General features: G+C 62.9%; 51 protein-coding genes (1 of these 51 running past the window's edge). 7 read left to right on the top strand and 44 right to left on the bottom strand.

Going from position 1 to position 57,671, the window contains the following annotated elements; all coding sequences use genetic code 11:
* The 34 genes from POF53_RS11880 to POF53_RS11715 all read right to left on the bottom strand — a co-directional run.
* Positions 1–53: the 5' portion of a chemotaxis protein CheA gene (locus tag POF53_RS11880; protein ID WP_203651666.1), read on the bottom strand. It extends 2,173 nt beyond the left edge of the window; the window shows 53 of its 2,226 coding nt (coding positions 1–53); it begins with the start codon at positions 51–53; its stop codon lies beyond the left edge, outside the window.
* Positions 54–65: 12 nt separating this feature from the next.
* Positions 66–854, bottom strand: a complete 789-nt coding sequence (locus tag POF53_RS11875; protein ID WP_203651664.1) for a protein phosphatase CheZ — start codon at positions 852–854, stop codon at positions 66–68.
* Positions 855–873: 19 nt separating this feature from the next.
* Positions 874–1,248: a chemotaxis response regulator CheY gene (locus tag POF53_RS11870; protein ID WP_023630863.1), complete on the bottom strand. Its 375-nt coding sequence runs from the start codon at positions 1,246–1,248 to the stop codon at positions 874–876.
* Positions 1,249–1,352: 104 nt separating this feature from the next.
* The gene (fliA, locus tag POF53_RS11865) at positions 1,353–2,093 is read right to left on the bottom strand and encodes an RNA polymerase sigma factor FliA (protein ID WP_050706656.1); all 741 of its coding nucleotides are present in this window, start codon (positions 2,091–2,093) and stop codon (positions 1,353–1,355) included.
* Positions 2,090–2,923 carry a flagellar synthesis regulator FleN gene (fleN, locus tag POF53_RS11860; RefSeq protein ID WP_016393812.1) on the bottom strand — a complete coding sequence of 278 codons (834 nt, stop codon included), beginning with the start codon at positions 2,921–2,923 and terminating at the stop codon, positions 2,090–2,092. The genes fliA and fleN overlap by 4 nt, the downstream gene beginning before the upstream one ends.
* 114 nt (positions 2,924–3,037) lie before the next feature.
* Positions 3,038–4,351: a flagellar biosynthesis GTPase FlhF gene (gene flhF / locus POF53_RS11855; RefSeq protein WP_498967819.1), complete on the bottom strand. Its 1,314-nt coding sequence runs from the start codon at positions 4,349–4,351 to the stop codon at positions 3,038–3,040.
* An 11-nt stretch (positions 4,352–4,362) separates the two neighbouring features.
* Positions 4,363–6,492 carry a flagellar biosynthesis protein FlhA gene (gene flhA, locus POF53_RS11850; RefSeq protein WP_203651662.1) on the bottom strand — a complete coding sequence of 710 codons (2,130 nt, stop codon included), beginning with the start codon at positions 6,490–6,492 and terminating at the stop codon, positions 4,363–4,365.
* Positions 6,493–7,453: 961 nt separating this feature from the next.
* Positions 7,454–8,596: a flagellar biosynthesis protein FlhB gene (gene flhB / locus POF53_RS11845; protein WP_232856537.1), complete on the bottom strand. Its 1,143-nt coding sequence runs from the start codon at positions 8,594–8,596 to the stop codon at positions 7,454–7,456.
* Positions 8,597–8,598: 2 nt separating this feature from the next.
* Positions 8,599–9,375 carry a flagellar biosynthetic protein FliR gene (fliR, locus tag POF53_RS11840; protein ID WP_198742974.1) on the bottom strand — a complete coding sequence of 259 codons (777 nt, stop codon included), beginning with the start codon at positions 9,373–9,375 and terminating at the stop codon, positions 8,599–8,601.
* Positions 9,376–9,382: 7 nt separating this feature from the next.
* Entirely contained in the window at positions 9,383–9,652 is a 270-nt protein-coding gene (gene fliQ, locus POF53_RS11835; protein ID WP_050706662.1) for a flagellar biosynthesis protein FliQ, read from the bottom strand.
* Positions 9,653–9,673: 21 nt separating this feature from the next.
* Complete coding sequence (fliP, locus tag POF53_RS11830) at positions 9,674–10,429, bottom strand: flagellar type III secretion system pore protein FliP (RefSeq protein WP_186714830.1); 756 nt, start codon at positions 10,427–10,429, stop codon at positions 9,674–9,676.
* The gene (fliO, locus tag POF53_RS11825) at positions 10,429–10,866 is read right to left on the bottom strand and encodes a flagellar biosynthetic protein FliO (RefSeq protein WP_267967042.1); all 438 of its coding nucleotides are present in this window, start codon (positions 10,864–10,866) and stop codon (positions 10,429–10,431) included. Before fliO ends, fliP begins: the two co-directional genes overlap by 1 nt.
* A gap of 9 nt (positions 10,867–10,875) precedes the next feature.
* Positions 10,876–11,340, bottom strand: coding sequence for a flagellar motor switch protein FliN (gene fliN / locus POF53_RS11820; RefSeq protein ID WP_050706705.1), 465 nt, complete (start codon positions 11,338–11,340; stop codon positions 10,876–10,878).
* Positions 11,341–11,386: 46 nt separating this feature from the next.
* Positions 11,387–12,355: a flagellar motor switch protein FliM gene (fliM, locus tag POF53_RS11815; RefSeq protein WP_050706665.1), complete on the bottom strand. Its 969-nt coding sequence runs from the start codon at positions 12,353–12,355 to the stop codon at positions 11,387–11,389.
* A gap of 10 nt (positions 12,356–12,365) precedes the next feature.
* Positions 12,366–12,863 carry a flagellar basal body-associated protein FliL gene (gene fliL, locus POF53_RS11810; RefSeq protein ID WP_498967814.1) on the bottom strand — a complete coding sequence of 166 codons (498 nt, stop codon included), beginning with the start codon at positions 12,861–12,863 and terminating at the stop codon, positions 12,366–12,368.
* Between the two features lie 147 nt (positions 12,864–13,010).
* A complete protein-coding gene (locus tag POF53_RS11805; protein WP_498967812.1) occupies positions 13,011–14,357 on the bottom strand; it encodes a flagellar hook-length control protein FliK in 1,347 nt (448 codons plus the stop codon).
* Positions 14,358–14,424: 67 nt separating this feature from the next.
* Positions 14,425–14,763, bottom strand: coding sequence for an Hpt domain-containing protein (locus POF53_RS11800; RefSeq protein ID WP_302328640.1), 339 nt, complete (start codon positions 14,761–14,763; stop codon positions 14,425–14,427).
* Positions 14,764–14,822: 59 nt separating this feature from the next.
* Positions 14,823–16,514, bottom strand: coding sequence for a SpoIIE family protein phosphatase (locus POF53_RS11795; RefSeq protein WP_475859169.1), 1,692 nt, complete (start codon positions 16,512–16,514; stop codon positions 14,823–14,825).
* An 8-nt stretch (positions 16,515–16,522) separates the two neighbouring features.
* The gene (locus POF53_RS11790; RefSeq protein ID WP_232856532.1) at positions 16,523–16,828 is read right to left on the bottom strand and encodes an STAS domain-containing protein; all 306 of its coding nucleotides are present in this window, start codon (positions 16,826–16,828) and stop codon (positions 16,523–16,525) included.
* Positions 16,829–17,115: 287 nt separating this feature from the next.
* Entirely contained in the window at positions 17,116–17,571 is a 456-nt protein-coding gene (gene fliJ, locus POF53_RS11785) for a flagellar export protein FliJ (RefSeq protein WP_232856531.1), read from the bottom strand.
* A gap of 6 nt (positions 17,572–17,577) precedes the next feature.
* Positions 17,578–18,933: a flagellar protein export ATPase FliI gene (gene fliI / locus POF53_RS11780; protein ID WP_203651647.1), complete on the bottom strand. Its 1,356-nt coding sequence runs from the start codon at positions 18,931–18,933 to the stop codon at positions 17,578–17,580.
* Complete coding sequence (fliH, locus tag POF53_RS11775) at positions 18,923–19,696, bottom strand: flagellar assembly protein FliH (RefSeq protein ID WP_203651645.1); 774 nt, start codon at positions 19,694–19,696, stop codon at positions 18,923–18,925. The genes fliI and fliH overlap by 11 nt, the downstream gene beginning before the upstream one ends.
* 176 nt (positions 19,697–19,872) lie before the next feature.
* Positions 19,873–20,892, bottom strand: a complete 1,020-nt coding sequence (gene fliG, locus POF53_RS11770) for a flagellar motor switch protein FliG (protein ID WP_023631000.1) — start codon at positions 20,890–20,892, stop codon at positions 19,873–19,875.
* Positions 20,885–22,663 carry a flagellar basal-body MS-ring/collar protein FliF gene (gene fliF / locus POF53_RS11765; RefSeq protein ID WP_050706673.1) on the bottom strand — a complete coding sequence of 593 codons (1,779 nt, stop codon included), beginning with the start codon at positions 22,661–22,663 and terminating at the stop codon, positions 20,885–20,887. Before fliF ends, fliG begins: the two co-directional genes overlap by 8 nt.
* Positions 22,664–22,678: 15 nt before the next feature.
* Positions 22,679–23,011: a flagellar hook-basal body complex protein FliE gene (fliE, locus tag POF53_RS11760; protein WP_050706674.1), complete on the bottom strand. Its 333-nt coding sequence runs from the start codon at positions 23,009–23,011 to the stop codon at positions 22,679–22,681.
* A 107-nt stretch (positions 23,012–23,118) separates the two neighbouring features.
* Positions 23,119–24,495, bottom strand: coding sequence for a sigma-54-dependent transcriptional regulator (locus POF53_RS11755; RefSeq protein WP_475859174.1), 1,377 nt, complete (start codon positions 24,493–24,495; stop codon positions 23,119–23,121).
* Entirely contained in the window at positions 24,492–25,724 is a 1,233-nt protein-coding gene (locus POF53_RS11750) for a sensor histidine kinase (protein ID WP_498967806.1), read from the bottom strand. Before POF53_RS11750 ends, POF53_RS11755 begins: the two co-directional genes overlap by 4 nt.
* Positions 25,725–25,869: 145 nt before the next feature.
* Entirely contained in the window at positions 25,870–27,345 is a 1,476-nt protein-coding gene (gene fleQ / locus POF53_RS11745) for a transcriptional regulator FleQ (protein WP_186714839.1), read from the bottom strand.
* A 166-nt stretch (positions 27,346–27,511) separates the two neighbouring features.
* The gene (fliT, locus tag POF53_RS11740) at positions 27,512–27,808 is read right to left on the bottom strand and encodes a flagellar protein FliT (protein ID WP_186714840.1); all 297 of its coding nucleotides are present in this window, start codon (positions 27,806–27,808) and stop codon (positions 27,512–27,514) included.
* Positions 27,809–27,822: 14 nt separating this feature from the next.
* Positions 27,823–28,218 (bottom strand): flagellar export chaperone FliS, encoded by a 396-nt coding sequence (gene fliS, locus POF53_RS11735; protein WP_232856528.1) that lies wholly within the window; start codon positions 28,216–28,218, stop codon positions 27,823–27,825.
* Positions 28,219–28,349: 131 nt separating this feature from the next.
* The gene (gene fliD, locus POF53_RS11730) at positions 28,350–29,753 is read right to left on the bottom strand and encodes a flagellar filament capping protein FliD (RefSeq protein WP_232856527.1); all 1,404 of its coding nucleotides are present in this window, start codon (positions 29,751–29,753) and stop codon (positions 28,350–28,352) included.
* A 78-nt stretch (positions 29,754–29,831) separates the two neighbouring features.
* Positions 29,832–30,203 carry a flagellar protein FlaG gene (locus POF53_RS11725; RefSeq protein WP_498967803.1) on the bottom strand — a complete coding sequence of 124 codons (372 nt, stop codon included), beginning with the start codon at positions 30,201–30,203 and terminating at the stop codon, positions 29,832–29,834.
* Between the two features lie 79 nt (positions 30,204–30,282).
* Positions 30,283–31,143, bottom strand: a complete 861-nt coding sequence (locus POF53_RS11720; protein WP_254463831.1) for a flagellin domain-containing protein — start codon at positions 31,141–31,143, stop codon at positions 30,283–30,285.
* A gap of 249 nt (positions 31,144–31,392) precedes the next feature.
* Entirely contained in the window at positions 31,393–32,382 is a 990-nt protein-coding gene (locus POF53_RS11715) for a ketoacyl-ACP synthase III (protein ID WP_498967800.1), read from the bottom strand.
* Positions 32,383–32,640: 258 nt separating this feature from the next.
* On the opposite strand from POF53_RS11715, the gene POF53_RS11710 reads away from it, so the two are divergent.
* Genes POF53_RS11710 through POF53_RS11680 form a run of 7 tightly spaced genes read left to right on the top strand, consistent with a single transcriptional unit; the run spans position 32,641 to position 41,054 of the window.
* A complete protein-coding gene (locus tag POF53_RS11710) occupies positions 32,641–33,759 on the top strand; it encodes a DegT/DnrJ/EryC1/StrS family aminotransferase (RefSeq protein ID WP_254463832.1) in 1,119 nt (372 codons plus the stop codon).
* Positions 33,756–34,487 (top strand): WbqC family protein, encoded by a 732-nt coding sequence (locus tag POF53_RS11705; RefSeq protein ID WP_232856525.1) that lies wholly within the window; start codon positions 33,756–33,758, stop codon positions 34,485–34,487. Before POF53_RS11710 ends, POF53_RS11705 begins: the two co-directional genes overlap by 4 nt.
* Positions 34,480–35,460 carry a hypothetical protein gene (locus POF53_RS11700; RefSeq protein ID WP_232856524.1) on the top strand — a complete coding sequence of 327 codons (981 nt, stop codon included), beginning with the start codon at positions 34,480–34,482 and terminating at the stop codon, positions 35,458–35,460. The genes POF53_RS11705 and POF53_RS11700 overlap by 8 nt, the downstream gene beginning before the upstream one ends.
* Positions 35,457–36,014 (top strand): GNAT family N-acetyltransferase, encoded by a 558-nt coding sequence (locus POF53_RS11695; RefSeq protein WP_232856523.1) that lies wholly within the window; start codon positions 35,457–35,459, stop codon positions 36,012–36,014. The genes POF53_RS11700 and POF53_RS11695 overlap by 4 nt, the downstream gene beginning before the upstream one ends.
* Complete coding sequence (locus POF53_RS11690; RefSeq protein WP_232856522.1) at positions 36,011–36,790, top strand: phytanoyl-CoA dioxygenase family protein; 780 nt, start codon at positions 36,011–36,013, stop codon at positions 36,788–36,790. The genes POF53_RS11695 and POF53_RS11690 overlap by 4 nt, the downstream gene beginning before the upstream one ends.
* 5 nt (positions 36,791–36,795) lie before the next feature.
* On the top strand, positions 36,796–37,548 hold the full coding sequence (locus tag POF53_RS11685; protein ID WP_232856521.1) for a class I SAM-dependent methyltransferase: 753 nt from the start codon (positions 36,796–36,798) through the stop codon (positions 37,546–37,548).
* A complete protein-coding gene (locus POF53_RS11680) occupies positions 37,545–41,054 on the top strand; it encodes a glycosyltransferase family 2 protein (RefSeq protein WP_232856520.1) in 3,510 nt (1,169 codons plus the stop codon). Before POF53_RS11685 ends, POF53_RS11680 begins: the two co-directional genes overlap by 4 nt.
* 281 nt (positions 41,055–41,335) lie before the next feature.
* On the opposite strand, the gene POF53_RS11675 is transcribed toward POF53_RS11680, so the two are convergent.
* The 10 genes from POF53_RS11675 to POF53_RS11630 form a co-directional block, all read right to left on the bottom strand.
* Positions 41,336–44,074, bottom strand: a complete 2,739-nt coding sequence (locus POF53_RS11675; RefSeq protein WP_498967796.1) for a glycosyltransferase — start codon at positions 44,072–44,074, stop codon at positions 41,336–41,338.
* A 50-nt stretch (positions 44,075–44,124) separates the two neighbouring features.
* A complete protein-coding gene (locus POF53_RS11670; protein ID WP_498967794.1) occupies positions 44,125–47,700 on the bottom strand; it encodes a glycosyltransferase in 3,576 nt (1,191 codons plus the stop codon).
* A 126-nt stretch (positions 47,701–47,826) separates the two neighbouring features.
* Positions 47,827–49,395 (bottom strand): flagellar hook-associated protein 3, encoded by a 1,569-nt coding sequence (locus POF53_RS11665; RefSeq protein WP_232856517.1) that lies wholly within the window; start codon positions 49,393–49,395, stop codon positions 47,827–47,829.
* 13 nt (positions 49,396–49,408) lie between these two features.
* On the bottom strand, positions 49,409–51,457 hold the full coding sequence (gene flgK, locus POF53_RS11660; protein WP_498967792.1) for a flagellar hook-associated protein FlgK: 2,049 nt from the start codon (positions 51,455–51,457) through the stop codon (positions 49,409–49,411).
* 12 nt (positions 51,458–51,469) lie between these two features.
* A complete protein-coding gene (gene flgJ / locus POF53_RS11655; protein ID WP_234560351.1) occupies positions 51,470–52,663 on the bottom strand; it encodes a flagellar assembly peptidoglycan hydrolase FlgJ in 1,194 nt (397 codons plus the stop codon).
* A gap of 11 nt (positions 52,664–52,674) precedes the next feature.
* Complete coding sequence (locus POF53_RS11650; RefSeq protein WP_408005613.1) at positions 52,675–53,784, bottom strand: flagellar basal body P-ring protein FlgI; 1,110 nt, start codon at positions 53,782–53,784, stop codon at positions 52,675–52,677.
* Positions 53,785–53,796: 12 nt separating this feature from the next.
* Positions 53,797–54,492, bottom strand: a complete 696-nt coding sequence (gene flgH, locus POF53_RS11645; RefSeq protein ID WP_050706703.1) for a flagellar basal body L-ring protein FlgH — start codon at positions 54,490–54,492, stop codon at positions 53,797–53,799.
* A gap of 79 nt (positions 54,493–54,571) precedes the next feature.
* Positions 54,572–55,357 (bottom strand): flagellar basal-body rod protein FlgG, encoded by a 786-nt coding sequence (gene flgG, locus POF53_RS11640; protein ID WP_050706704.1) that lies wholly within the window; start codon positions 55,355–55,357, stop codon positions 54,572–54,574.
* Positions 55,358–55,405: 48 nt separating this feature from the next.
* Entirely contained in the window at positions 55,406–56,137 is a 732-nt protein-coding gene (locus POF53_RS11635) for a flagellar basal body rod protein FlgF (protein WP_232966222.1), read from the bottom strand.
* A gap of 226 nt (positions 56,138–56,363) precedes the next feature.
* Positions 56,364–57,671 (bottom strand): calcium-binding protein (locus POF53_RS11630; protein ID WP_498967788.1); only part of this gene is annotated, 1,308 nt, incomplete at its 5' end.

Below are 57,671 nucleotides of genomic sequence, written 5' to 3'. Positions count from 1 at the left end.
CCGGCTTCTACCAGGAAATCCTGAAGGATTTCTTCATCGGCGCCGAAGCTCATTAAACGTGCTCCTTAAAAACCCAGGCTGGACAACAGATCGTCGACATCGTCCTGGCTGGACACGACGTCTTCACGCTTATCGGCATGAATCTGCGGACCTTCACCCCGAGTCGGATGTTTTTCTTGATCTTTTTCAGCGCGCAGCTGCTGGTGGTCATGTTCGATCCCGGCAAAGCGGTCGACCTGGCTTGCCATCAGCACGAGCTTGAGCAGATTGCTTTCGACTTCGGTGACCAGCGCGGTCACCCGTTTGATCACCTGGCCGGTGAGATCCTGATAATCCTGGGCCAGGACGATATCGTTGAGATGGCCGGCGACCTTCTGGTTACCTTCGGCGCTGTGCGCCAGGAAACTGTCCACACGCTTGACCAGCTCACGGAATTCCGGCGCTGCCACCTCGCGGCGCATGAAGCGCTGCCAGTCGGCGGACAGGCTCTGGGCCTCGGCGGCGAGGTCGTTGAGCACCGGGGTGCACGCCTCCGCCAGGTCCATGGTGCGGTTGGCCGCACCTTCGGTGAGGCGAACCACGTAGGAGAGGCGTTCGGCGGCGTCGGTAATCTGCGACACTTCCTCGGCCTGCGGCATGGACGGGTCGATCTGGAAGTTGACGATTGCACTGTGCAGTTCACGGGTGAGCTTGCCGACCTCCTGGTACAGCCCGCGGTCGCGGGTCTGGTTCAGTTGGTGGATCAGCTGCACCGCATCACCGAACCGGCCGCGCTCGAGGCTCTCGACCAGCTCCTGGGCATGCTTCTTCAGGGTTGATTCAAACTCACCCAAAGAGTTGTTGGTTGACTCCATTGCGCCCCCCAGACGTGACTCAGCCGTTGACGCGTTCGAAGATCTTCTCGATCTTTTCTTTCAGCGCCAGGGCGGTGAAAGGCTTGACCACATAGCCGTTTACGCCGGCCTGGGCAGCTTCGATGATCTGCTCGCGCTTGGCTTCGGCGGTGACCATCAACACCGGCAGGTGCTTGAGGCGCTCGTCGGCACGGACCGCGCGCAGCAGGTCGATACCGGTCATGCCCGGCATGTTCCAGTCGGTTACCAGGAAGTCAAAGTGCTCACTGGTGAGCATCGGCAGTGCCGTGTTGCCGTCATCGGCTTCCTTGACGTTGGTGAAACCCAGATCACGCAACAGGTTCTTGATGATCCGCCGCATCGTCGAGAAGTCGTCAACGATGAGGATTTTCATGTCTTTGTTCAATTAGACCTCCAAGCAGTCTTAAACGCGCTCGGCGCCGAGCGCGCACTCAATCAATTCGGCACCACAAAAAAACGACTGCATCGAACCTTGGCTCAACGCGCCCGCCATTCACCCAGGCGACTGCGCAGACGTGCCGCGCACTGGCTGTGCAACTGGCTGACACGCGATTCGCTGACCCCCAGCACCTCACCAATTTCCTTGAGGTTCAGCTCTTCGTCGTAGTACAGCGCCAGCACCAGGCGCTCGCGTTCCGGCAGGTTGGCGATCGCCTCGGCCAATGCGGCCTGGAAGCGCTCGTCCTCCAGGTCCCGCGCCGGCTCCAGCTGGTTGCTGGCGCCATCCTCGTGCAGCCCCTCGTGTTCGCCGTCCTGCAGCAGGTCGTCGAAACTGAACAGGCGACTGCCCAGGGTGTCGTTCAAAATCCCGTAGTAATCATCGAGACTCAATTGGAGTTCGGCAGCAACCTCGTGATCTTTAGCGTCGCGCCCCGTCTTTGCTTCAACGCAGCGAATCGCGTCGCTGACCATGCGCGTGTTGCGGTGCACCGAGCGTGGCGCCCAGTCACCCTTGCGCACCTCGTCGAGCATGGCGCCGCGGATGCGGATACCGGCATAGGTCTCGAAACTGGCGCCCTTGCTGGCATCGTATTTGTTGGCCACTTCCAGCAGGCCGATCATCCCGGCCTGGATCAGGTCCTCGACCTGGACGTTGGCTGGCAGGCGCGCCAGCAGGTGGTAGGCGATACGCTTGACCAGTGGCGCGTAGCGTTCGATCAGCTCGTACTGAGCGTCCTTGGCGGCCTTGCTGTACATCTTGAAACCACTCGCGTTCATAACACTGGCCCTGCACTGGTGGGCTGCACCAGGCGCTCGACGAAGAATTCCAGGTGCCCGCGCGGGTTGGCAGGCAACGGCCAGCTGTCGACCTTCTGCGCGATGGCCTTGAACGCCAGCGCGCACTTGGAGCGCGGGAAGGCCTCGTAGACCGCCCGCTGCTTCTGCACGGCCTTGCGCACACACTCGTCGTACGGCACGGCGCCAACGTATTGTAGGGCGACGTCGAGGAAGCGGTCGGTGACCTTGGTCAACTTGGCGAACAGGTTGCGCCCTTCCTGCGGGCTCTGGGCCATGTTGGCCAGCACGCGGAACCGATTCATCCCGTAGTCGCGGTTGAGCAGCTTGATCAGGGCGTAGGCGTCGGTGATCGAGGTGGGCTCGTCACACACCACCAGCAACACTTCCTGGGCCGCGCGGACAAAGCTGACCACCGAGTCACCAATACCCGCAGCAGTGTCGATCACCAGTACGTCGAGGTTGTCGCCGATCTCGCTGAAGGCCTGGATCAGGCCGGCGTGCTGGGCGGGCGCCAGGTGCACCATGCTCTGGGTGCCGGAAGCCGCCGGGACGATACGCACGCCGCCGGGGCCCTGCAGCAGCACATCGCGCAGCTCGCAGCGGCCTTCGATGACGTCGGCCAGGGTGCGCTTGGGCGTGAGCCCCAGCAGAACGTCGACATTGGCCAGGCCCAGGTCGGCGTCCAGCAACATGACCCGGCGGCCGAGTTCGGCCAGCGCCAGGGACAGGTTCACTGAAACGTTAGTCTTGCCGACGCCACCTTTGCCACCGGTCACGGCGATCACCTGTACGGGATGCATGCTACCCATGTCTGTTCTTTACCTTGTCTCGCTTGGACCCAGGCCACATGAGGGGCTGAACGTTCAAGGCCACGGTCCGGCCGGGCAACCCCATGATGTAGGTACTTTGCACAGTATTCACCCTCAACCCGCACGCTTGCCAGGGTTGTGGTAGAGATCAGCGAACATGTCGGCCATGGCCTCGTCGCTGGGCTCGTCCTGCAACTGCACGCTGACCGCGCGACTCACCAGTTGGTGCTTGCGCGGCAGTTGCAGGTCGTCAGGAATGCGCGGCCCATCGGTCAGATAGGCCACCGGCAGTTCATGACTGATGGCAAGGCTCAGCACTTCGCCGAGGCATGCCGTTTCATCGAGCTTGGTCAGGATGCAACCGGCCAGGCCGCAGCGCTTGTAGCTGTGGTAGGCGGCGGTGAGCACCTGCTTCTGGCTGGTGGTTGCCAGCACCAGGTAATTCTTGGCGGCGATGCCGCGCCCGGCCAGGGTCTCGAGCTGCATGCGCAGCGCCGGGTCGCTGGCCTGCAGGCCGGCGGTGTCGATCAGCACCACGCGCTTGCGCAGCAGTGGTTCCAGCGCCTGGGCCAGCGACTCGCCCGGGTCGACATAGGTGACCGGCACGTTGAGGATGCGCCCCAGGGTCTTGAGCTGCTCCTGGGCGCCGATGCGGAAGCTGTCCATGCTGACCAGCGCCAGGTTGTTCGCGCCGTACTTGAGCACGTAGCGGGCGGCCAGCTTGGCCAGGGTGGTGGTCTTGCCCATGCCGGCCGGGCCGACCATGGCGATGACCCCGCCCTCCTCGATCGGCTCGATCTCGGGTACGTCGATCATCCGCGCCAGATGCGCCAGGACCATGCGCCAGGCATGACGCGGGTCTTCGATCTCGGCGGTGAGGTCAAGCAGCTCGCGGGCCAGTCCGCCGGACAGGCCGAGGCGCTGCAGACGGCGCCAGAGGTTGGCCTGCTGTGGCTTGCTGCCCTGCAGCTGGCTCCAGGCGAGCGAACCGAGCTGGACTTCCAGCAGCTCGCGCAGGCCGGTCAGCTCGGAGCGCATGGCATCGAACAGACGCGGATCGACGGGGGCCGCAGCAGGCGCAACGGCTACCGCCGGCTCATCGACATGCGGTTCGATCAACGGCTCGGACGCAGTCAGCGACTGGCCGGCAAACAATTGCCGGTTGCCGCCTTCGACGGCATCACCGCGCCCGGTCAGTTCGGCCTGGGCGGTGACGATGCGCGACTGCGTCTTGCGCAACTCGTCCTCGAGCTCCGCATTGGGCACGCGTGGGGCCAGGGCGGACAGCTTGTAGTCCAGCGCGGCCGTCAGTTCGACACCGCCAGCGATGCGGCGGTTGCCGATGATGGCGGCGTCGGAGCCGAGCTCATCCCGGACCAGCTTCATGGCCTGACGCATATCGGCGGCGAAAAAACGCTTAACTTGCATAACCCACTACCTCAGCCGTTGGGGCCCACGGTGGCAACAATGGTGACTTGCTTGTTGTCAGGTATTTCCTGATACGCCAAAACATGCAAATTCGGTACAGCCAGGCGACCGAAGCGCGACAGCATGGCGCGGATCGGGCCGGCGACCAGGAGGATGGCCGGCTGACCCTGCATTTCCTGACGCTGGGCCGCCTCGATCAGCGAACGCTGAAGCTTCTCGGCCATGCTCGGCTCAAGAAGAACACCATCTTCCTGACCCTGCCCGGCCCTTTGCAAACTATTGAGCAAGATCTGTTCCAACCTTGGCTCCAAGGTAATCACAGGCAGCTCGGACTCAACGCCGACAATGCTTTGCACGATGGCGCGGGACAAACCGACGCGCACCAGCGCCACCAGCGCGGCGGTATCTTGACTCTTCGCCGCGTTGTTGGCGATGGCTTCGGCAATGCTGCGGATGTCACGCACTGGTACCTGCTCGGCGAGCAGCGCCTGCAGGACCTTGAGCAGACCCGACAAGGAAATGACACCCGGCACCACCTCCTCGGCCAGCTTCGGCGAGACCTTGGCCAGCACCTGCAGCAATTGCACCACCTCCTCGTGCCCGATCAGCTCATGGCAGTGCTTCTGCAGGATCTGGTTGAGGTGGGTGGCGACCACGGTGCTGGCGTCCACCACCGTATAGCCCAGCGATTGCGCCTGGGCGCGCTGGCCGACATCGATCCACACGGCTTCCAGGCCGAAGGCCGGATCCCGCGAGGCGATACCATTGACCGAGCCGAACACCTGGCCCGGGTTGATCGCCAGCTCCCGATCCGGGTAGATCTCGGCCTCGGCCAGGATCACCCCCATCAGCGTCAGGCGGTAGGCGCTGGGCTGCAGGTCGAGGTTGTCGCGAATGTGCACGGTCGGCATGAGGAAGCCCAGGTCCTGGGAGAGCTTCTTGCGCACGCCCTTGATCCGCGCCAGCAACTGGCCACCCTGGTTGCGGTCCACCAGCGGAATCAGGCGATAGCCGACCTCCAGGCCGATCATGTCGATGGGCGTGACGTCGTCCCAGCCCAGCTCCTTGGTGTCCATGGCGCGCTGCGGCGACGGCAGCAGGTCCTGCTGGCGCTGGGCCTCCTGCTCAGCCACGACCTTGGCCTTCTGCTGCTTCTTCCACACCAGGTAGGCGCCACCACAGGCCAACCCGCCCAGGCCGAGGAAGGCGATGTGCGGCATGCCGGGCACCAGGCCCATGACGATCATCAACGCACCGGAGACCGCCAGGGCCTTGGGCGAATCGAACATCTGCCGGTTGATCAGCTTGCCCATGTCCTCGGACCCCGAGGCCCGGGTAACCATAATCGCAGCGGCGGTGGACAGCAGCAGCGATGGCAATTGCGCCACCAATCCGTCACCGATGGTCAGCAGGGCGTAGACCTTGCCGGCGTCGCCGAAGGTCATGCCGTGCTGCAGCATGCCGATCAGCATGCCACCGATGAGGTTGATGAACAGGATCAGCAGGCCGGCGATGGCGTCACCGCGGACGAACTTGCTGGCACCGTCCATGGAGCCGTAGAACTCGGCTTCCTGGGCGACCTCGGCGCGGCGCGACTTGGCCTGGGCCTGGTCGATCAGGCCGGCGTTGAGGTCGGCGTCGATGGCCATCTGCTTGCCGGGCATGGCGTCGAGGGTGAAGCGCGCGCTCACCTCGGAGATACGCCCGGCGCCCTTGGTCACCACGACGAAGTTGATGATCATGAGGATGGCGAACACCACCGCACCGACGACGTAGTTGCCGCCGATCACCACTTCACCGAAGGCCTGGATCACCTTGCCCGCGGCGCCATGGCCCTCCTGGCCATGGAGCATGACCACGCGGGTGGAGGCGACGTTCAGCGCCAGGCGCAGCAGCGTTGCCACCAGCAGGATGGTGGGAAACGCGGCGAAGTCCAGGGGACGCAGGGCGTAGACGCAGACCAGCAGGACCACGATCGACAGGGCGATGTTGAAGGTGAAGAACACGTCGAGCAGGAACGGCGGGATCGGCAACATCATCATTGCCAGCATCACCAGCAGGAGCAGCGGCACGCCGAGGTTGCCCCGGCCGAGACCGGCCAGGTTGTTGCGGGCGTTGCTGATTAACTGAGTGCGATCCACCGCGATTCCTCTTCAAGCAAAACTTTGACGCCTGTGTGGCGGCTGGCGCTGCCTTTGCAAGAAGCTTTCCAACTTTTCTGGGGGTGGGGGTTTTCGGGGGCTTCGGGGGATTACTGTTTTGATATTTTTATGCGCATTCATTGGCGATGGTGACGCATAGGCACCTTTTCGCCTTTACGGCGACCTACTTTTGCTCTTGGGCAAAAGTAGGCAAAAACCGCTGGCTCCATTCATCCGGCCCCTACGCTTCGCTCCGGGGTCCCCTCGCTCCGTTCTTGCTCCCGTGGGTACCGCGCTGTACGGCCCATCCTGGGCCGCAGCGCTCGACGGCCATCCATGGCCGTCGCCCCACTACGCAAGAATTCCGCTCGGCCTCCTGAAGTCGCAATTGGTGGCGCCTGAACTATCGCGCGTTTAGAATCAAGAGCAAGAGCAAGAGCAAGAGCAAGAGCAAGAGCAAGAGCAAGAAATTCGAAGTTGGTTATTTGACGGTTAATTATGTATTGGCTGTTCCGGCCCTTTCGCGGGGCAAGCCCGCTCCTACAGGGATCTACATAACGACGACTATTGCGTGGGAGCGGGCTTGCCCCGCGATGTAATCGAGAGCTTAATTAAGCTTCAACTAGCGACAGCTGCGCCAGTCCAGGCGCCGCTCGTAACTTCGCGACTTCAGGAGGCCGAACGGAGGTCTTGCGGAGGGAGGTGACGGGCATGGATGCCCGTCAAGCGCTGGGGCCCAGGATGGGCCCTGCAGCGCGGTCCTCCCGGGAGCAAGGCCGGAGTGAGGGGACCCCGGAGCGAAGCGCAGGGGCCGGATGAATGGAGCGAGGATTTTTTGGTGACTTTTTGATCCTTCAAAAAGTTACCCGCCGTAAGGGCGGAAAGGTGAATAAGCGTCGACATCACAAATGAATGCACATACAACTTTCAACACAACCACAACCACAGCAAACAACCAAACTCAACTATCCCGCCGCAAATCATCAGGAATCGGCAAATCCTCTTTCAAAGGCTCTGGCGCCTTCCCCTTGCCCGCCCGATACTGCCGAATCTGGAACACATAGGCCAACACCTGCGCCACCGCCAGGTACAACCCCGCCGGAATCTCCTGCTCCATCTCGGTAGAGTAATAGATCGCCCGCGCCAGGGCCGGCGACTCAAGTATCTGCACGTTATGCTCGACCCCGATCTCCCGCATCTTCAAGGCGACAAAATCGGTACCCTTGGCCACCAGCAGCGGCGCCGAGCCGCCCTTCTCGGGGTCGTACTGCAAGGCCACGGCATAGTGGGTCGGGTTGGTAATTATCACATCAGCATCCGGCACCGCCGCCATCATCCGGCGCTGCGACGCCTCGCGCTGCAGCTGGCGAATACGCTGCTTGACCTCAGGCTTGCCCTCGCTGTCCTTGTACTCGTCCTTCACTTCCTGCTTGGTCATCTTCATTTTCTTGTGGGTCTGCCACAGCTGGAACGGCACATCGGCCGCAGCGATGAGCAACAACCCAGCCGCCATCCACAACGCGCTCCAACCCACCACCTGAACCGAATGGATGATCGCCTGCTCGAGCGGTTCGTTGGCAATCGCCTGCAGTGCCTGGCGATCCCCGGCCAACACCACCAGTGCCACGATCAGGATCACGAAGAATTTGGCCAGTGCCTTGAGCAGCTCGGTCAGCGCATTCATCGAAAACATGCGCTTGATCCCCGACAAAGGGTTCATGCGACTGAACTTGGGCTGCAGCAGGCTTCCGGAAAACAGGAAGCCGCCCAACGCGATCGGGCCGACGAACGCGATCACGAACAGCAGGATCAGCACCGGCTGCGCCGCCCAGATGGCCATCTTGCCCGAGGCCAGCAGGAACGCCGCCATGCTCCCCTCGTCCACCACCACCTCGCGGGTAAGGCTGAAGTTCATGCGCATCAGCGCCATCAATTCTTCAGCCAGGTGCCCACCAAAGGCCAGCAGTCCCCCGGCGCCAGCCAGGGTCACCGCCACCGTGTTCAATTCCTTGGAGCGGGCGATCTCACCTTTTTCCCGCGCGTCGCGCTTGCGCTTGTCGGTGGGTTCCTCTGTCTTGTCCTGACCGCTTTCGCTTTCAGCCATGCTCAGCGCGCCCGTGCCAGCTCACGCAGCCACTGCAGCGCTTCGCTGGCCAGTGCCTGGTAGTGTGAAAGGATATCGGCCAGGCCGATCCAGAAGATCACCATGCCCAGCACCAGCGTAAGCGGGAAACCAATGGAGAAGATATTCAACTGCGGGGCGGCGCGGGTCATCACGCCAAAGGCGATGTTGACCACCAGCAGCGAGGCGATAGCCGGCAGGATCAGCAACAACCCGGCCCCCAGCACCCAGCTCATGCGCCCGGCCATTTCCCAGAAATGATCGACCACCAGCGCGTGCCCCACCGGCAACGTGGTGAAGCTCTCGGTGAGTATCTCGAACGCGACCAGGTGGCCATTCATCAGCAGGAACAGCATGCTCACCAGCATGGTCATGAACTGACCGATAACCGCGACGTTGACGCCGTTGGCCGGATCGACCATGGAGGCGAAGGCCATGCCCATCTGCACCGCGACGATCTGCCCTGCGACCACGAAGGCCTGGAACAGCAACTGCAGGGAAAAACCGAACAATGCCCCGACAATCACCTGCTCGGCGCACAACAGCACGCCACGCAGGCTCAACGGGTCGATTTCAGGCAGCGGTGGCAGGGCCGGCACGATCACCACGGTGATGGCAACGGCAACGTACAATCGTATCCGGGCCGACAGCATCTTGGTGCCGATGATCGGCATCGTCATCAGCAAGGCGGTCACCCGGAACAACGGCAGGATGAAGGTGGCGACCCAGGTGCCGATCTGCGTGTCGGTCAATTCCAGCATCGTGGCGTCAACCGACCAGCTGCGGAATGCTGGTGTAGAGGCCGATGAAGTACTCCATGAACTTCTGCGTCAGCCACGGACCGACGACGATCAACGTGACCAGCATCACCAGCAGGCGCGGGAGAAAGCTCAGGGTCTGTTCGTTGATCTGCGTCGCCGCCTGGAACATGGCCACCACAAGGCCCACCAGCAGGCTCGGCACCACCAGGATGGCGACCATCATGGTGGTCATCCACAACGCTTCGCGAAACAGGTCGATGGCGACTTCAGGTGTCATGCGAGGCTCTCCTTGACGGCGTCAGACACCGCCGAAACTTCCGGCCAGGGTGCCCATGATCAGCGCCCAGCCATCGACCAGGACGAACAGCATGATCTTGAACGGCAGCGAGATGATCAGCGGCGACAGCATCATCATACCCATGGCCATCAGCACGCTGGCGACCACCATGTCGATGATCAGGAACGGGATGAAGATCATGAAGCCGATCTGGAATGCAGTCTTGAGCTCGGAGGTGACGAACGCCGGCACCAGGATCGTCAGCGGCACCTGGTCGGGCCCGGCGATGTCGGTGCGTTTGGACAGGCGCATGAACAGGTCGAGATCGCTCTGCCGGGTCTGTGCCAGCATGAAGTCCTTCAACGGTACCTGGGCCTTGTCGATCGCTTGCTGGGCGGTCATCTGCTCGGCCAGGTAGGGCTGCAAGGCGTCCTTGTTCACCCGATCGAACACTGGCGCCATGATGAACATGGTCAGGAACAGCGCCATGCCGGTAAGCAACTGGTTCGAAGGAGTCTGCTGCAGACCCAGGGCCTGACGCAGGATCGAGAAAACGATGATAATGCGGGTAAAGCTGGTCATCAGGATGACGAACGCCGGGATAAAGCTCAGCGCCGTCATGATCAGCAGGATCTGCAGGCTTACCGAATACTCCTGCTGCCCGTCCGCCCCACTGGACAGGGTGATGGCCGGAATCGACAACGGATCGGCGGCCAGGGCCAGCGGCGCGGCCAGCAGCAGCGCCAGGGTCAACAGAAAGCGCACTGCGCCGCTCATCACTTCTTGTCCTTCTGGTCCTTGCCCATCAGCTCGAGCAGCCGCTGGGCGAATTCCGGCGTGGCCTGGCGCGCCGAGGCGGGCACATCCACGGGTTCGGCCAGCACGTGCAGGGCCTCGATGCTGCCGGGGGTATGGCCGATCAGGATCTGCTCCTTGCCAACCTGCACCAGCAGCAGCCGATCACGCGGACCGATGGCCCGGGTGCCGATGACCTCGATCACCTGGGCGCCCTGCTGCGCGCTGCCCTGCATGCGTCGCAGCAGCCAGGCCAGGAAGAAGATCAGCCCCACCACCAGCAGCAGGCCGATCACCGTTTGCGCCAATTGCGCGCCCATTCCACCGGGCGTCGCCGTCGAGGCAGCAGCAGGCTCGGCGGCGGCGATCACCACCTCGCTGACCAGCAACGCACCGAAGGCCGTGACGCTCCGCAGCATGCCCTTCACTCAGCGCAGCTTCTTGATACGTTCGCTGGGGCTGATCACGTCAGTCAGGCGGATGCCGAACTTCTCGTTGACCACCACCACCTCGCCATGGGCGATCAGCGTGCCGTTGACCAGTACGTCCAGCGGCTCGCCGGCCAGGCGGTCGAGCTCGATCACCGAGCCCTGGTTGAGCTGCAGCAGGTTGCGGATGCTGATTTCGGTGCTGCCCACTTCCATGGAGATGCTCACCGGGATATCCAGGATCACGTCCAGGTTGGGGCCTTCGAGGCTGACATGCTCGTTGGGCTTGGGCGAGCTGGCGAACTCTTCCATTGGCAGGCGGCCGGCGCCGGCCGAAGCGGCGTCGGCTGCCAGCAGCGCGTCGATGTCGGACTGACCGGCATCACCGGTCTCTTCCAGGGCGGCAGCCCACTCATCGGCCAGGGCCTGTTCCTCGGGAGAGTTGATCTCGTTTTCGTTAGCCATGATTTCCTCGACAGGCATTCAATACGTTGGAGCGACCGGCACGCCGTCAGCGGCGTTCGATCGGATCGATGATCTGCAGCGACAGGGTGCCCTTGTGCGAACCCAGCCGCGCCTTGAACGACGGCACGCCATTGGCGCGCAGCACCAGGTGCTCCGGCAGTTCCACCGGAATCACGTCACCCGGCTGCATGTGCAGGATGTCGCGCAGCTTCAGCTGGCGACGGGCGACCGTGGCCGACACCGGCACGTTGACGTCCAGTACGTCTTCGCGCAGGGCCTTGACCCAGCGCTCATCCTGGTCGTCCAGGTCGGACTGGAACCCGGCGTCGAGCATTTCGCGCACCGGCTCGATCATCGAATAGGGCATGGTCACGTGCAGGTCGCCGCCACCGCCATCGAGTTCGATGTGGAAGGTCGAGACCACCACCGCCTCGCTGGGGCCGACGATGTTGGCCATGGCCGGGTTGACCTCGGAGTTGATGTACTCGAAGTTGACCGGCATGATCGCTTGCCAGGCTTCCTTGAGGTCGACGAAGCACTGGTCCAGGACCATGCGCACCACGCGCAGCTCGGTCGGGGTGAACTCGCGACCCTCGATCTTGGCGTGACGGCCGTCGCCACCGAAGAAGTTGTCCACCAGCTTGAACACCAGCTTGGCGTCGAGGATGAACAGCGCGGTACCGCGCAACGGCTTGATCTTGACCAGGTTGAGGCTGGTGGGTACGTAAAGCGAGTGCACGTACTCGCCGAACTTCATCACCTGCACGCCGCCCACCGCCACGTCGGCGGAGCGACGCAGCAGGTTGAACATGCTGATACGGGTATAACGGGCGAAACGCTCGTTGATCATTTCCAGGGTCGGCATGCGACCCCGCACGATACGGTCCTGACTGGTCAGGTCGTAGCTCTTGATGCTGCCGGGCTCGCCAGCGCTCTCGGTTTGTACCAGCCCATCGTCCACCCCATGCAGCAGGGCGTCGATCTCATCCTGGGACAGCAGGTCCTGCACGGCCATCTATGTGCTCCTACTGCAATACGAAATTGGTGAACAGCAGCTGGTCGACGACCGGCCTGCCGACTTCCTTCTGCGCCACTTCCTGCACCACCGCGGTGGCCTTCTGGCGCAGCATCTCCTGCCCGACGGGGCTGGCGGCAAGGGTGTCGAAGCCCTGGCCGGAGAACATCATCACCAGGTTGTTGCGGATCACCGGCATGTGCACCTTGAGCGCTTCAAGATCGGCCTGGCTGCGCCCCTGCATGGTGATGCTCACCTGCATGTAGCGCTGGCGGCCATTCTGGTTGAAGTTGACCACGAAGGCCGGTGCCAGCGGCTCGTAGATCGCCGACAGCTTGACATTGCTCTGCGCGGCGTCAGGCGCTGGCGCCGACTCGCTCTTGTGCATGAAGAACCAGGTAGCGCCTACCGACAGGCCGACCGCCAGGAGCAGGGCCAGCACCAGCAGCAGGATCAACTTGAGTTTGCCTTTAGTGGCGGGGTCTTTCACTGCGTCACTCTTCGCCATGCCAATAATCCGTCGTCCATCGGGGTTTCAAGGAAGGATGACGTGGCTTGAGCAAGTGTTATGCCAAATCTGCCCGCGTCGGAAAGTACCAGCCCCGTCGCGGGAAAGTACCCGCCCGACGGGGCATGGCCAAGGCCGGGGGGAAGATCAGGCGTAGTAGTCGACCATGCTGCTGCCGATCACCGCCTGCTGCTCGACGGGATGCGCGGCATCGGCCAGTTCGCTGCCCTCCCCGGCCGCCTCGGCGCGACGCGCCGCGACGCCGGACAGGTTCGACCCACCCTGCTGCGCCTGCTGCTGTTGCTGCTGCTCGCGGGACTGATCGGCCACGCTGACATCCGGCTGCGCCAGGCCTTGCTGGGCGAACAGCTCGCGCAAACGGTAGGCCTGGCTGTCGAGGGCATCGCGCACCCCGGCGTGACCGCTGACGAAGTGAATCTGGGTGGATTGATCCGCCGCGACATTGACACGAATGTCCAGGCGACCCAGCTCGGCAGGTTCAAGCTGGATATCCGCCGACTTCAGGTTCTGGCTGGACAGGTACATGACCCGATTCACCAGGCCTTCGGTCCAGGCCCCCTGGTTCATCGCCAGCGGCTGCTGCAGCGGGTTCGGCGCTACCGGCACGGCGTTGGCGGTCTTGGGCGTCGCCGCTTGCGTCAGGTTTGCCAGGCGATTGGCGAAGTCATCCACACGCGTGTCGCTGCTGGCTTCCTTGATGTCCTTGAGGCCATCGTCGATCAGCCCGGCGAACGCCTTGTCACCACGCTCGGAGTGCCCGGCCTCGGACTCGGCCTTCTCTGTCACATTCGCCAAGGTATTGACGGCAGTCGCGGCCGGGTCGGCCGGTACCTGGCCATTTTCCGGGCGCGCGCTGGCGGCATGCGCCGAAGTCGTGCCCTTGGCCTGGGCCTCGTGCTCCAACGCCAGACGCAAGGTCGGCATATCGGCCAATGGGTCGGCCTCCGGATCGAAGTTTGCGTCCTTGAGGACCTCCTCACCGACCGGCGGAGCCGGCACGGCGGGTTGCGGCGTCTGCACCGCCGCCTGCAAAACCGGCGCGACCGCTTCGGCCTGGGCCTGGATCAACTGCGCGCCGGCCTGGGCATCGGTGATCTGCCCTGCCACCAGATTGGCATCGAGGGAGGGAGTATTACTGCTATCAGCCGACTCGTCCGTTTCGCCGACCGGCTTGGCTTCAGCCGTCGCAGGCAAGTTCTTGCCGTCATCGGCAACCGCTGGCTTGCTGGCATCCGCCGGCTTGCCGCCATTGGCGGGGGCTGCCTGCTCCTTGGGCTTGGCCGCAGCGGTATCCTTGGCAACCTTGACATCACGGGAAGGGGTATTGTCGCGACCCTGCCGAGCCATGACCTGGTCGAAGCCACCGCCCTGGCTGGCCGGGGCTTGCAGCGGTTTGTCCGCCACTCCGGCAGCCGGGCGCGACGCCGTATTGACGAGGCCGGCTTGCAACAATGGATTGGATGCGACAGGCATTGAAAGGTCTCCGCGGCAGAACTGGTAAAGTGCATCTGTGCGAAGAAAAGCAAAACTCGCGCCAGCTTTACTCGGCGGCGATTCGCTGACGCTCGCCACGGTAGAAGCGCTGGACCTCCAGGTACTCCTGGTCGATGCGGTTGATCAGGTCCTCGATGCCATACAAGGGTTGTTGACGCACTCGCTCCTCGAGCTGCTGACACAGCTTGGCCAGGCCCACGGCCCCCATATTGCTGCTGCTGCCCTTGAAACTGTGTGCGGCAAGACCCAGCTCGTCGGCATCCTTGGCCTCGAGCAGCTGCTTCAGCCGCCGTTCGGAGTCTTCCAGGAAGGTTTCCAGCAACTGCAGGTAGCCATCTTCCATGACCTCCCGCAAGTCACTCAGCACCTTCTGATCAATATGCATGTCCGCCACTTGTTCACTCCTTGATCAAGCCTGATTAGGCCCGAGCCGCGCAAACCGGCTCACCATTGAAACGCCACGCGCGCCAAGCGTCCACCCTCCAACCACTGGGCATTGCCGGCCAACCGCCGCACCAGGCCCACCCCTCGCCCACTGAAGCCCTGTTCCACTGGCGTGGCGGCCGACAGGCGCTCCACGTCGAAGCCCGCGCCGCTGTCGCGGACCTCGATGATCAGACGCCCACCCGCACCTTGAGGTTCCACCCGCAGGGCAATACCGACGCTGCCGTGCACCTCTCGCCCCAGGCGCTCGGCGCGCTGGCGATAGTACTCGGCGAAGCCTTCGGCGTCGCGCTTGAGCGCCGAGTCCAGCCCCAGCACACCATGCTCCAGCGCATTGGAGTACAGCTCGCTCAGCACACTGTGCAACTTGCCGCTGCTGGGCCTGAGACCGTGAATTTCCTGCAACAGCTGTACCAGATAAGGAACCGGGTTGAAGCGCCCCAGGCTCTGGCCCCGCAACTCGAACTGCATCGACCAGTCCAACGGGCTGGAACGACCACTGTCGGAGTAAACCACCGCCTGCGGTACTGCATGTTCAGGCGCCAGCATGCGGATATCGCACAGGCTGATATCGTCACGAGACTGGCCGCCGAAGCCCGCCAGTGCCTGCATGACCTCGTCGAACAACACCACCGGATCGCGGTTAGCCGCCAGCACCGCCAACAGACGCTCGACGCCGAACAGGCATTCCCGGGCATCCCCGGTGTCGACCACGCCATCAGACAGCAGGAACAGTCGCTCCCCCGCCGCAAGCGGCCTCACCTCGGTGGTATCGTCGAACTGCTCGGGCGGCAGGATGCCCAGCGGCAGGTGACGCGAAGGCAACACCTCGAGCACCTCGCCTTGCGCCGACAACCGATAGCCATCCGGCATGCCACCGTTCCAGAGCTCCACGGTTTCTCGCTGGAAACTCAGGTTGAGCAACAGCGCACAACAGAACATGTCCACAGGCAGGATGCGCTTGAGCTTGGCGTTCATCTCCCGCAGCGTTTCGACCAGGCCGTAGCCCTTGGCGGTCATGCCATAGAACACCTCCGCCAGCGGCATGGCGCCGACCGCGGCCGGCAGGCCATGGCCGGTAAAATCCCCCAGCAGCACATGCATGTCGCCCGAAGGGGTAAACGCCGCCAGCAACAGATCGCCATTGAACAGCGCGTAGGGCGATTGCAGGTAGCGGATGTTCGAGGCACCCAGGCAGCCGGAGTGGGCGACCTTGTCGAACACCGCCTTGGCCACCCGCTGCTCGTTGAGCAGGTGATGGTGATGGCGGGCGATCTGGTCGCGCTGCTCCAGCACCGTCGCCTGCAGGCGACGCAAGCGGTCCATGGCTCGGATCTTCGCCGCCAGGATGACGGCGCTGTAGGGCTTGGCCATGAAATCGTCGCCCCCGGCCTCCAGGCAACGTACCAGCCCCTCCTCTTCATTAAGGGAGGTCAGGAAGATGATCGGCACCAGCGCCTCGCCGGCCAGCGCCTTGATCCGCCGCGCCGCCTCGAAGCCATCCATCACCGGCATCAGCGCATCGAGCAGCACCAGTTGCGGCCGCCGCTCGGCAAACAGCGCCACCGCCTGCTCGCCGTTCTCGGCAGTGACCACCTCATGCCCCTGGCGCCGGACGATCTGCGCCAGCAATAGCCTGTCCGCGGCGCCGTCCTCGGCCACCAGCACGGTCAACGGCTGATCGGCGGACATGGCCACGCTCAACTGATGTCGAACAGCTTTTCGAAGTTGGAGATCGCCAGGATCTTGCGCACATCAGGGCTGGCATGGACCACACGGATATCCGAATCCTCGCCACCGACATGGTCGCGCAGCAGCAGCAACATGCCCAACGCCGAGCTGTCGAGATACGTGGCCTCCTTCAGGTCGACCACCACGGAGTCCGGACGCGGGCGCTGGCGCTCGTAGGCATCCCTGAATTCCTGGTGCTTGCCGAAATCGAAACGACCCTTGACCTTGATCGTCAGCTTTTTCCCATCCTGTGAAAAATCAGTTTCGACTGCCATGCGAGCGATTCCTTCGATGATGGCGAATGCGACTTCTGAAGGTTTAGCAGGCGCTGACGGCAGGTGCAAGGTGGTGGACCTGGGTTGCCCCCGTGCAGGGCTGTCGCGCAGAGAACCGCGATTGCCCGGCCAGCACACACCCTGTGGGAGCGGGTTTGCCCGCGAAGCCGACACCGTGGTGGATGGCACGGGCTTCGCCCGTGTTCGCGGGCAAGCCCGCTCCCACAGGGATCGCGCCAGACTCTAAAAATTGAGCAAGACAGTTGCTCCCACAGGTCCCTGCTAAATCAATAAGTTATGTGCTGGCGCGGCAGGCGCTGGGACAGCTCATCGAGCAGCTTCTGCTCGCGCTTGTCCTCAGCCCGGCGCGCTTCGTCCAGGTAGCGCTGGACCAGCTTGCGCAGCCCTTCGACCCGGGCATAGGCCTGCTGCCAGGTGTTGCGGGCGTTGTTCAGGTTGTTCTGGTGCCAGGCCATGCTCTGGCGCTGCTGGGTCATTGCCGCTTCCAACTGCCCGAGGAAGCGCTGGTAGTTGACCAGCCAGTTGCCGTCGACACCCTGGCTGCCGCGATTGATCCATTGCTGCTGATAGGCCTCGCGAAAACTCTCGAGCTCGGCCTGCTTGGCCTGGGCATCGCTGAGCAGCCTCTGGAAATGCCCCAGGCGCTGGGCGGCCTTGCGCTCGGCCTCCTCGGCCATGTCCACCACCGGCACCAGGCGTGCCGCTCGGCTGGGCTGGGCCATGGCCTATCAGCCCGCCGGCGGCGCGAACACCGCGGCCAGTTCTTCACGGCTCTGCGCCATGCCGACGTTTTCATCCAGACCCTGGCGCAGGAAGTCCACCAGCCTGGGTTGCAAGGCGATGGCCAGGTCCGTCTCCGGATCGCCACCAGCCACATAGGCGCCGACGCTGATCAGATCGCGACTCTGCGACAGGCGCGACCACAGCTGCTTGAACTTCTGCGCCTGACGCAGGTGATCGGGGTCGACCACCTGGGGCATGACCCGGCTGATCGAGGCCTCGATGTCGATGGCTGGGTAGTGCCCTTCCTCGGCCAGGCGTCGGGACAGCACAAAGTGGCCGTCGAGCACGCCCCGCGCCGAATCGGCGATCGGGTCCTGCTGGTCGTCGCCTTCGGACAGCACCGTGTAGAACGCGGTAATCGAGCCACCGCCCGGTTCACCATTACCAGCCCGCTCCACCAGTTTGGGCAGCTTGGCGAACACCGACGGCGGATAACCGCGGGTGGCGGGCGGCTCGCCGATGGCCAGGGCAATTTCGCGCTGGGCCTGGGCAAAACGGGTCAGCGAGTCCATCAGCAACAGGACATTCTTGCCCTTGTCGCGGAAATACTCGGCAATGCGCGTGCAATACATCGCTGCGCGCAGACGCATCAAGGGCGCGTCATCCGCTGGCGAGGCGACCACCACCGAGCGCTTGAGCCCCTCCTCTCCGAGGATATGCTCGATGAATTCCTTCACTTCCCGACCCCGCTCGCCGATCAGGCCGACCACGATGATCTCGGCCTCGGTAAAGCGGGTCATCATGCCCAGCAGCACCGACTTACCGACACCGGTACCGGCGAACAGGCCCAGGCGTTGGCCGCGGCCGACAGTGAGCAAACCATTGATACTGCGGATACCGACATCCAGCGGTTGGCTGATCGGATCACGGTTGAGCGGGTTGATGATCGGGCCGTCCATCGGCACCCAGTCCTCGGCCTTCATCCCACCCTTGCCGTCCAGCGCGCGACCGGCGCCATCGAGCACCCGGCCAAGCATGCTCATGCCCATGGGCAGGCGGCCGCTGTCGTCCAGCGGCACCACGCGGGCACCGGGCGCCAGGCCGACAATACTGCCGACCGGCATCAGGAACACCTTGCTGCCGGCAAAGCCCATGACTTCGGCCTCCACCTGCACCGGGTGGTAGCTGTCGTCGTTGATCACCAGGCAGCGGCTGCCCACCGCAGCGCGCAGGCCTTCAGCCTCCAGGGTGAGACCGACCATGCGCAGCAGGCGCCCTTCGACGATCGGCTGGTCGGGCAGCTTCACCGCGTCGGCGTAGCCCTCCAGGCGCTTGCCGAAGCTGGTCCGGTCAAGGCGCATCGGCTTCACCCGCCGGCACGTCCAGCTCGACGGATATATCCGGCGCAGCAGGATGCAGGGCCTGATCGTGGGACTGGTCGAACAACTGCATCACGGCCTTTTCGATGCGAGTCTCCATGGTCGCGTCGATACGGCTGTGAGCGGTCTCGATCCGGCAGCCGCCCGGCAGCAACGACTCATCCTCAAGCAGCTTCCAGCTCTCCTCATGACGCTCGCGCAAGGCCTTGGCCAGCTCGAAATCCTGCGGGTTGAGGTGGATACGAATGTTGTCGGCACCCATCGGCAGCAGTTTCAGCGCCTCACGCAGGACGTGGGTGATCTGGCTCGAATCGCTGCGCAACTCGCGACCGATGACCTGGCGGGTCATGCTGGCGACCAGTTGCACCAGGGCTTTCTCGATCTGGGTGTCCTGCTCGGCGATGGGCTCGAGCAGATGGTTCATGACCTGTTCGAGGCTGGCCAATTTGGCCGCCAGGGCCACTTCGGCCTCCTGGCGAACCTTCAGCTGGGTGCTGTGGAAGCCTTCGCGCTCGCCAGTGGCGAAGCCTTCGTTGTAGGCCTCCTGGCGGATGGCCTCGAGCTCTTCGAGGGTCAGCGGCTGGACTTCCTCCAGCGGCACCTCTTCGACTTCTTCCTCGATAACCTCCGGCTCCGGCTCGGGTTGCGGCTCGGGCTCGGGGTCGAAGCTGGGCAGCGCCCATACATCCACGCCCTCGAGGTCGCGGGCACGGATCAGGTCGCTGGGGTGTTCGGTGGTGGACATGTTTTCAGGTACTCAAAAGCCATCTGCAACCAACGCGCCCCTGTAGGAGCGGCCTTGTGCCGCGAAAGGGCTGCAAAGCAGCCCCTCGATCTCGATGTCACCGCAAAATTGTCGGGGCAGCCTTGCCCTTTCGCGGCACAAGGCCGCTCCTACAGGGGACCGCGTCGCCCCGCTGATCAGATCATTTCCTCGGCGCCCTTGCCGCCCAGCACGATCTCGCCGGCCTCGGCCATGCGACGGGCGATGGTGAGGATTTCCTTCTGCGCCGTCTCCACGTCGCTGACCCGCACCGGCCCCTTGGCCTCCAGGTCGTCGCGCAGCAGCTCCGACGCACGCTTGGACATGTTCTTGAAGATCTTGTCCTTGACCCGCTCGTCGGCGCCCTTGAGCGACACCACCAACACGTCCGAAGACACCTCGCGCAGCAGCGCCTGGATGCCACGGTCGTCGACGTCGGCCAGGTTGTTGAAGACGAACATCAAGTCTTCGATCTGCTCCGACAGGTCGCTGTCGATCTCGCGGATCGAGTCCATGAGCGCGCCTTCCACGGAACTGTCGAGGAAGTTCATGATATCGGCGGCGCGCTTGATGCCACCCAGGGTGGTGCGCGCGGCATTGGAGTTGCCGGAGAACTGCTTCTCGAGGATCTGGTTGAGTTCCTTGAGCGCCGCCGGCTGCACCGTGTTGAGCGACGACACGCGCAAGACGATGTCCAGGCGCACCTTGTGGTCGAAGTTGCTCAGTACCTCGCCGGCCTGGTCGGGGTCGAGGTAGGCGACCACGATGGCCTGGATCTGCGGGTGCTCGTAGCGGATGACGTCGGCCACGGCACGCGGCTCCATCCACTTGAGGCTGTCCAGGCCGCTGGTGTTGCCACCAAGCAGGATACGGTCGATCAGGCCGTTGGCCTTGTCCTCGCCAAGAGCCTGGTTGAGCATCTTGCGGATATAGCCATCGGAACCGACACCCAGGCTGGTCTGGTCGCCGACGATCTCGACGAACTCGCTCATCACCTGCTCGACCTGCTCGCGATGGACGTTGCCCATCTGCGCCATGGCCACACCGACCCGCTGCACTTCCTTGGGCCCCATGTGGCGCAGGACCTGCGCGGCATCGGTCTCGCCGAGCGAGAGCAGGAGGATGGCCGCCTTGTCGACGCGGCTCAGCTTGGCGGTAATGGCTCGATTGTCACTCATCGGCGTTGATCCACTCTTTCACGACCTGGGCCACGCGGCCCGGGTCTTCGGCCACCAGGCCCTTGATTGCGTTGAGCTGTGCCTCGTAACCCTCGCTCGGGCTCGGCAACAGAATGCTTGTCGGGCCACCCAGGCTGACGCGGTCGTTGGCCAGTTCGCCATCCAGACCGATCATGCCGCCCAGCTCCATGTCGCTGTCCGTGGCAGCCTGCTTGCCGCCACCTGTGATGTTGTTGAGCACCGGACGCAGCACGCCGAACACCAGCACCAGGATGAACAGCACGCCCAGCACTTGCTTGACGATGTCCCAGAACCACGGCTGCGAGTAGAACGGAATGTCGACCAGCTCGTCGCCACGGTCGGCGGCGAACGGCACGTTGATCACGGTGACGCTGTCGCCACGGCTGGCATCGAAGCCCACTGCGTCCTGCACCAGGCGAGTGAAGCGCGCCAGGTCCTCGGCACCCCACGGAGTGCGGGTGGTTTCGCCGGTGGCGGCGTCGAGCTTGACCTGGTCGTCCACCACCACGGCCACCGACAGGCGGGTCAGGCGACCTTGCTGCTGACGGGTGTGGCTGATGGAGCGATCCAGCTCGAAGTTCTTGGTGCTCTGCTGACGCTTGTCGCTCGGGTACGGCGCAAGCATCGGCTGGCCGGTGGCCGGGTCCATGATCTGCTGGCCGTTGGCATCCACCAGCGGCTGGCCAGGCTGGATGGCACCGGCCGGCGTGGCGGCGGCCTTGGCGTTCTCGGGCGCGGAGGCGCCGGCCGGCGGCTGGTTGCTCAGGGCACCCGGCACACCTTGCGGGCCCTGGCTGCTGGCACGCTGTTCGTTGACCGACTGCTCGCTGCGCAGCGCCGGCTGGTCGGGATTGAACTGCTCGGAGGTGGACTCGACGGCGCTGAAGTCGACGTCGGTCGACACCTCGGCCTTGTAGCGGTCGTTGCCCAGCACCGGCTGGAGGATATTGTGCACGCGCTGGGTGAGCATGCCTTCCATGCGGCGGCTGTAGTCGAACTGCTTGCCTGCCATGGTCAGGGCGGTGTCCTGCAACTGGTCGGAAAGCAGGTTGCCCTTCTGGTCGACCACGGTCACCTGGGACTTGTCCAGCTCCGGAACGCTGGTGGCCACCAGGTTGACGATGGCCATGACCTGGCCCGCCTCCAGGGCGCGGCCCGGGTACAGCTCGACCAGCACCGAGGCGCTGGGTTTGCGCTCGTCACGCACGAACACCGAGCTTTTCGGGATCGCCAGGTGCACGCGGGCGGCCTTGACATTGTTCAGGCTCGACACGGTACGCGCCAGCTCGCCTTCCAGGCTGCGACGGTAGCGAGTGGCTTCCATGAACTGGCTGGTGCCCAGGCCCTGCTCCTTGTCGAGCAACTCGAAGCCGACGTTGCCATCGCTTGGCGCTACACCGGCGGAGGCCAGTTTCAGGCGCGCACGGGAGAGGTCGTCGGCCTTGACCAACAGGGCGCCGGAGTTCGGCTCCACGCGATAGGGGATATCGGCGGCGGTCAGGGCATCGATCACCTGCTTGGTGTCGGTGCCCGCCAGGCTGCCGTACAGCGGCCGGTAGTCCGGTTGCTGCGACCACAGCACCACGGCGAAACCGATGGCCACGCTGGCGGCCAGGCCGACCAGCAGGCCGACCTGACGCAGCATGGGCATCTGCGAGATGTTTTCCAGGAACGCCATGCCGAACAGCGGCGGCTTGGCCGCTGGCGGACCACTCTTGGCGGGTGCGTTATCGACGACTGCTTCGGCCATGACTCACTCTCGCCCTTATACCGGCATCTGCATGATGTCCTGGTACGCCTGTACCAGCTTGTTGCGCACCTGGGTCAGGGCCTGGAACGACACCGAGGCCTTCTGCGAGGCGATCATCACGTCGGTCAGGTCGACTCCGCTCTTGCCGATCTCGAAAGCGTTGGACAGCTGGGAGGAGGCCTGCTGCGTTTCATGCACCTTGCCAATGGCCTGGCCAAGCATGTCGGCAAAGCTGCTCTGGCCTGGCGCCAGTTCAGGCGCGGCGACAGCCTTGGGCTGGGACATGGCTTCGGCCTGCATGGCACGCATGTCCAACATCAGACGATTGAATTCAACACCTTGGGTCATGGACTTCTCTCTCCGGCTGCCGCACTTTTTTTGACACTCGTGCAGCGAATGGGTTGGAACTAGCAAGAGGAGTGCCAGCCAACCCGAAAATCATTCAAAACGACGCATCAACCGAACAGGCTGGCCTCGACATCCAGGCCCGCGTCACGCATCTGCGCCAGCTTGTAGCGCAAGGTGCGCGGACTGATCCCCAGGCGCTCGGCAGCCTCCTTGCGACGGCCGCGCTCGGCACGCAAGGTGTCGATGATCATCTGGAACTCATGACGACGCATGTCGTCGCCCAGCCCCCCAACCTCGACAACCGGCTCAGCAGGTAATGGCTCAATAGTGGCCACTTTCGGCGCCGACAATGGAATGGCGCCAGCCAGACAGAAATCCGCCGCCTCGATCACACCGCCCTGCTGCAGGATCAGCGCCCGCTGCACGGCGTTATCCAGCTCCCGCACGTTACCCGGCCAGGCATACGCCTGCAGGCACGCCCGCGCCTCGCTGGACAGGCACACCTGGGCATGGCGCATCTTGCGGGCATGGCGCGCCAGCAGGCGCTCGGCCAGCGGCAGGATATCGGCAGGACGCTCGCGCAGGGAGCGCCAGGCCATGGGGAACACCGAAAGGCGGTAGTACAGGTCTTCACGGAAACGACCGGCCGCCACCTCCCCCACCAGGTCGCGGTTGGTCGTGGCAAGGATGCGGATGTCCAGGGCGATGGGCTTGCGCCCACCGACGCGCTCGACTTCGCGCTCCTGCAGCACCCGCAGCAGCTTGGCCTGCAAGCCGAGCGGCATCTCGGAAATCTCGTCCAGCAGCAAGGTGCCGCCGTCGGCCTGCTCGAACTTGCCGGCCTGGGCGGCGATCGCCCCGGTGAAGGCGCCCTTTTCATGGCCGAACAGGGTCGCCTCGAGCATGTTGTCCGGGATTGCCGCGCAGTTGATCGCCACGAAGGGCTGATCCGCCCGCCGCGACTGCTGATGGATGTAGCGCGCCAGCACTTCCTTGCCGGTTCCCGACTCGCCGGAGATCAGCACGGTGGAGTCGCTTTGCGCAACCCGTGCCGCCAATTCCAGCAATTGCCGGCTGGCCGGTTCGCACGCCACCGGCCCTTCGTCATCGCTGCCGGCAGCGCTGCCGACGGCATGACGCGCGACCAGGCCGTTCAGCGCTGCGGGCTCGAAAGGCTTGACCAGATAATCGACAGCCCCCTGGCGCATGGCCTCCACCGCCCGCTCCACCGCCGCATGGGCGGTCATCAGCAACACCGGTAGCTGCGGGTGCTGCCGACGCAGCTGGGCGAGCAGTTGATGACCGTCCATGCCCGGCATGTTCACGTCGCTGACCACCAGGCTGAACGACTCTTCAGCCACCGCCAGCAAGGCCTCCTCGGCACTGCCGACGGCTCGGTGGCAGAAACCGCCGATCTCCAGGGTATCGGCCAACGCCTGACGCAGGACCCGATCATCCTCGACCAGCAGTACCTTGACGCTCATTGATTTACCTCCCCACGGCCGTCGATCAACGGCAACAGCACGGTGACGCAGGTGCCACGACCAAGCCTGGAGCGTAGCTGCAGGGTGCCGCGGTGCGCGCGCACTACTGCCTGGACCACAGCCAGGCCCAGACCGGTGCCGGTCGCCTTGGTGGTCACGAATGGCTCACCCAGGCGCGCCAGCAGCTGCTCGTCGATACCGCTGCCGGCATCGCTGACGCACACGCGCAGATTGTCGTCGCGACGCGACAGGTGCACCTTGAGTTTCGCCGGCCCACTGCTGGCCTGCAGGGCATTTTCGATCAGGTTGAGCAAGGCGCCGACCAGGGTGTCACGGTTGCACAGCAACTCCCCGAGACGACTGTCGCACTGCCAGCGCACCGCATGCCCCTCGACATGGGCATGAGCCGCCTGCTGCAGCGCCTGGAACAACGCCTTCGGGCTGATCCGGTCATTGAGCGGCAATTCCCCGCGGGCGAACACCAGCATGTCACGCACCTGGTGTTCGAGCTCGTGGAGACGCTCCTTGAGGTTGCCGGCAAAGCGCAGCCGGGTTTCGTCGGTCAATACCTGCTGCGGTTCGGCCAGGTGGCTGGCATAGAGCATCGCCGCCGAGAGCGGCGTGCGGATCTGATGCGCCAGGGACGCGATCATGCGCCCCAGCGAGGACAGGCGCTCGTGCCGCGCCAGCTGATCCTGCATACGGCGGGTTTCGGTCAGGTCGTTGAGCAACACCAACTGCCCCGGCTCGGCATCCAGAGAGCGCGTCGCGATGGACAGGCGACGCCCGTCACGCAGGGAGACCTCATGGCCGTCATCGTCACGCGGCGCGAAACTGCGGGCGATCACCTCGCGCCAGCGCATGCCGATCAATGGCTCGCCGAGCAACTCGCAGGCCGCCGGATTGGCTTCGCGCACGCACCCTTCGGCGTCGATCACGATCACCCCGCCCGGCAGCAGGTCGAGCAGGTTCTGCAGGCGATTGGCCAGGCGCTCCTTCTCATCGAGCTCGGCCATGCGCTGCGCACTGACCACCGCCAGCTCGCCCTTGAGCTCGCTGACCCGCGTCTCGAGCATGGTGTAGGACTGGCTCAGCTGGCTGGAAACCTGATCGAACAGGGCGAACGCCTGCTCAAGACCCTGCCGGCTTTCCTGCTCGAGCGGGGTGTGCCCGCGCGGATCGGCGGCATGGGAACGGTGGGCGGCCTGGGGCATCGTGCTCTCTCGCATGGCTGACCGTCATAAAAACGGTATGTTGCCTGCGCTGTAGCAATAGCCGTGCCGGAGATGGGGATAATCGACTGCAGGATCGTTGATCGAAGGCAATGGCCGGGACTGTCACAGCCCCCGACCATTGCGTCCAGGCAAGACGGGATCAGTCGTCCGCCTGTTCCTCGCCACCTTGGCGGCTCATGCCGTACTTGCGCATCTTCTCCACCAGCGTGGTACGCCGGATGCGCAGTCGTTCGGCAGCCCGGGCAACGATGCCGTTGGCATCATCCAGCGCCTGCTGGATCAGCCCCTGCTCGAGGCTGCCGAGGTAGTCCTTGAGGTCCAGCCCCTCGGGCGGCAGCATGGCGTGGCTGGCGAAGTTCGGCGCATGGCCATTGATCGCCACGCGCTCCTCGAGATCGGAGCGCAGGCTGTCGACCAGCTGTTCATCCTCGTCATCCACATAACGGAACTTCTTCGGCAGCTCCGCCACGCCGATCACCCCGTACGGATGCATGATCGCCATGCGCTCCACCAGGTTGGCCAACTCGCGGACGTTGCCCGGCCAGCCGTGGCGACACAACGACATGATCGACGCCGAGTTGAAGCGGATCGAGCCGCGCTTCTCGTGCTCCATGCGCGAGATCAGCTCGTTCATCAGCAACGGGATGTCTTCGACCCGCTCACGCAATGGCGCCATCTCGATCGGGAACACATTCAGCCGGTAATACAAATCCTCGCGGAAGGTCCCGTCCTCGATCATGGTCTCGAGGTTCTTGTGCGTCGCGGCGATGATGCGCACATCGATGCTCTGGGTCTTGTTGCTGCCGACCCGCTCGAAGGTACGCTCCTGCAGCACGCGCAGCAGCTTGACCTGCATCGGCAGCGGCATGTCGCCAATTTCGTCGAGGAACAGCGTGCCGCCGTTGGCCAGCTCAAAACGCCCGGCACGGCTGGTGATCGCCCCGGTGAAGGCGCCCTTTTCGTGGCCGAACAGTTCGCTTTCGAGCAGCTCCGCCGGGATCGCCCCGCAGTTGACCGGCACGAACGGTGCCTCGCGACGCTTGGAGTGGTAGTGCAGATTGCGCGCCACCACTTCCTTGCCGGTGCCCGACTCGCCAAGGATCAGCACGCTGGCATCGGTGTCGGCCACTTGCTGCATCATCTGCCGCACATGCTGGATGGCACGGCTGGTGCCCACCAGGCTGCGGAACAGGTTGGGCTCGCGCTGGCGACCACGCTCGCGGGCCTGGTCGTACATCTCGCGATAGACCTGGGCACGGTGCAGGGAGTCGAGCAACTGGCTGTAGCTCGGCGGCATCTCGAGGTTGGACAGCACACGGCGGCGCAGGTCCTCGGGGAAGTCCGCAGAAGAAATTTCACCCAGAAGCAGAACCGGAAGGAACTCATCCCACCCGGCCACTGTCTTAAGGAGCCCCAGCACGCTGGCCGGGGCATTTACGGTACCGATCAGGACACACAGCACTTCACGGCTGGAAGACAAACCCTCGACCACCTGCTGCCAGTCGTCGCTGGAGCAGGACAGGTTTTCTTCGCCGAGAAAATTCAGGACCACCGCCAGATCGCGGCGGCGTTCGCTGTCGTCATCGATCAGGAGAATCTTGGTTTCACGCCACATGCAATAGCAACTTCCCTAGTCATATCGGCGCCCGAAGGCGTGCACGACATCATTCCGACTGAATGGTCAGTGTTCGGACGTCTGAATTTCGAAAACAGCCACTAGTAAAGTCAAAAAACGGCACACAGTCAAATTTATGGCGCGCTGATTTTTGTGTAACCTGTGGTCAGGTGAACAAATGGTATACCTTTGTCGCGTTTTCTGCCTGACGTATCTTCGCCATCTCGTCGACCACTGATTGACGCTCGCCACTTGCAACTTCGATTAGCTGCCGATAGACAGCCTGCAGCTGCTCCAGACTGGCACGCACCTCATCCTCGTTCGACAACGCCTCGGCCAGCACATCGTCGACGCACAGGCGGCACTCCAGATCCAGCTCGCCAACCGCCTCCCAGTCACGACTGGCCAGGGCGGCGAGCAGCAGCTCGCGGGTCTGGTCGATACGCTCGATCACCTCACTCATGACAACCTCCTGGTTCAGGGCGCCGGCTGCTGTTCGCCGATCGCGTCCCAGCCTTCCTTGACCGTGATCAGCAGACGCGCGACTTCGTCGATGATCTCGGGATCGCTCTTGACGTTGGCCTCGACCAGGCGACGACTCATGTAGGTGTACAGGTTGTCCAGGTCGGTCAGGCTGTCGGCGTGGTTCTCCAGGTCGAGACCCTCGCGCAGACCGCCGATGATATCGATGGCCTTGCCGATCAGAATGCCCTTCTGGGCGATATCCTTGCGGGCAATGGCGCCCTTGGCCTGGGCCAGGCGGTCGAGACCACCCTGCATGAGCATCTGCACCAGGCGGTGCGGACTGGCCTCGGAAGTCTGTGCCACGCCATTGACTTTCTGGTATTGCCGAAGGGCCAACATCGGGTTCATGGATCTACCTCGTTGCAGCGAAAAGGTGCATATACCTCTTGTATCGCCGCCGCGTCAAAAAACTTTAGCCGGAAAAGACAAAGCCCGGCACGCCTGTGAGACGCCGCCGGGCTTTTGTCATGCGCGATCGATCAGGACTTCTTGGCCTGGGCGTTGATCGCCTCGAAGATCGAGGTGATCTGCTCGCCTTGTTTCTTCATCTTGGCCAGGGCGGTATCGAGCGCAGAGAATTTCTTGGTCAGCGACGCAGTCAGCAACTCGGTACGACGATCAAGCGCCGCCTGCTGGTTCTGCAGGTTCCTGGCAGCCTTGTCGAGGTTGCTCTTGCGAGTATCAAGCGAACCACCCGTGGAATTGTACGGATCAATTGCCTTGTTCATCCGCTCGAACAGACCATTGGTGCCGGTGAACAGCTCCTGGATTTCCGAACCGAGCTTCTTGTCGTTCAATGCAGAGGTGAACTTGGTGCTATTGAACTCCAGGGTGCCATCTTTCTGGGTGTTGATACCCAACTGACTGAGCGTGGTCAGCTTGTCTCCTGCCCCCACTTCCGTCAGCACCTTGCGCACATCGGCAAGCAACGACCGGGTAGTCGGGTCGTTGGTCAGCGGACCAAGGCTCTTGACGTTGCCGTTGGCGTCCTTCTCTGGCGTGACCAGCGCAGTAACAGCCTTCTGCAGGGTGTTATAGGCATCGACGAACGACTGCACCGATTTCTTCAGGCCTTCGTTGTCCAGCGCTACAGTAGCCTTGGTGGCATTACCGCCCGTGGAGACACCGGTGAGCTCGAGCGTCAGGCCACTGATAGCCTGGTCGACAGTATTCTTCGGGCTTTTCAGCGCCAGCCCGTCGATGGAAAATTCCGCATCCTGGGCCAGCCCACTGATGTAACCCGCGCCACTTCCGCTAATGGGCTGAGTACCGTTGATGGTCAGCTCCGGAATACCACCGATAGAGATGTCGCTGCCCTTGCCGGTCGTGGTGGAGCTGAACACCAGGCGAGAACCACCCGCCTCATTGATGATGTTGGCGGTGATACCGTTGGCGCTCATTTCCTTGTTGATCTGGTCGCGCACGCTCTGCAGTGTGGCACCGCTGGCGACGTTGACCTTGTAGTCCTTGCCGTTCTGGCTGATGGTCAGCTCACCGGCGCCGATCGCCGTGCTGGCACCACCCACGAACTGCTTGCTGGCGACCTTGGAGCCGGTGGCCAGCTTGTCGACCTTGATATCGTAGGTCCCAGCGACCGCCGAGTTGCTCGACTTGATCTTGACCACTTTTTCGTCAGCGGAAGTGCCAGCGAAGGCATTGAACGAAGGGGCGTTCTTGTCGTTGAGCTTCTTCATGGCGTCCTGGAACGCCGTCAAGGCGCTGCGCAGGGAACCGATACCGGAGATCATCGCGGAGTTGTTGCTCGTCTGCCGAGCAATCTGGTTGGCCTTGGCCGAGGTGTCGGCATTCACCAACACGCTGACGATGTTCTTGATATCGAGCCCGTAGCCCGCACCCGTGTTGGTAGTAATCGGGCTTGCCATGCTGTCGCTCCTCTCTTCGATGAGTCGGCCCCGCTCCTGCAAGACCGACTTGAATCACACATTTGCGTTCGCCGCCAATCAGACCTTGGCGTCGAACAGAATACTTTTGACATCGCTCAGGCTATGGGCGATCCGCAGGGCCTCTTCCGAGGGCAACTGACGAATCAACTCACCGGTTTCACTGGCGATGACCTTGACCACGATCTTACCGGACTCTTCGTCTGTGACGAACTCCAGATTGCGTCGCGTTTCCTTCAGGAACTTCTCGATTTCCGAGACAGCGCCTTTGACATCATTTGCAGCCTGCACCTTGTCGGCGCCCTGCACCTTACCCGGATCCTGCTGCTTCTCGCCATCACCGGAAGTGCCTGGCGACCGCGCAACCGGTTTTTCAGCAACCTGCTCGGCCGTGCGTGCAGCCGGGTAAGACAGGTTCAGCTTGACGCTCATGTCCATGTCCAGCACCTCACAATGAAAAAGGCGGGGAAGCGCCTGGAGAGCACTCCCCCGCCATCAGCTATCAGGCAGATTAGCCCAGCAGCTTCAGGACTGCCGATGGCAGCTGGTTGGCCTGGGCCAGAACCGAAGTCGAAGCTTGCTGCAGAGTCTGCTGCTTGGTCAGCTGTGCAGTTTCAGAAGCGAAGTCGGTGTCCTGTACACGGCCACGAGCGGCTTCGGCGTTCTCGTTGATGTTTTGCAGGTTGTTGATGGTGCTGGTCAGACGGTTCTGCGAAGCACCCAGGTCGGCACGCGAGGTGTTGATTGCCTGCAGGGCGTCGTCGATGGCGCTGACGGCGGCGCTGAAGGTAGCCTGGGCGCTGCTGCTGTCGGCACCGGTGATGCTCTTGCCGGCCAGGGCAGTCAGGGCTGCGCCAGTACCAGTGGTCTTCATTGCAGCGCTGAGGCTGATGGTGATCTGGTTGGCAGCGCCAACGTTCGAACCGACCTGGAAGGTCATCACGCCGCCGGAACCGTCCAGCAGGTTCTTGCCGTTCAGCTGGGTGCTGTCAGCGATACGGTCGATCTCTTTCAGCATCGACTGGAACTCTTTGTCCAGAGCGTCGCGGTCTTGCGAGCTGTTCGAGTCGTTTCGCGATTGCAGTGCCAGTTCACGCATACGCTGCAGGATGTTGGTCTGCTCTTGCATCGCGCCTTCAGCGGTCTGGGCGATGGAGATACCGTCGTTGGCGTTTTTGATGGCCATGGTCTGACCACGGATCTGCGAGGTCATGCGGGTAGCGATCTGCAGGCCGGCGGCGTCGTCTTTGGCGCTGTTGATTTTCAGGCCGGAGGACAGACGGGTCATCGAGGTGCTCAGTGCGTCGGAAGCACGGTTCAGGTTCTTCTGAACGCCCAGAGAGGTGGTGTTAGTGTTTACAGTCAAAGCCATGACGAATTCCTCGTTGGATTGGGTACTACGGCTTCCGGCCTTGGCAATTCGCCGGGTAGGTGGCCTAGAGAACCTTCGTAATGTTTATCGTCGTCAGGGCAGTTTGCTTTAGGGCGATTTCCCAATTTTTTTACTGGCATCCTGCCACCCCAATGAAATCAGGGGTTTGACGCCAAATTACCAACAGCCAAAAACAAAAAAGCGCTGACCGATAACGGGCAGCGCCTCTTCTATATAGACACGCGGAGCTTAGCCATTGCGCTCGATGATTGCCGAGCCCCATGACAGGCCGACGCCGAAACCACTGAGCGCGACACGCTTGCACTGCGAGCCGATCACATGCTTTTCCAATAGCAGCGGAATGCTCGAGGAAACGGTATTGCCGGTCTCGACCATGTCCTTGACGAACTTCTCGCGCTGACGCCCCTCGTCGAAACGCTGCGAGACCGCATCGACGATCGCCGCGCTCCCCTGATGCAGGCAGTAAAGGTCAATATCCTCGGCCTTCAAGTGACTGGCCTCGAGCAACTGCTGCAGGTGCGCCGGGACCTTGACCAGCGCAAAATTGTAGACTTGGCGACCATTCATGAAGAACGTGCCTTGGGTGGTGCGCAAGTGCTCGGCACCCGCCCCATCACTGCCAAACAGCGACTTGCCCAGCTGCCAGGCAGCGTCCTCGCCCATCCAGGTGGCCGTTGCAGCATCGCCGAACAGCATGGTGGTATTGCGATCTTCAGGGTCGACAATCTTCGAATAGGGATCTGCGGTGATCAACAAGCCATTCTTCAGCCCCGCGGCATCCATGAAGCCCTTCATGGCATACAGGCCATAGACATAGCCGGAGCAGCCCAGCGAGATATCGAAGGCAGCGATGGCGGTGGACAAGCCCAGCTTGTTCTGGACGATCGCCGCGGTATGCGGCAGGCCCTCGGCATCGCCATTCTGGGTAACGACGATCACCACATCGATGGACGCCGGATCCAGCGCCGGATTGCCAGCAAACAGCGTACGGGCGGCCTCGACGCACAGATCAGAGGTTTCCTGATCGGCACCCTTGCGCGGCAGGAAGGTCGAACCGATCTTGCCGAAGATGAAATCCTGATCCTTGCCGAATTTCGCACCCTGGGCGTAATTGTCGACACCCTCTACAGGTACGTAACTGGCGATACTTTTGATGCCAATCATTGTGGCTTCCCGATGGAAATGGCGAAAATTCACGGGCTTCGCGACCAAGGCCATACACCCTGCCTACCGTCTCGACGAGGCTGCCCGCTGACTCAATAGATTAGAGATGCACGTTTCGACTGCCAAGTCACTCTCGCAACTCGACTGCGTCCCGCCATGCCGACACCGGAGGTTGGCCGACTTTTTGCTAACCAAGCAGAATTCCCGGTGCGAGACGTCGGTTTCATGGCGAAACCCTGACTGGATACACCGTTCGGCGCCAGGCCTATCAAGCCCTGCTTCCCCTAATTCGTAAAAAGAGCCGACCCGTCCATGGCCAAACCCATCACAGTCACCAGCCCACTGCTGCCTCCACTGGAGGAATTCCTGCCCTACCTGGAAAGCATCTGGGAGAGCAAGCGACTGACCAATGCCGGGCCATTCCATGCGCAACTGGAGCAGGAGCTGGCCGAATACCTGGGGGTAGAGCACATTTCGCTGTTCTCCAACGGTACTCTCGCATTGGTAACGGCACTGCAAGCCCTTCGCGTGACGGGGGAAGTGATCACCACGCCCTACTCCTTCGTGGCAACCGGCCATTCGCTGCTTTGGAACAACCTCAAGCCGGTCTTCGTCGATATCGACCCGCTCACCAACAACCTGGATCCCCAGCGCATCATCGAAGCCATCACGCCGGAGACCACAGCGATACTGCCCGTGCACTGCTACGGCATCCCCTGCGATGTCGAGGCCATCCAGGAAGTAGCGGACACCTACGGTTTGAAAGTCATCTACGACGCCGCCCATGCCTTCGGCGTACGCCAGAACGGCGAGAGCATCCTCAACAATGGCGATCTGTCGATCCTCAGCTTCCACGCCACCAAGGTGTTCAACACCTTCGAAGGCGGTGCCATTGTCTGCAAGGATGAAAAGCTCAAGCGCCGCATCGATTTCCTGAAGAATTTCGGCTTCGTCGACGAAACGGTGATCATGGCCACCGGAATCAACGGCAAGATGAACGAGATCCAGGCCGCCTTCGGTGTACTGCAGCTGCGCCATATAGATGATGCGCTCCAGCGCCGCCGGCGGGTATTCGAACGCTACCGTCAGGCGCTGGAGAGCGTCGAGGGCATCACGCTGTTGCGTCAACCGCAGGGACTGGACTGGAACTATGCCTACTGCCCGATCCTGATTGATGAAGAGCGCTTCGGCACCTCGCGCGACAAGGTCTACCAGCTTTACCGCGACCAGAACATCCTGGTCCGCCGATATTTTTATCCGCTGATCTGTGAGTTCCCGATGTACCGCGGCCTGGCGAGTGCCAACCTCGACCACCTGCCCAACGCCCTGGAAGTCTCGCGCCAGGTTCTCTGCCTGCCTATCTATCCGGATCTCGACGACGACACTCTGGAACAGATCATCGACATCCTGCTGGGAGCCCGTCAGGCATGAGCAACGCAGTTGTGGGCGAACACCGGCGAATCGCGCTCATGCAACCCTACTTCCTGCCGTATCTGGGATACTTCCAGCTGATTGCCGCATCGGACCACTTCGTCCTGTATGACAATGTGCAATTCATCAAGAACGGCTGGATCGAACGCAATCGATATCTGCTGGAGGGCGAGGCGAAGTGGTTCCGCATCTCCCTGACCAAGGACAGTCACACCCAGCAGATCATGAACCGGCGCATCGCCGAGCAATTCAGCCTGGAGGATCTGCTCAACAAGCTGGAGTTCGCCTATCGCAAGGCCCCTCGTCGCGAACCGACGATGACCTGGCTCGAAGGCCTGCTCGCACCAGCGGCAGACAGCATCGCGACCCTCAACGAACGCCTGCTCAAGGCATGCTGCTCACTCCTGGCGATCGACACCCCCATTTCACGAGCCAGCGAGCTCGGACCCGGCAAAGGCCTGCTGGGCGAAGAGCGGGTCATCGAAATCGTCCAGGCGTGCCGCGGCACCCACTACCTCAACCCTGTCGGTGGCGGCCACCTGTACCAGGCCCAGGCCTTCGGGCAGTCCGGCATCACCCTTGAGCTGCTTCACGCCAGCCTGCCACCCTATGCCCAGGGTAGCAGTCGCCCATTTGTTGCCGGCCTGTCGATCCTTGATGCCCTGATGTTCCACGAGCCCGAAAACGTGGCCGCATGGGCAAGACTTGGCGAGATCCAATATGCCTGACGCCATCGGTGGCTACTTCGAACTGGAATTGCGCAAGGGCCAGACGCCCTACCCCCAAGCCTCGGCCTTCAACAGTGCGCGCGCCGCTTTTCGCGCCCTGGTGCAGGCCCGGGCTCCACGCCGCATTCACCTGCCGTACTACATCTGCAACGTTCTCGAGCAAGCCCTGCAAGGCCTGGAGGTCGAACTATGCCGCTATGGGCTGGACGCCGACCTGAGCCTGGCCGCGCCGCCCGGACTGACGAGTGACGAGGCCTTGTTGTACGTCGACTACTTCGGGCTCAAGGGAGACTATGTTCGCCAAGTGCTTGCTCCACGATACGGATACCAGTTGATCGTGGACAACTCACAAGCACTGTTCAGCGACGCCCTGCCCGACATTGCCACGATCTATTCGCCACGCAAGTTCGTCGGTGTTGCCGATGGCGGCTGGCTGGTCAATGGCCCGGCCGAATTGCCTACCCCACCGCAAGGCACTTCCCTGGATCGATTCGGGGCATTGCTCGGACGCCTGGAGCAAGCTGCCGAGCACCATTATGTCGATTACCAGGCCAACGAGGCATCGCTCACCCGGCAAGGCGTCATGGCCATGTCCACCAGTACCGCGCGGGTGCTCGACAGCATCGACTACGCGCAGGTCAAGGAGCGGCGCGGCAACAACTTGAACGTCCTGCGCCAGCATCTCGACACCTTCAACAGCTTCCGCTATTGGCCAGATGCCATTGTTCCGGCGCTGTGCTACCCCTTGCTGCTCGACTCGGCATCCGCGGCGGGCAGCTTGCGCCAGCACCTGCTCGAACAGGCCATCTACGTTCCCTGCTACTGGCGGGAACTCATCGACAATCCGGCGACACCTCCTATGGAGCGCCATCTGGCCGAATGCCTGTTACCGCTTCCCCTGGATCAACGCTACGACGCAAAAGACATGCAGCGACTGGCTGACGCCGTCATCACTCATCTGAGGAAATCATGAGCATCAAAGGTCAACGCATCGTGCTGAGGGCACTGGAACTCGAAGACCTGCCTGCACTGCACCGCTGGTCCAATGACGAGGCCCTGTGGAGCTTGCTGGGTGGCTGGCACTTCCCGGTTTCTCGCGAAGCACAGAAGGAATGGCTGCTAGGGCTCAAGAATGACCCGATGAATCAGCGCTTCGGCATCGAGACCCTAGACCACGGACTGATCGGCACTGCAAACCTGGTCGGTATCGACTGGAAGAACGGCACCGCCGAACATGGAATGATGATCGGTGACTCGACACTGCGCGGCAAGGGCTATGGCACCGAAGTCATCGGCACGGTCATGCGCTATGCCTTCGACGAACTGGGCCTGCACCGGTTGTGGACGACGATCATCGAATACAACGAAGCGTCCCTGGCAACCTATACCCGCAAAGTACCCTGGACCATCGAGGGCGTGCAGCGTCAATGGTACTACCGCAAGGGTCGTCGCTGGGACCGTGTCGTCCTCGGCGTCACCGTCGACGATTACCGCAACTGGCTCGAGCAGCAGGAGCAAGACCGATGAACGCACTACATGAGGAACTGCGACTCAACGGCTATGCCTGTGTACCCGAGCTGATTGGACAGCCACTGCTCGATCAGTTGCGTGACGACCTGAGTGCCGCCATTGATCGTTGCCGCCAGGTCCAACTGGAGAACGGCATCACCCAGCGCACCGAGCAGACAGCCCATCATATCCTGACCTCGGACAGCCGATTCATCGAGCTGCTGGCCAGGCTCGCGCACTGGGGACTGACTGACGCTCTCACGCACATGCTTGGGGGCCTGCCGATCCTCAACTCCTTTGGTGGCCTGAACAATCTCAGCAGCACCGACGCTTATGTGCGAAACGTACACAGGGATGTTCGCTCATGGTCCGCCGAACACATGCAGATGGCCCAGGCCCTGGTGCTGCTTGACGATTTCACCGTCGACAACGGCGCAACACTGTTCCTGCCAGGCTCGCATACCGCGCCTGACAAACCCACTGACGTCGACTTCGAGACAGGTGCCAACAAGGCGCTCGGCAAGGCCGGCTCCATCTACCTGTTCGACTCGCGGATCTGGCATGCGGCCGGCATCAACCGAACGCCGGATCCACGCCGCTGCCTGACGCTGACATTCACTCGCAGCTACTTCAAACCGCAATTCGATTATTGCCGGGCATTGGGCGATACGTTCTGCATCGCCCAGCCGGCGGCCGTGCAACAACTGCTCGGCTGGCACGCCCGGACCCCTACGACCCTCCATGAGTGGTACCAGCCTGAAGATCAGCGCTTCTACCGCAAGAACCAGGGATGAGCCCCATGACCACACGCGACTACAACCAGGAATTCCAGGACAACGCCCATCGCAGCTATTTCTATGACTTCGATGCGCGGCTGCGGCGCTACATGCTGGAAACCTTCTCACCCTGGCTGCTCGACGGTGCGGCACTGGAGATGGGGTGCTTCGAGGGCGCCTTCACCGCATTGTTCGCCGAGCGCTTCAAGGACCTGACGGTTATCGAGGCCGCCAGCGACCTGATCGAAGTGACCCGCAACAGGGTCGATGCGCCGATCAAGTTCGTCTGCAGCACCTTCGAACAAGCACAGCTCGAACCACGCTACCAGAACATCTTCCTCATCCACACCCTCGAGCACCTCGACGATCGCCGCCAGGTGCTGGAGCGCGTGCGCAACTGGCTGGCACCGGGGGGACGCCTGTTCATCGCCGTGCCCAATGCCAATGCGCCGTCGCGCCAGATCGCCGTGAAGATGGGCCTGATCGAACATAACAGCGCGGTTACCGAAGGTGAGCGCCTGCACGGCCATCGCATCACCTACAGCCTCGACACCCTGGAGCAGGAAGCACGTGGCGCAGGCTGGCGAATCGCCCAGCGTGGAGGCGTGTTCTTCAAGCCACTGGCCAACTTCCAGCTGGACCAAGCCCTGCAAAGCCAATTGATCGATGACCGTTTCATGGACGCATGCCAAGCCCTGGGCATGGTCTATCCCGACCTGTGCGCCAGTGTCTATGTCATCTGCGAACTGCCTGACAAAGCACCGGAAAAGCCATGATCAACTCAGCCCTGCACGGTAAGCCGCGCCACCCGTACTACGTCTTTGCCCCCGACTACCGGGAAACCTCGTCGGGCATCTGTGTGCTGCACTACCTCTGCCACGCCCTGAACTTGGCGGGGTATGAAGCCTACGTCAGCCAGTGCGTCACCAACCCCAATTTGCGCACTCCGATCCTCACGGACGAAGTGCGCCAGCATCACCAGGCCATAGGCCTGGCGCCGATCGCGGTGTATCCGGAGGTGCTAGACGGCAACCCCCTCGGCACACCTATAGTGGCGCGCTATATCCTCAACCGTGAAGGCTTCCTGACCGGCCGCACGATCGACGCCCAGGACAGCGACCTGTTCTTCTATTACACCCAGGATTTCGGCGCAGATGCCAACAGCGATGACTTGCTGCTGCTGCCGATCATCGACTCCGAACTGTTCTCGCCACCACTGGAGCCGGTCGAACGCAGCGGCCACTACCTGTACCTGAACCGCATCGATCGATCGCTGGTCGACCTCTCCCTGCTACCGAGCGACGTACAGATCCTCAGCCTGGCCAATCCGAAGTCCCTGGCGGAACTCGCGGAGATCTTCCGCACGGCCTCGGTGCTCTACAGCTACGAAATCTCCGCCACTTGCACAGAGGCCATGCTGTGCGGTTGCCCGGTCATCTACCTGCCCGGTGGCCATGTCAAGAGCCAGCCATTCACCGAACAGTTCGGCAATGCCGGGTCGGCGCTCTACGATGAACCGGGCGGGCTGGAGCGAGCCCGTGCGACAGTCATGCAGGCGCGCGCACGCTGGCTGGACATCGAGAAGGCTTTCTGGCCGCAACTGCAGCGTTTCCTGGATATTACCCAGCGTGCGGCCGTCCAGTACGTCTGCGATCACCGGGTGCCCTCCGTGAAGGATTGGCTACGCCAGCGGCAAACGACCCCCGCTCAGCAGCGCCTGGTCGATGCTCGTCGCCAGGCGTTGCGCGGGCAGACCAGCCTCACGGTACTGGTGCGCGACAAGCACGGCGAGGCACGGGCGCTCGACGATACCCTGGAAAGCCTTGCCTGGTGGAGGTCGAGCAGTTCCATCGACCTGCGCACCATTGTCCTGAGCACCACTGCCACACCAACACGCGCAGACCAAGACACGCACTGGCTGCATGTCAGCTCACCCGGTGCTATCGAGCTCAACGAGGTCTTGCAAGGCGATGACAGTGATTGGTTGCTTCTGCTCGATGCCGGTGACGAGATCCTGCCATCGGGCGCCTTGCTGCTCGACCTCGAACTGGCCGGCGCGCAAAACTGCCGGATGATCTATTGCGATGGTATGTTCCGCTCGGCCGAGGGCCCTGGCGCAGCCCTTCGCCCGGGTGTCAACCTGGACTACCTGCTGAGCCTGCCATTGGTCATGGCCTCGCACTGGCTGGTCCGCCGCTCGCTGGCAGTGCAGGCCGGCGGCTACGATGCAACGCTCCCCGACGCGCTGTCACTGGACCTCGTGCTGCGACTGATCGATATCGGCGGACTTGATGGCATCGCCCATCTGGAAGAGCCGCTGGTCGTCAGCGATTTACCAGTGGTCGTGGAAAACCAGGACGAGCGCGAGGCGGTGCTGCGCCACCTGGCCAACCGTGGCTATGCCCAGGCCGAAATCGTGGAAAATCCACCTCGCCATTACCACGTCAAATATCGGCATGCGCACCAGCCGCTGGTCTCGATCCTCATTCCGACTCGCGACCAGCTGCCACTGCTGCGCCGTTGCATCGAGAGTCTTCTGGAGAAGACCCGTTACCCACATTTCGAAATCATCCTGATCGACAATGACAGCCAGTTGCCGGAAACCCTGGAATGGCTGCAGCTCATGGCGAACATCGCCGCAAGCAAGCTGAGCGTACTCAACCACCCAGGGCCGTTCAATTTCAGCGCCATGAACAACCTTGCCGCCTGCCATGCCCGCGGCGAATACCTGCTGTTGCTCAACAACGACGTGGCGATCCTCAACGACGACTGGCTGGATGAACTGCTCAACCATGCTCAACGCCCGGAAGTCGGCATCGTCGGCGCCAAGCTGCTCACACCAACGGGGCATGTCCAGCATGCCGGCCTGATTGGCGGCCTGAACGGGCCAGCCGGCAGCCCCAACGCCGACCAGGCAGCCCATGATGGCGGATACCTGCAACGCCTTCTGGTCGACCAGAATGTCAGCGCTGTCAGCGCCAGTTGCCTGATGATTCGCAAGGAAGTCTACGAAGCCGTCACGGGCATGGACGAAGCGCACTTCCAATTGACCTGCAATGACCTGGACCTGTGCCTGAAGGTCGGTGAACTCGGCTACCTCAATGTCTGGACACCCCACGCCCTGCTACTTCACGAAGGTGGCGCGACCTGGTCCGAGGCTCGCAAGGATGCACGCTTGCGCCAGCGCTTCGCGCAAGAGCAGCACCACGCCCAGAAGAAGTGGCTGACGACCCTGGCCAATGACCCGACCTACAACAAGAACTTTGCCCTCAGGGGCACTGGCTATTCGTTCGAGGCCTTGCACGACCTCACCTGGAAGCCTCTCTGCTGGCGCCCACTGCCCGTGGTGCTGGCCTATGCCGCGCTTGACGAACAAGTAGCCTCGGAGCGCCTGAAACCGGTCTTCGGCGCCTTGCGCGACGCCGGCCTGATCGATGGCTGCCTGAGCACGCGCGCGCTCAGCCCGGTCGAGGTCGAGCGTCTGCGCCCGGACGTCATCGTCATCCAGCACCAGAATGACCGCCGCCGCCTCAAGCTGATCAGCCAAGGGGTGGAACTGTCACAGGCCTTCAAGGTGCTCGAGGTCAGCGGACCAATCGCCGGCCTGGGGGCTGGAGCCGCCTCGACCAGCATGGAGCTGGAAATTCTGACACAGGCCATGCGCCTGGTGGATCGGGTCGTCGTGCCGACGCAAGCCATGGCCGACGCCCTTGCGCACATGCACCCTGACATCCGCGTGATCGGTACCCGCCTGGACGCACGCTGGGCCAGCCTGCCATCCCCGGCAAACCTGGACGGCAAGGTACGAGTGGGCTGTGGTTTCTCCGCCAGACACCCGCGAACGTCGCAACTGGCAGAAAACCTGGTACGCCGGTTTGCCGACCAGGTGGACTGGATCCTTTGGGGCGACGTGCCGCATCACCTGCATGGCTGTGCGCGTGAAATTCATCCAGGCAATGTCCAGTACACGCCCAGGATGCTGGCCAGCCTGAACCTGAACACGGCCTTGGCGCTGCGCGCGGATGACCCGGCCGAACAATTCAATGACGCCTTGCCTCTACTGCAATTTGCCGCCTGCGGCCACGCGGTGATCTGCAGCGATGTCGAGTCATTCCAGGTCGACCTCGATGTCATGCACGTACGTAATGAACTGGACGCCTGGGCACAGATGCTCGAACGCCACCTCGGCGATACCCGCGACCACATCCGAAAGCCCGAACAGATCGGCTTGCTGGATGAGTCGCACCTCCAGGACTGGCAACTGGCCTGGTCGCCGAACTGACCGCGCCATGTAATATCGACACAGGGGCTACCTACCTCGATAGCCCATCGCAAACCGCAAAAATCCGATGCCTGAAAGGGCATCGGATTTTTCATGGGCCTCGTTCGGCCACGATGCGGATCAGATTCCTGTGTCACTGAGGATCGACGGCTGGTCCATCGTCGAAGAAAGCCTCGACGCCTGCGATCCAGCCTCTGACATTCGCCGAAGATGAAAAAATGCCAGTCAGTTTGACTGACTGGCATTGATCCAGATGCCCGTGCTGCCGGCGAGTGCGCCAGTCAAATCAACTGTTCGAGCCAACCGAGGGAGGCAGACAGCCCCTGCTCATCGCTCAGGCGATCAAGCCCTCTCGACCCTACGAAAGCGGCAGGCCACTTCGCAGCCAGGAGCGTGGCGACTTCATCATCCAGAGCAGGCAATCCAGCTGCGAGCAATTGTGCCTTGGGCGTCCAGACAGCCAACAACCCTGCTTCGCGAACCGCCAGGCTCAAGCCGATGCCGATATCCCCGGCGAGCGGCAGGCCACCACAATGTTCGAACGCATCCCTGCTCACCATAAGGCAACCATCGGACACCGCCGGGCACGCACGTACCGACAGTGGCCATTGCACCGCGACGCTGTCCGCTTGCGACAGATGCAGCCAGGGCGAATACACCCGAGGACCGGCCAGCAGTTCGAAACCTGCGTGTGCCAGCGTCCCGTCAGCCGCCCACAGGCTGGCGCCGACAACGCCAACCTCTGGCCTCTGCGCCTCGTTCAACAGCGATTCGATCCAGGCAGGCGTGATTACCTGGCAATGCGGCGACAGCAACACCAGGTAATCGCCACGCGCCTCGCCAGCCGCCAGACCAAGCAGTTGCTGACGCGTGGCACCGGCTTCGCCAGCGACGACCCGCAGGCGGCCACCGAATGCCTGAAGCGCTTCGGCCTGGTCTGCGCAAGGTTGCCCGGGAAGCGCCAGCACCACTTCGTAGCGCGGATAGCGAGTTCGCTGAAAAATACCGGTCAACCAGGTAGGCTCGACCTCGCCCGCCAGCACGATGCTGACCATCGGTGTGGCGCTATGGCGGAAGTCGATTGCCAGCCCCCCCGCCCCTGGCTCACTGATCTGAGGACGATAGCCCAGCTGGGTGAGGTGGCGATTGAGGATCTTGCGCGCCTCCTCGGTAAATACCGAGGAAGGTTGCCGGCTGACCACCAGGTAGTCATCCATGTGTGCCAGGCTGGCAACTCCGTGATGCTCGACCAGGCGCAGCAGCAAGTCATACTCCAGGGTCTGCGGGTCAGTGCCGTTGTAACCGTCCAGGTCGAGCACCGCCTGTCGACGCACCAGCCAGTGTCGCGCCATCAGCCCCGGCTGGCTACGCAACAGATCCAGGTCGCTGCCAGGCCGGCGCACCGCGAACAGGCGCCCATCAGTGTCACGCTGGACTTCGTCGGCGGCGATAGCCTGGCAAGCCGGGGCCTGGGCAAGTTCAACCGCCAGGCGCATCAACCCGCCGGCAAGAAGCACATCGCCCGCCTCGAGCAGCAACAGCCACTCACTGGGCAACTGGCGCAGCAACTGGTTCAAGTGCGAAACCCAATTGCCCTCGCCGACCTGGATGAAGTGCAAGGTATCGCGCGCGGTGGTAATTGCCGGTGGCTTGCCAGCCTTGAGCACCACCAGCTTGAAATTGCGCAGGCCACTGGCCAGCAGGCTGTCGAAGGTCGCCTGCAAGGCCAGGTCATCGTTTTCCAGGTCAAGCACGACAAATGCAATCTGTGGCGCCGGGTGTTCGGCCAGGTGGGCCAGCACTCGCTTGCGCGCTGCTTCGTCCGGGGTGGCCGCGTCGATCGCCGCGAGTACCTGCCCCGATGGTGTGTCGAGCAAGGAGTGGCGAGTCTCGCTATCCGGCACCTCAAGCAGGCGTGCGATCCAGTCATTCATCTCACGGGCATGATGCGCATTGCCCTCTCCAGTCAGCATCGGCTCGAGGCGGCGGCATACCTGGAGGTTGAACAAGCCCAGCCCCAGCGCTTTCCAGTAGCGCTCCTGCAGGCTCTCGCGGGTGTCATTGGGGTGCATCACCAGCAGGTCGCGCTGACGGACCCACGCCCCCTCGAGGGCATGCCGGTGGCGCTTGCCGGTCGGCCAGGCGTGACAAAGGAACTCCACCTCGGTCAACCGATCGAACAGCGGGCGACTGTAGTAAGGCAGTTCCACATGCTGACTGGGTTCGAACGAACGCACCGGGTCATCGATCACGCTGGTCCAGCGCGAGGTGAAAAGCAGCGGCTGTTCGCCCTGGCTCCAGGTTTTGCGTATGAAGCGATTGAGCGTTTCGAAGCCATCATCATCGGACAGCACGCCCTGATCCCCACCACCCCACTGGCGCAGGATACGCACGGTCTGGATCAGTCGCTCCTCGCGCACGGCAGGGGGCAGGCTCTCAGGCCGCGACTCGCAGACCACGTCGGTCTGCTCGAGATGGGCGACCGTCCCACGTAGCAGGATTGCGCAAGACAGCGCCACTCGCCAGCCTGCAACATCAAGCCCCTCTGGCAGCGACACCAGTGCGGCCTGCAGCGCCTGCGTGCGGATTACCGCGCGCCAGGCTTGTTGCTCGGCGTCAGCGTGGCGTCGCAGCCGATCAAGGACACCCTCGCCCGCCTGCGTGCAGAACACCGCCCCCACCTTGTGATAAGTCAGCTGGCTATTGCCCGGCGCATAGGCCAGGGCATGGCCTTGCACGGCCATCACCTCCGGCTGGGCATGCAGGTACCGTGCAGCATTGTCCAGCGCGGCACCCAGGACAAAGTCGGCATCCAGCGCCAGGCACACGAACGGCGTCGTCACCTGTGCCAGCAACTCGACCAAAGCTGCGGCATCGACCACCGCCGACGACGCCAGGCCCAGGCACGGCACGCCGGAGCGACGGTAGTAGTGCGCCGCGCGAGCACGGTGATCCGCCTGGTCATGTCCGAGCAGGACGACGGTCACTTCATCACGCGACCCAAGTGTAGTTTCGTTCATAGGGCACCTGTTCATGGGGTTCGGCACCTGGCTTGGCCAGGCGCCAGGATTCAGTCAGCCAGCCAGGCGTTGGCCCAATGCTGCAGATGGTGTTCGTTCAGTACGTAGTCACGCAGAACCGCCTCGCGTAGTGCATCACCCTGGCGGTAGCTGGCCATCGGGTCGGCAAGGTGCATGCGGATTGCATCCAGCCACTGCTCGGTGGTGTTCTCGCGAACCCTCGTGCAGGGAAGGTAGCCTGCATATGCCTTGGTGTCGGTGCAGATGACCGGGAAGCCGCACGCGCCATATTCCAACAGGCGCAGGTTGCTCTTGCAGTCGTTGAACAGGTTCTGCTCCAACGGCGCCACCGCCAGGTCCAGGTTGAGACTGGCCAGCTTGCGCGGATAGTCCGCGAACGAGATCCCTGTGTGAAACTCCTTGACGTAGGGCAGCAGCGCCTCCGGACACATGCCGAAGAACACCCAGTCGACTTCGCTGGCCAAGGTCTTGATCACATCCAGCATCAATTCCAGATCACCGCGGTGACTGGTACCCCCTGCCCAACCCACACGCGGACGTACGCTGGTCTGGCGCTGGCTGGTCAGTCCGCTCCACAGCGATGCGGCGAGCATGTTGGGGACGACACGGATGTCCTGGTGCATGCTCGACAGCGCGTCGGCCAGTGGCTCGGTGGAGACCACCACCCGGTCGCACAGGGAAATCGCCTTGCTGACCAGCTCACGCATGTTGCTCGGCATGTTGCGCGCATGGTCGTTCTTCTTCGGTGGATCGATGATGTAGTCGTCCAGCTCGTAGATGCGCCGCGCACTGGAAAAGCGCTTGTACTGTTCGATATCCCTGACGTTGGCGGGCAGGTAGCGGCACTGCAGGATCACCACATCGGGCTTTTCCCGCTCGAGGTCGATCAGCCCCGGCGCGCTGTAGTCGATACGCCCCTGGATCCAGCCCGACCGCTCCAGCTCATTGAACGGCTGGACCACTCGATAGTGTCCGACCGCCGAGGTGCTGCTCGGCAGCGCCAGGACAGACGGCATGGCCCGCGCGATGAACGGATCCCACCCACCCCGCAATCCAGGGTCGAAGTTGAAATTCGGCAACTTGAGGCTGAGGTTGCGGTTGTAGGCCGGATCATTCGCCACCCAGGCCAGCCAGCGCGCATACAAGGCATCACGGTCGTCCTGCCAGCTTCGCGGCGAGCTTTCCTCGGCCGCCTGGGCGCCCAGCCTGGCCACACGCGCGAACGGCGTCCACACCGACAGATAACCGGCCGCCCGCGCCCGCAGGCACAGGTCGGCGTCGTGCAGCGATGCCTGCAGCGCGGCAGTGTCCAGCCCCCCCAGCTCGGCGAACAGTTCACGCCGCACCAACAGGCAGTCCAGGCTCAGCGCGCTCCAGTTCTGTACCAGGCTCAGCCGGTTCATGTAGCCGTCTTCGTTCACCGGGCAGCCCAGGAATGGACTGGCCGCCGTGGCCTGCATCCCCAGGACCAGGCCCGCCGAAACCACGGCCCCACTGTTGTCGAACAACTTGGGCCCGACCATCCCGACTTCGGGACGCTGGCCAAGCTGCAGGAGCTCGGACAACCACTGCGGTTCGAACAGCACGCAGCCGGCATCCAGCAGCAACAGGTAGTCGCCCCGAGCGTATACACTGCCCTCGTTGAAACTCTGCGCTCGACCCTGGGCGGCACTCTCGAGTACCCGCAATTGCTCACTACCCAGATCCCGCAAGCCGTCGAGCCAGGCACGCACATCATCCGACGTCCCGACGCTGGCGACCAGCACCACCTCGAAATCGGGATGCGCGGTACTGGCCAGCACAGACTCGACGCACCGCACCAGCACCGCCAGGTCGCCAACGGCAGGAATGATGATCGACACGCTCGCGACCTGGGGGTGCAGGTAGGTGACCCGGGTCATCAGGCTGCCAGCAATACCCTGCACCTGCGCGTCCACACCCAGGCGCCGCAGGTGTGCCTCCAGCACCCGCGGCGCCTGGACGTGGCCTGCAGTGTCGGCCAGCCATTCGACATAGCCGTGTCGGCACTGCACCAACACCTCTGGGATATGCTCGACCACCTGCAGGCCGTGAGCCTCGATCATTCGCCACAGCAGGTCGTGAGGCGCCAGGCTTTCGAAGCCGACGTCAAAGCCCCCAAGCTCACGCACCGCCGCATTGTTGAATGCCAACAGGCGCCCGACGTAGGGCAGGCTGCGCATCAGGTCGAGGTTGAAGTCCGGCTTGAAGATCGGTGCCGACGCGGCGAGGCTGTCGTTGGCACCCTCATCGATGTACAGGCACAGGCTGTCACCACGCAGCGCCATGCGCTCGGCCATGATCACCAGCGCATGGGTATGCAGGCAGTCGCCAGCACGCAGCAGGAACAGCCAGTCGAGTGACGGACCGTCAGCCAGCCAATGGTTGAGCGAGATAAACTCGGCATCGCCGCGCACCAGGTAACGAACACGGTCTTGCACCGGCCGTTCAAAACCCTCAGGCGTCACTACCAGGACTTGTTGGGTCGGGTAGGATTGCTGCCAGAGACTGTCCAGCGTCGCACGCAATACCTTTTCGTCACCTGCCTCACAGTACACCACCACCGCGATACCCGGCTGGCTTGGCCATTGCTCCACACGTTTGGGCAAGAGCCGTTCCTGCCCGGAGGATAGCCGGCGATGCTCGAGCCATTCAGCGTACAGCTCGGCAAAACTCAGGCTGTGGGTACCGATCTGCTGGTTGAAGTTGGCCATCTGCGCCCCGAAGAAGCGCCGAAGATCGAGCTCGTCCCACTTCTGCTGGGGGTTTTCCAGGTAGTCCGCCAACGGCATGTAGCGTACCCAGCCGTGGGCGGGCGCCGGCTCGGCATTACGTTCGGCGAGCATCTGCAGCAGCCACTGGGTGTCGCTCTTGTACGCCTCGACCATGGTGCCTTGATGGCTAAGACGCCCCGGACGCACTCGTTCCAGGCTCAGTACCTGCTCCAGGCTGGCCAGCTGTCCCCTGCGCAGAACGCAAGCGTAGAGCGCCAGGTCCAGGCGAGCGGAAAAACCCTGCCCATCCTGCACCAGGGTGGGCAGGTACGCCGCGACCTGGTCACGGCGCAGCAAGGCGTGGCTCAAGCCACCGAACAGGTTGGGTGCATCATCGGCGACGCTTTCCAGCAAGTCGGTGCCGTGCAGCACCGCACTGTGCACGGAAATCACGAAGTTCAGCGCACGTGAAGGCAATAGTACGTCATCGGCGGCGCACAACAGGCGCTGGCAGATGACCATGCTGATCTGTTGCGATTCGCCGAGCACACTGGCCTGCTGGCTGATACAGCCGGCAAACAGCGTGTCATCGTCACAGAGGAACTTGATCAGCTCGCCCGAGGCGTGCGTCAGGCAAGCCAGCAGGTTGCGGGCGAAACCAAGGCGCACCGGGTTGCGTACGTAGCGCAAGGGAGCTGGCGAAGTGACCCGCAGCTCATCGCAGATCGCCTCGATCTCGCCCCCGGGGCTGTCGTCGCATACGACGATCTCCAGATTCGGGTAATCCTGGGCGATCGCGCTGGCCAACGTGCTGCGGAAAAACTCAGGATTGAACGCGGGAATGGCAATACTGACGAGGGGTTGTGCGCTCACGGGTACTCACTCAAGGCAAAGGTTCGCTGACAGGGCTGGATGCCCTGCCGGGCGTCTGGTCAGGCCCATGGCACCTTCGAGGAGCCGCCTCACCCTGCCGAAAGGCGGACGAGACGGCTTCGTGGATCAGATGTAGTTGACCAGCGACAGGCCGGCGATCTTGGCGAAGGACTGCATCGAGGCCTGCAGCATGTTCTTCTGCATTTCCAGGCGCAGCATCACTTCGGCCGGATCGCTCTCGCGGATCGAACTTTGTGTCTTGGTGTTCTCGCCAGCAAGCGCCTCGTTGGTTTCAGCCTGTACATCCAGCGCCTGGCCACGACCACCGATGGCAGAGATCGACGACGACACCTGGTTCATGCCGCTGGCGATATTGCCCAGCGCCGCGTCCTGCGCGGCGAGGAAGTTCTGCCGCGCCACCGGATCATTGTCCTGTGGGGTGCTCAACGCGGTCCGCAGTTGGCTGATGGTGTTGAGGATGTTCTGGTTCTGATGGGTGTCCGCCTTGACCGCGAACGAGTCGCCGGCATTCGGAGCGCCTGCCAGGTCGAACGTCACACCGGCAGCAGTGGCCGTGGTGCCACTGAGCGTGCCGCTGGAGATCGGACGGCTGTCGGCGGTCATCGGCGAGGCATACAGCTCGAAATCGGTGGCGCTGGTGAACTTCAGCACCGCGCCGCCCCCCGGGAACGCAGCCTTGTAGGCGGTCGGGTCGCTGATGGTCGCATCGGTGATCTGCGCCGACGAGGTATTGCCCGGGCTGCGGGTACCGGCGATCGAATCGGCCTTGGAGCTCAGGTTGAAGCTGTGACCGGCGATGGCGGCATCCGGGTTGGCTTCGTCACCCGCCTGGAAGCTGATCTTCAGGCGCAGGTCGACACCGCGGAAGCTGATGGTGGTATTGGTACCCTTGGGATCGAACTTGCCACCCTGGCTGGCTTCCAGGGTCACATCGTTGCCGCCGGCATCGAGGATCTTGTACTCGGTGCTGCTGGTGAACTGGACGCTGTAGGGTTCGCCACTGCGGAAGCGGTCGTTGTAGGTGGTGTTACCGGACACCTGGCCGTTGGACAGGCTGACCCGGCCGTCATCGGTGGCCGGCGCGGTCAGGCGGGTCTCGCTGCGGCTGGTGTTGAGCGCCTGCTCGAAGGCGCTGTAGCCGGTCTCGTTGGCGGCCAGGCTGAGCATGTCGCCGACCTGCAGCATCAGGTTGCTCTGGTCGCCCTGGTAGCTGTAGGTGCCGTCGGAGTTGCGCACGTAAGGCTGGGTATCGCCCTTGGAGCCGGAGAACAGGTACTTACCGTTCTCGTCCTTGCTGTTCATCAACGAGAACAGCTGGTCTTCCAGCGAGGCCAGTTCGGAGGCGTTGGCCTTGCGATCGGCGTCGGTGAAACTGGCGTTGCCGGAGCTGACAGCCAGTTCGTTGACGCGCTGCAGGATCGAACCGATGGCGTTGAGCGTGCTTTCACTGCTGCCCAGCGCGTTGCGCACGTTGGTGATATTGCCCTTGTACTGGTCGAGCATGTTCTGCTGCTGCTCGAGCTGCAACAGGCGCGCGGCGCCGACCGGATCGTCGGCGGCGGTGCGCACGCGAATGAAGTCGCTGGCTTCCTGCGTCGTCTTGTTGACGTTGCCGAAGGTGCGCTCGTAGTTGGCGCTGCTGCTGTTGTAGAACTGCGGGGTGGAGATGCGCACGGTCTACGGCTCCTTAAAGGCTGTTGATCAAAGTGGCGAAGGTTTCCTGGGCCGCCTTGATGATTTGCGACGACGCGGTGTAGTACTGCTGGAACTTGACCAGGTTGCCGACCTCTTCGTCCACGGACACGCCGGAGCTCGAGTTGCGGCTGGTCAGGGCGGAGGATTGCAGCGCCTGGGTGGCGTTGCTGTCCATCTCGGCCTGGTTGGTCTTGCCACCGACGTTGGACACCAGCTTGGCGTAGGCATCGGTGAAGCTGATGCCCTTGCCGTCGGCACCGGTATCGACGGTGGGTTTGGTCTGCAGGTTGATCACCGACTGGGCGTTGCGGTTGTCGGCCGAGCCGGCACCGGTCAGCGAGACGGTGTAGTTGTCGCCGCCCTTCGGGGCGCCAGCGACGGTCATCTCGAAGGTGAACTTCTTCTGCGTGCCGCTGGCGTCGTTGATCGGGTTGCCGCTGCCATCGACCATCGGCACGGACAGCTGCAGCTTGTTCTCCTGGCCGGGGATGATCGTGCCGCTGCCGATGGGGCTGCCCTTGGCATCGAACATGGTGTAGGTCTGGGGCGAGGTCTTCTCGTCACCGAACACCAGCTTGACCGGCGTCGAGTACTTGAGCCCCGTCTGCAGGTCGGCGCGCTGGGCGGCATCGTAGATGTCCAGCTCGGAGGTCAGCGTGGGCTGGCCGATCTGCCCGGTGCCCTTGTTGCCCGAGCCGCTGGTAGCGGTCAGCGGGCTGGCCATCGCCAGGCGCTTGGGATCGGTGAGCACCGTCTCGATGCTGGCCGCGGCATTGCGGGTGGGGGTGATCTTGAAGCTATCACCAGCGATCGGCGTGCCACCGCGCAAATTGAGGCTGAAGCCGTCGATCACCGGTGGCGGAGTGGCAGTGATGTCGAACTTGCCCATCTCGGTGTTGTCAGGCAGACGACGTACTGTGAACTCGTTGGCGCTGGTGAACGTCACCTGGTAGTCGTTGGTGGTCAGCTTGCCGGTATCCTTGATGTTCACATCGAGGTTGCCGGAACCGGGGCTGTTACCCAGCTTGGCCACGCTGCGCCCGGCCATGGCGGCGGCGCTGTTGATGTCGCCGAACAGGGTCGCGCCGAACTCGCCGTTCTTGTCGATGCCCTGGGCCAGCTGGCTGTTGATCGCATCAGCCACCACCAGGGCCACACGGCCCAGCTCGTTGAGCGCAGGGTCCAGGGTGTCCTTGCGGTAGCGCAGCAGACCGCCCAGCTCGCCGCCGGTGGTGCTGTCGGTGATGTCCATCTTGGTCGAGCCGCGATTGAGCACCAGGTTCATCCGCGACGAGTCGGTCGCCGCAGGCTCCACGCCCAGGGTCTGGGTGGTGTTGCCCAGCACCAGCGACTGGCCGTTCTTCAGGTAGATGTCGTAGTTGCCGTCACGCTCGACCACGTCCACGCCGATCAGCTTGTTCAACTCGCGCACCGCGCCGTCGCGCTGGTCGAGCAGGTCGTTGGGCTTGCCGGTGATGGCGGTCATCTTGACAATCTGCTGGTTGTACTCGGAGATCGTCGCGGTCAGCTTGTTGATCTGGTCGGCCGTCGCCGCCATGTTGGTGTTGATGTTGCTGTTCTGCTGGTTGAACTGCGCCGACAGGCTGTTGAAACGCTTGGCAAGCGATTGGGCGCTGGTCAGCAGCAATTGCCGCGAGGCATCCTCGGTGGGCTTGGCCGAGGCGTCCTGCATTGCGCTGAAGAAGCTCTTGAGCGCCGCGGTGATACCGGTATCGGCGCTGGACAGGGCATTGTTCAGCGGGCCGATCTGGTTGAGGTAGGCGTTCGCGTCGCTGGACAGCGACGTGGTGGAACGCAGCTGGTTCTCGAGGAAGGCGTTGTACACCCGGCGCACATCGGACAGCGTGGTGCCGGTACCGATGAACACCTGGCCGACCTGCTGGCCACCCTTGGTCTTCTGGACGATCTGCTGGCGAGAGTAACTTTCCACATCGGCGTTGGCGATGTTGTTACCCAGGGTGTACATCCCGGACTGGGCGGCGCCCAGGCCAGACATACCGATATTGATCAAACTCGCCATGGTTTCCTGCCCTTAAAGTTTCGTGGTGGTACCGAGCATTGCGTAGCTCTGCTGCGACTTCATCTGTTTTGCGATCTGCGAGATCTTGCTGGCGTAGTTGGGGTCGGTGGCGTAACCGGCCTTCTGCAACTCCCGCACAAACTGTTCTGGTTTATCGGCCGCCCGCACTGCATCTTGATAGCGCGAATTGTTCTGCAACAGGCTCACCAGGTCGTGGAAGCTGTCCTGGTAGCTGTCGTAGGAACGGAACGCCGCGGTCTCCTTGACGAACTGGCCGTTGCGGAACTCGCTGGTGATCGCCCGCGCCTCGCCGCCCTGCCAGCTGCCGGTGGCCTTGATGCCGAACAGGTTGTGACTGCTGCTGCCATCGGGGTTGCGCATGACCGACTTGCCCCAGCCGGTTTCCAGCGCGGCCTGGGCCACCAGGTAGCGTGGATCGATACCGATGCGCTTGGCGGCCTGCTCGGCCATCGGCAGCATGGTGGCGACGAAGGCGTCGCTGTCGGCGAAGGCCTTTTTCGGTGCCAGCGGCGGCTGGGCCACGGCCCGACCGAGAATCTGCAGGTTGCCTCCTGGCGCCGCGAAGCTGCGCGCCGGCTCCCAGTCGCCGACGGCCACGCCACCGGGCGGGAGATCGCCACGCCCAGGCAGCGCCGTGGCGTTGGCGGCGGCATTGCCAGCGGACGGCACGATGCCGGACAGCAAGCGATCGGTGAGCTTGCCAGGCAGCGCCAGGCGCCGCGCATTGAGCGCAGCCACATCGTTACGCGTAGCGGCACTCTCGACCATGTGCGCGGGCTCGGCCACTTTCGAGGCCCACAATGCCGGCGCCTGCCCCTCGATCCGGGGAAACGGACTGGTGTTCGGGCGCGCGGCCTTGTTCTTCGACAGCTGGCGCACCAGCACGTCCTGCAGGCCGATACCACCCCCTTCGCGCGACATGCTCACGGCCATCTGTTGGTCGTACATGTCGCGGTACTGCTTGACCGTGTCGCTGTTCATCGGGCTGTCTTCGTCAGCCATCACATCACTGGCCTTGCGCGACGCCTTGAGCATCTCGCTGATGAACAACGACTCGAACTCCTGGGCCACCTTGCGGATGTTGCCCTCGCTGTCGCGATCCCCGCGCTTGAGCGAGCCCAGGCGATTGAGGTCGGTGTAGGCGCCGCTGTCGGCCTGACTTGAAACAAGACTCTTCGAATTCATCCCTGGCGTCCTCAGATCACGATCAGGTCGGCTTGCAACGCACCGGCCTGCTTCAGCGCTTCGAGGATGGCCATCAGGTCGCTCGGCGCCGCGCCGACCTGGTTCACCGCACGGACGATCTCATCCAGCGTGGTGCCCGGGCCGAACTTGAACATCGGCTTGGCTTCCTGCTCGGCGTTGACCCGCGAACGCGGCACCACCGCGGTCTGACCATTGGAGAACGGCCCCGGCTGGCTGACGATCGGATCTTCGGTGATGGTCACGGTCAGGCTGCCGTGAGTAACCGCCGCCGGCGACACCTTGACGTTCTGGCCGATGACGATGGTCCCGGTGCGCGAGTTGATGATGACCTTGGCCACCGCCTGGCCCGGGTCGATCTCGAGGTTCTCGAGTATGGACAGGTAGTCCACGCGCTGGCTCGGGTCCATCGGCGCGGTGACCCGCACCGAACCGCCATCGACGGCCTGGGCCACGCCCGGGCCGAGCAGCTCGTTGACCTTGTCGACGATGCGCTTGGCGGTGGTGAAGTCCGGACGATTGAGATTGAGCGTCAGGCTATTGCCCTGGTTGAATCCGCTCGGCACCGCGCGCTCGACCGAGGCCCCGCCGGGAATGCGACCGGCCGACGGAACGTTGACGGTGATCTTCGAGCCGTCGCGACCTTCGGCATCAAAGCCACCCACCACCAGATTGCCCTGGGCGATGGCGTAGACGTTGCCGTCGATACCCTTGAGCGGCGTCATCAACAGACTGCCGCCACGCAGGCTCTTGGAGTTGCCGATGGAAGACACGGTGATATCGACCACCTGGCCGGGCTTGGCGAATGCCGGCAAGTCGGCATGCACCGACACGGCGGCAACGTTCTTCAACTGCACGTTGCCCGACCCCGGCGGCACCTTGATACCAAACTGCGACAACATGTTGTTGAAGGTCTGCAGGGTGAACGGTGTCTGGGTGGTCTGGTCACCCGTGCCGTTGAGGCCCACCACCAGGCCGTAGCCGATCAGCTGGTTGGCGCGCACGCCGGAAATGCTGGCGATATCCTTCAGGCGCTCGGCGTGAGCACCGAACGCACAGGACAGAAGCAGGGTCGCGGCAATCAACCGCCTAGCGTTGAACATGGTCATCCGTACTCAGAAAGGCCAGAGCGGGCTGATGAAGAAACGGTCCAGCCAACCGGGCTGGCTGGCATCGGCGAACGAGCCGGTGCCCGAATAGGTGATGCGCGCGTCGGCCACGCGAGTGGACGGCACGGTGTTGTCGGTGGCGATGTCGTCGGCACGGATCAGGCCGGCAATGCGCACCAGTTCCTCGCCGGTGTTCAGCGTCATCCACTTCTCGCCGCGCACGGCGATGATGCCGTTGGGCAGCACCTCGGCCACGGTCACCGTGATGGAGCCGGTCAGGGTGTTGCCCTGGGTGGCCTTGCTGTCGCCCTTGGTGGAGCGGTCGCCGCTGTAACCGGCTTCAAGCGTGAGGTCGCCGCTGCCCAGCGGGTTGTTGGTGTTGGGCACGGTGCCGAACAGCGAGGTCAGGCCGATATCGGCCTTGCTGTTCTTCTGGATCTGGGAACCGGCGTTCTTGCTCGCCGAGGTACGCTCGTTCAGGGTGATGGTGATGATGTCACCGACCCGGAACGCCTTGCGATCGGTGTACAGACCCTGCTCGAAACCGGCCTGGTAGATCGAGCCGTTGTTGGCCGCCGCCGGCAACGGGGTGCGCGGCAGGACCGGCGCATAATACGGGTCGTTTGGCTTGGGCGTCGGCGCAACGCAACCAGCCAGCAACACCACCCCCCCCAGGGCGAATACGGACAACAGACGGCTCATGACACTTACCTCATGGTGAAACAGGCGCTGCAACAGCGAGCGGATGATCAGCGGCCCGCCTTGATCGGGCCGCCAGGGCTTACAGCTGCTGGGTGACGAACGACAGCATCTTGTCGGCGGCGGAGATGACCTTGGAGTTCATCTCGTAGGCACGCTGGGTGGTGATCATGTTGACCATTTCTTCCACGGTGCTGACGTTGGACGCCTCCAGGGTTTTCTGCAGGGTGGGGCCGAAACCGTTCAGGCCAGGCGTGCCGATCTGCGGCGCGCCGCTGGCGGCGGTCTCGAGGAACAGGTTGCCGCCGATGGCCTGCAAGCCCGCCGGGTTGATGAAGTCGGCGGTCTGGATGTTGCCGATGACCTGCGCGGCCGGGTTGCCGGGGGTAGTGATCGACACCGTGCCGTCCTGGCCGACGGTGAAGGTCTGGGCATCCGGCGGTACGACGACCGCAGGTTCCAGGGCGAAGCCGTTGGCGGTGACGACCTGGCCGTCGGAGTTCAGGTGGAAGGTACCGTCGCGGGTATAGGAGACGGTGCCGTCAGGCTGCAGCACCTGGAAGAAGCCACGACCGTTGACGGCCATGTCCAGCGGATTCTCGGTCGTCTGCAGGCTGCCGGTCTGGAAGTTCTTCTGGGTGCCGACGATACGTACACCGGTACCGACCTGCAGGCCCGAAGGCAGCTCGCTGTCCTGGGTGGACTGCGCACCGGGCTGGCGCTTGATCTGGTACAGCAGGTCCTGAAACTCGGCGCGATCACGCTTGAAGCCAGTGGTCGAGACGTTGGCCAGGTTGTTCGAGATGACCGCCAGGTTGGTATCCTGGGCGGAAAGGCCGGTTTTAGCGACCCAAAGAGCCGGAAGCATTTAGTGTTCTCCTCGTGCGCCTGTTTTACGGCACCCGTTCAAATGTGATTAGCCGATCTGCAAAACCCGAGCCATGGCTTGATCGCCTTCCTCGGCCGCTTTCATCATCTTGACGTGCAACTCGAACTGTCGGGACAGCGCCAGCACCGATGTCATTTCCTCCACGGCATTGACGTTACTGCCTTCGAGGAATCCCGACACCACGCGCACGTTCACGTCCATGTCGGCCGGCTGGCCGCTGGCGGTACGGATCAGCCCGTCCTGGCCCTTGGTCATGCCCTTGATGTCAGGGTTGACCAGCTTGATCCGGTCGACCTCGGCCATCACCCGCGGGTCCTCGCCCATGGCGCGGATGCTGATGGTGCCGTCATCGCCGATCTCGACCTTCTGCTCCGGTGGTATGGCGATCGGACCGCCATTGCCGATTACCGCCATGCCGTTGCCGGCGCGCAACACACCGAGGGCGTCAATGTTCAGGCCGCCAGTGCGCACGTAGGCCTCGCTGCCATCGGGGGCCTGCACGGCAATGAAGCCGTTGCCGCTGACCGCCACGTCCAGCTCGCGACCGGTTTCCACCAGCGGACCGGCACTGAAATCGGTGGCCGGCCGTTCGCTCATGGCAAACGCACGCGCCGGAAAGCTGTCGCCGAACACCGGCATCGAACGGGCCTGCTCCAGATCACGCTGGAAGCCGTTGGTGGAAACGTTCGCCAGGTTGTTGGCATGGGCCTTCTGCGCCAGCGCGTTCTGGCTGGCGCCGGTCATGGCCACGTAAAGCATCTTGTCCACAGTCATCCTCCGCTACACGGGCGATCGATTGCCGGTCGCCGTGGCTGTACGAAGCTTCGAGCAAGTTTCGCGCCAATTACCACAGAAACGACAAAGACCCCGGTTTACGGGGCCTTTGCCGAAAAGCACGCTGTCAGAGAGACAAAATCTCGGCGGCGGGTGCCTGACAGCGGCAAGGCTTGGCCGCCTGCGGACGCTGTCAGACGCCGCTTGCCTGTCAGGTGATGGTGAAGGTGTCGCCGTTGTTGGTCTGGAACGACTCGATGGTATTCGAGCCGGCGTACCAGTTGCTGAGCATCACCCCCGAATCGAGGTTGCCGGCATTCCAGTCAGCCTTGGAGAAGATGAAGGCATTGACGCCATCGTTCTGCACCACGACATCCTGGAAGGTCTGGATGTTCTTCAGCACCACCACGTCGACACCTGCGCTACCGGTATCCTGGATCACCACGCCCGCCTTGGAGTAGATCGTGTAGACATCACTGCCCTCGCCACCGAAGGCGTAACCGGCCGACATCATGTCCAGGCGGTCGGCGCCGGCGCCACCATAGAGTTCGTAGGCAAAACCGTTACCAACCAGGCGATCGTTGCCATCATCGCCATACGCCTTGCCGTTGGTGGTCTGGATGGTGTCGTTGCCGGCATCACCATGGTAGACGGAACCCGTGTCGTTCAGCGCACCGGTGATGGTGTCGTCGCCGTCACCGCCATTGACGACATCCGCCTGGGCGACCTGGGTGTTCGCCGGGCGCGCCAGGGCACCGAAATCGGTGGAGTAGATGCCATCCCCGTAGAGGATGTCATTGCCCGCGCCGCCATTGATGACATCATCGCCTTCGGCGCCATAGAGCGTGTTCGCACCGGCATCGCCATTGAGCACATCGGCGAACGCGGAGCCCGCCAGCCCTTCGATTCCACTCAGCACATCACCCTCGGCATGCCCGCCAGCCACGGTGCCCGCAGCAAGATCGATCGACACGCCGGCATTGCTCGAGATGTACCAGGCCGAATCCCGACCGACCCCACCATTGATCACATCGGCACCCGCACCGCCAATGAAGTTCTCGTTCGCACTGGTCCCCACGAAGGTATCGTTGAACGCGGTGCCCTCGAAGCTCTCGATGCTGGTAAAGAGGTCGTTGCCCGTGGCATTCAGGTCGAGCGTGACGCCCTCGCCCTCACCGGCGAACGTCAACAGATCGACACCCAGCGAGCCATTGAAGTCGTTGGGCTGGTCGTTGGCCACGAAAACGTCACCCAACGACGAGCCGACGAACTTCTCGATGCCCTCGAAGGTATCGCCCTCGGCGATACCGCCATGCACGCCGGTCTTGAGATTCAGGAGAATGCCGGCTGTGCTGTCGCCATACGAAACGGTGTCGATACCCGCGCCACCGACGAATCGGTCGGCACCGGCACCGCCAAACAAGGTGTCATTGCCAGCGCCACTGACAATCACATTGTTGCTGGCATTGCCATATCCGACGAAATTGCCAGAACCGATGTAGGTAAGGTTTTCCACTTC

Source organism: Mitsuaria sp. RG (assembly GCF_028369275.1).
Taxonomy (GTDB): domain Bacteria; phylum Pseudomonadota; class Gammaproteobacteria; order Pseudomonadales; family Pseudomonadaceae; genus Aquipseudomonas; species Aquipseudomonas peradeniyensis.
Note: the sequence above shows the minus strand (reverse complement) of the source record. Positions and strands in the feature narration are given on the sequence as shown.

Coding starts and splice junctions, on each gene's coding strand:
- POF53_RS11870 (WP_023630863.1), bottom strand. CDS start 1,248: ATGAAAATCCTCATCGTTGACGACTTCTCGACGATGCGGCGGATCATC.
- POF53_RS11700 (WP_232856524.1), top strand. CDS start 34,480: ATGCCTGACGCCATCGGTGGCTACTTCGAACTGGAATTGCGCAAGGGC.
- POF53_RS11680 (WP_232856520.1), top strand. CDS start 37,545: ATGATCAACTCAGCCCTGCACGGTAAGCCGCGCCACCCGTACTACGTC.
- POF53_RS11875 (WP_203651664.1), bottom strand. CDS start 854: ATGGAGTCAACCAACAACTCTTTGGGTGAGTTTGAATCAACCCTGAAG.
- fliN (WP_050706705.1), bottom strand. CDS start 11,340: ATGGCTAACGAAAACGAGATCAACTCTCCCGAGGAACAGGCCCTGGCC.
- fliS (WP_232856528.1), bottom strand. CDS start 28,218: ATGAACCCGATGTTGGCCCTTCGGCAATACCAGAAAGTCAATGGCGTG.
- fliM (WP_050706665.1), bottom strand. CDS start 12,355: ATGGCCGTGCAGGACCTGCTGTCCCAGGATGAGATCGACGCCCTGCTG.
- fleN (WP_016393812.1), bottom strand. CDS start 2,923: ATGGGTAGCATGCATCCCGTACAGGTGATCGCCGTGACCGGTGGCAAA.
- POF53_RS11800 (WP_302328640.1), bottom strand. CDS start 14,763: ATGCATATTGATCAGAAGGTGCTGAGTGACTTGCGGGAGGTCATGGAA.
- POF53_RS11715 (WP_498967800.1), bottom strand. CDS start 32,382: ATGGCCTTGGTCGCGAAGCCCGTGAATTTTCGCCATTTCCATCGGGAA.
- flgJ (WP_234560351.1), bottom strand. CDS start 52,663: ATGAATTCGAAGAGTCTTGTTTCAAGTCAGGCCGACAGCGGCGCCTAC.
- POF53_RS11790 (WP_232856532.1), bottom strand. CDS start 16,828: ATGGCAGTCGAAACTGATTTTTCACAGGATGGGAAAAAGCTGACGATC.
- fleQ (WP_186714839.1), bottom strand. CDS start 27,345: ATGTGGCGTGAAACCAAGATTCTCCTGATCGATGACGACAGCGAACGC.
- POF53_RS11675 (WP_498967796.1), bottom strand. CDS start 44,074: ATGAACGAAACTACACTTGGGTCGCGTGATGAAGTGACCGTCGTCCTG.
- flgG (WP_050706704.1), bottom strand. CDS start 55,357: ATGCTTCCGGCTCTTTGGGTCGCTAAAACCGGCCTTTCCGCCCAGGAT.
- flgK (WP_498967792.1), bottom strand. CDS start 51,457: ATGGCGAGTTTGATCAATATCGGTATGTCTGGCCTGGGCGCCGCCCAG.
- POF53_RS11705 (WP_232856525.1), top strand. CDS start 33,756: ATGAGCAACGCAGTTGTGGGCGAACACCGGCGAATCGCGCTCATGCAA.
- fliF (WP_050706673.1), bottom strand. CDS start 22,663: ATGGCCGAAGCAGTCGTCGATAACGCACCCGCCAAGAGTGGTCCGCCA.
- POF53_RS11685 (WP_232856521.1), top strand. CDS start 36,796: ATGACCACACGCGACTACAACCAGGAATTCCAGGACAACGCCCATCGC.
- POF53_RS11725 (WP_498967803.1), bottom strand. CDS start 30,203: ATGAGCGTCAAGCTGAACCTGTCTTACCCGGCTGCACGCACGGCCGAG.
- fliI (WP_203651647.1), bottom strand. CDS start 18,933: ATGCGCCTTGACCGGACCAGCTTCGGCAAGCGCCTGGAGGGCTACGCC.
- fliG (WP_023631000.1), bottom strand. CDS start 20,892: ATGAGTGACAATCGAGCCATTACCGCCAAGCTGAGCCGCGTCGACAAG.
- POF53_RS11695 (WP_232856523.1), top strand. CDS start 35,457: ATGAGCATCAAAGGTCAACGCATCGTGCTGAGGGCACTGGAACTCGAA.
- POF53_RS11690 (WP_232856522.1), top strand. CDS start 36,011: ATGAACGCACTACATGAGGAACTGCGACTCAACGGCTATGCCTGTGTA.
- fliQ (WP_050706662.1), bottom strand. CDS start 9,652: ATGACACCTGAAGTCGCCATCGACCTGTTTCGCGAAGCGTTGTGGATG.
- POF53_RS11755 (WP_475859174.1), bottom strand. CDS start 24,495: ATGAGCGTCAAGGTACTGCTGGTCGAGGATGATCGGGTCCTGCGTCAG.
- fliL (WP_498967814.1), bottom strand. CDS start 12,863: ATGGCGAAGAGTGACGCAGTGAAAGACCCCGCCACTAAAGGCAAACTC.
- POF53_RS11650 (WP_408005613.1), bottom strand. CDS start 53,784: ATGTTCAACGCTAGGCGGTTGATTGCCGCGACCCTGCTTCTGTCCTGT.
- fliD (WP_232856527.1), bottom strand. CDS start 29,753: ATGGCAAGCCCGATTACTACCAACACGGGTGCGGGCTACGGGCTCGAT.
- POF53_RS11805 (WP_498967812.1), bottom strand. CDS start 14,357: ATGCCTGTCGCATCCAATCCATTGTTGCAAGCCGGCCTCGTCAATACG.
- fliH (WP_203651645.1), bottom strand. CDS start 19,696: ATGTCCACCACCGAACACCCCAGCGACCTGATCCGTGCCCGCGACCTC.
- fliR (WP_198742974.1), bottom strand. CDS start 9,375: ATGCTGGAATTGACCGACACGCAGATCGGCACCTGGGTCGCCACCTTC.
- fliE (WP_050706674.1), bottom strand. CDS start 23,011: ATGACCCAAGGTGTTGAATTCAATCGTCTGATGTTGGACATGCGTGCC.
- fliO (WP_267967042.1), bottom strand. CDS start 10,866: ATGCTGCGGAGCGTCACGGCCTTCGGTGCGTTGCTGGTCAGCGAGGTG.
- POF53_RS11635 (WP_232966222.1), bottom strand. CDS start 56,137: ATGCTTTACGTGGCCATGACCGGCGCCAGCCAGAACGCGCTGGCGCAG.
- fliP (WP_186714830.1), bottom strand. CDS start 10,429: ATGAGCGGCGCAGTGCGCTTTCTGTTGACCCTGGCGCTGCTGCTGGCC.
- POF53_RS11720 (WP_254463831.1), bottom strand. CDS start 31,143: ATGGCTTTGACTGTAAACACTAACACCACCTCTCTGGGCGTTCAGAAG.
- flhB (WP_232856537.1), bottom strand. CDS start 8,596: ATGGCTGAAAGCGAAAGCGGTCAGGACAAGACAGAGGAACCCACCGAC.
- fliT (WP_186714840.1), bottom strand. CDS start 27,808: ATGAGTGAGGTGATCGAGCGTATCGACCAGACCCGCGAGCTGCTGCTC.
- POF53_RS11710 (WP_254463832.1), top strand. CDS start 32,641: ATGGCCAAACCCATCACAGTCACCAGCCCACTGCTGCCTCCACTGGAG.
- flhF (WP_498967819.1), bottom strand. CDS start 4,351: ATGCAAGTTAAGCGTTTTTTCGCCGCCGATATGCGTCAGGCCATGAAG.
- POF53_RS11750 (WP_498967806.1), bottom strand. CDS start 25,724: ATGCGAGAGAGCACGATGCCCCAGGCCGCCCACCGTTCCCATGCCGCC.
- flgH (WP_050706703.1), bottom strand. CDS start 54,492: ATGAGCCGTCTGTTGTCCGTATTCGCCCTGGGGGGGGTGGTGTTGCTG.
- fliA (WP_050706656.1), bottom strand. CDS start 2,093: ATGAACGCGAGTGGTTTCAAGATGTACAGCAAGGCCGCCAAGGACGCT.
- fliJ (WP_232856531.1), bottom strand. CDS start 17,571: ATGGCCCAGCCCAGCCGAGCGGCACGCCTGGTGCCGGTGGTGGACATG.
- POF53_RS11795 (WP_475859169.1), bottom strand. CDS start 16,514: ATGTCCGCCGATCAGCCGTTGACCGTGCTGGTGGCCGAGGACGGCGCC.